49 protein-coding genes, 1 tRNA gene and 1 riboswitch (1 of these 51 only partly in view) are annotated in these 57,671 nt (G+C 57.9%); of the genes, 26 read left to right on the top strand and 24 right to left on the bottom strand.

From position 1 onward, the window contains the following. The 3 genes from IG617_RS16285 to IG617_RS16275 form a co-directional block, all read left to right on the top strand. A protein-coding gene (locus IG617_RS16285) for an Hsp33 family molecular chaperone (RefSeq protein WP_192110315.1) crosses the window boundary here: on the top strand, positions 1–29 show its 3' end. It extends 949 nt beyond the left edge of the window; the window shows 29 of its 978 coding nt (coding positions 950–978); the start codon falls outside the window, past its left edge; it ends in the stop codon at positions 27–29. Positions 30–208: 179 nt separating this feature from the next. Then, complete coding sequence (locus tag IG617_RS16280) at positions 209–1,603, top strand: efflux RND transporter periplasmic adaptor subunit (protein WP_192110314.1); 1,395 nt, start codon at positions 209–211, stop codon at positions 1,601–1,603. Between the two features lie 11 nt (positions 1,604–1,614). Then, positions 1,615–5,016: an efflux RND transporter permease subunit gene (locus IG617_RS16275; RefSeq protein ID WP_192110313.1), complete on the top strand. Its 3,402-nt coding sequence runs from the start codon at positions 1,615–1,617 to the stop codon at positions 5,014–5,016. Positions 5,017–5,044: 28 nt separating this feature from the next. On the opposite strand, the gene IG617_RS16270 is transcribed toward IG617_RS16275, so the two are convergent. After that, a complete protein-coding gene (locus tag IG617_RS16270; RefSeq protein WP_192110312.1) occupies positions 5,045–5,707 on the bottom strand; it encodes an alpha/beta family hydrolase in 663 nt (220 codons plus the stop codon). A 146-nt stretch (positions 5,708–5,853) separates the two neighbouring features. Here IG617_RS16270 and IG617_RS16265 point away from each other — a divergent pair, with 146 nt between their 5' ends. After that, on the top strand, positions 5,854–6,663 hold the full coding sequence (locus IG617_RS16265; RefSeq protein ID WP_209008557.1) for a sterol desaturase family protein: 810 nt from the start codon (positions 5,854–5,856) through the stop codon (positions 6,661–6,663). Here IG617_RS16265 and IG617_RS16260 read toward each other — a convergent pair. Beyond that, positions 6,657–7,511 carry a transporter substrate-binding domain-containing protein gene (locus tag IG617_RS16260; protein ID WP_209008556.1) on the bottom strand — a complete coding sequence of 285 codons (855 nt, stop codon included), beginning with the start codon at positions 7,509–7,511 and terminating at the stop codon, positions 6,657–6,659. The two genes, IG617_RS16265 and IG617_RS16260, sit on opposite strands and share 7 nt — an antisense overlap. A gap of 85 nt (positions 7,512–7,596) precedes the next feature. On the opposite strand from IG617_RS16260, the gene IG617_RS16255 reads away from it, so the two are divergent. After that, the gene (locus IG617_RS16255; RefSeq protein WP_209008555.1) at positions 7,597–9,447 is read left to right on the top strand and encodes a glycosyltransferase family 2 protein; all 1,851 of its coding nucleotides are present in this window, start codon (positions 7,597–7,599) and stop codon (positions 9,445–9,447) included. Here the strand turns inward: IG617_RS16255 and IG617_RS16250 are convergent. Then, a tRNA-Gly gene (locus IG617_RS16250) sits at positions 9,436–9,509 on the bottom strand. The two genes, IG617_RS16255 and IG617_RS16250, sit on opposite strands and share 12 nt — an antisense overlap. Before the next feature lie 206 nt (positions 9,510–9,715). Here IG617_RS16250 and IG617_RS16245 point away from each other — a divergent pair. Both IG617_RS16245 and IG617_RS16240 read left to right on the top strand, forming a co-directional pair. Continuing rightward, positions 9,716–10,513: an ion transporter gene (locus IG617_RS16245; protein ID WP_192110310.1), complete on the top strand. Its 798-nt coding sequence runs from the start codon at positions 9,716–9,718 to the stop codon at positions 10,511–10,513. Between the two features lie 84 nt (positions 10,514–10,597). Continuing rightward, positions 10,598–11,506, top strand: coding sequence for an ion transporter (locus IG617_RS16240; RefSeq protein ID WP_338110004.1), 909 nt, complete (start codon positions 10,598–10,600; stop codon positions 11,504–11,506). 71 nt (positions 11,507–11,577) lie between these two features. Here the strand turns inward: IG617_RS16240 and IG617_RS16235 are convergent, their stop codons facing one another. Beyond that, the gene (locus IG617_RS16235) at positions 11,578–13,236 is read right to left on the bottom strand and encodes a lysine--tRNA ligase (RefSeq protein WP_192110308.1); all 1,659 of its coding nucleotides are present in this window, start codon (positions 13,234–13,236) and stop codon (positions 11,578–11,580) included. A gap of 218 nt (positions 13,237–13,454) precedes the next feature. Between IG617_RS16235 and IG617_RS16230 the strand changes: the two genes are divergently transcribed. Further along, a complete protein-coding gene (locus tag IG617_RS16230; RefSeq protein ID WP_153771022.1) occupies positions 13,455–13,868 on the top strand; it encodes a tellurite resistance TerB family protein in 414 nt (137 codons plus the stop codon). A gap of 129 nt (positions 13,869–13,997) precedes the next feature. Further along, positions 13,998–14,402: a hypothetical protein gene (locus tag IG617_RS16225; protein ID WP_192110307.1), complete on the top strand. Its 405-nt coding sequence runs from the start codon at positions 13,998–14,000 to the stop codon at positions 14,400–14,402. On the opposite strand, the gene apaG is transcribed toward IG617_RS16225, so the two are convergent. Further along, positions 14,399–14,791, bottom strand: a complete 393-nt coding sequence (apaG, locus tag IG617_RS16220) for a Co2+/Mg2+ efflux protein ApaG (protein WP_192110306.1) — start codon at positions 14,789–14,791, stop codon at positions 14,399–14,401. The two genes, IG617_RS16225 and apaG, sit on opposite strands and share 4 nt — an antisense overlap. Positions 14,792–14,956: 165 nt before the next feature. Here apaG and IG617_RS16215 point away from each other — a divergent pair, with 165 nt between their 5' ends. Then, complete coding sequence (locus tag IG617_RS16215; protein ID WP_192110305.1) at positions 14,957–15,574, top strand: CDP-alcohol phosphatidyltransferase family protein; 618 nt, start codon at positions 14,957–14,959, stop codon at positions 15,572–15,574. Here IG617_RS16215 and IG617_RS16210 read toward each other — a convergent pair. Beyond that, the gene (locus IG617_RS16210; protein WP_192110304.1) at positions 15,571–16,455 is read right to left on the bottom strand and encodes a LysR family transcriptional regulator; all 885 of its coding nucleotides are present in this window, start codon (positions 16,453–16,455) and stop codon (positions 15,571–15,573) included. The two genes, IG617_RS16215 and IG617_RS16210, sit on opposite strands and share 4 nt — an antisense overlap. Before the next feature lie 125 nt (positions 16,456–16,580). Here IG617_RS16210 and IG617_RS16205 point away from each other — a divergent pair, with 125 nt between their 5' ends. Then, positions 16,581–17,189, top strand: coding sequence for a LysE family translocator (locus IG617_RS16205; protein WP_192110303.1), 609 nt, complete (start codon positions 16,581–16,583; stop codon positions 17,187–17,189). Here the strand turns inward: IG617_RS16205 and IG617_RS16200 are convergent, their stop codons facing one another. Continuing rightward, positions 17,190–18,392, bottom strand: coding sequence for an O-succinylhomoserine sulfhydrylase (locus tag IG617_RS16200; RefSeq protein ID WP_192110302.1), 1,203 nt, complete (start codon positions 18,390–18,392; stop codon positions 17,190–17,192). It lies immediately after the preceding gene. Positions 18,393–18,433: 41 nt separating this feature from the next. Further along, positions 18,434–18,513, bottom strand: a riboswitch (SAM riboswitch). A 198-nt stretch (positions 18,514–18,711) separates the two neighbouring features. On the opposite strand from IG617_RS16200, the gene IG617_RS16195 reads away from it, so the two are divergent. Both IG617_RS16195 and IG617_RS16190 read left to right on the top strand, forming a co-directional pair. Beyond that, complete coding sequence (locus IG617_RS16195) at positions 18,712–19,812, top strand: 2'-deoxycytidine 5'-triphosphate deaminase (protein ID WP_192110301.1); 1,101 nt, start codon at positions 18,712–18,714, stop codon at positions 19,810–19,812. A 5-nt stretch (positions 19,813–19,817) separates the two neighbouring features. Then, positions 19,818–20,366: a YigZ family protein gene (locus IG617_RS16190; protein ID WP_192110300.1), complete on the top strand. Its 549-nt coding sequence runs from the start codon at positions 19,818–19,820 to the stop codon at positions 20,364–20,366. Here IG617_RS16190 and IG617_RS16185 read toward each other — a convergent pair. Together IG617_RS16185 and IG617_RS16180 are read right to left on the bottom strand one after the other, a co-directional pair. Continuing rightward, positions 20,320–21,252 carry a thermonuclease family protein gene (locus IG617_RS16185; protein WP_192110299.1) on the bottom strand — a complete coding sequence of 311 codons (933 nt, stop codon included), beginning with the start codon at positions 21,250–21,252 and terminating at the stop codon, positions 20,320–20,322. The two genes, IG617_RS16190 and IG617_RS16185, sit on opposite strands and share 47 nt — an antisense overlap. A gap of 24 nt (positions 21,253–21,276) precedes the next feature. Then, the gene (locus IG617_RS16180; RefSeq protein ID WP_192110298.1) at positions 21,277–21,921 is read right to left on the bottom strand and encodes a S24 family peptidase; all 645 of its coding nucleotides are present in this window, start codon (positions 21,919–21,921) and stop codon (positions 21,277–21,279) included. Positions 21,922–22,138: 217 nt separating this feature from the next. On the opposite strand from IG617_RS16180, the gene IG617_RS16175 reads away from it, so the two are divergent. Next, the gene (locus IG617_RS16175) at positions 22,139–22,483 is read left to right on the top strand and encodes a DUF952 domain-containing protein (RefSeq protein ID WP_192110297.1); all 345 of its coding nucleotides are present in this window, start codon (positions 22,139–22,141) and stop codon (positions 22,481–22,483) included. Beyond that, the gene (locus IG617_RS16170) at positions 22,480–23,577 is read left to right on the top strand and encodes a quinone-dependent dihydroorotate dehydrogenase (RefSeq protein WP_192110296.1); all 1,098 of its coding nucleotides are present in this window, start codon (positions 22,480–22,482) and stop codon (positions 23,575–23,577) included. The genes IG617_RS16175 and IG617_RS16170 overlap by 4 nt, the downstream gene beginning before the upstream one ends. Here IG617_RS16170 and IG617_RS16165 read toward each other — a convergent pair. Next, positions 23,574–24,923: an MATE family efflux transporter gene (locus tag IG617_RS16165; protein ID WP_192110295.1), complete on the bottom strand. Its 1,350-nt coding sequence runs from the start codon at positions 24,921–24,923 to the stop codon at positions 23,574–23,576. The genes IG617_RS16170 and IG617_RS16165 overlap by 4 nt on opposite strands. A 115-nt stretch (positions 24,924–25,038) precedes the next feature. On the opposite strand from IG617_RS16165, the gene IG617_RS16160 reads away from it, so the two are divergent. Continuing rightward, positions 25,039–25,965 (top strand): histone deacetylase family protein, encoded by a 927-nt coding sequence (locus tag IG617_RS16160; protein WP_192110294.1) that lies wholly within the window; start codon positions 25,039–25,041, stop codon positions 25,963–25,965. Here the strand turns inward: IG617_RS16160 and IG617_RS16155 are convergent, their stop codons facing one another. From IG617_RS16155 to IG617_RS16120, 8 genes are all read right to left on the bottom strand, one after another. Next, complete coding sequence (locus IG617_RS16155) at positions 25,966–26,241, bottom strand: DUF6460 domain-containing protein (protein ID WP_153771037.1); 276 nt, start codon at positions 26,239–26,241, stop codon at positions 25,966–25,968. A 609-nt stretch (positions 26,242–26,850) separates the two neighbouring features. Further along, complete coding sequence (locus IG617_RS16150; RefSeq protein WP_192110293.1) at positions 26,851–27,903, bottom strand: AraC family transcriptional regulator; 1,053 nt, start codon at positions 27,901–27,903, stop codon at positions 26,851–26,853. A 153-nt stretch (positions 27,904–28,056) separates the two neighbouring features. Beyond that, on the bottom strand, positions 28,057–29,139 hold the full coding sequence (locus IG617_RS16145; RefSeq protein ID WP_192110292.1) for an AraC family transcriptional regulator: 1,083 nt from the start codon (positions 29,137–29,139) through the stop codon (positions 28,057–28,059). Positions 29,140–29,246: 107 nt separating this feature from the next. Then, positions 29,247–30,263, bottom strand: a complete 1,017-nt coding sequence (locus IG617_RS16140; RefSeq protein ID WP_192110291.1) for an AraC family transcriptional regulator — start codon at positions 30,261–30,263, stop codon at positions 29,247–29,249. A 222-nt stretch (positions 30,264–30,485) separates the two neighbouring features. Continuing rightward, complete coding sequence (locus IG617_RS16135) at positions 30,486–32,699, bottom strand: FAD-dependent oxidoreductase (RefSeq protein ID WP_192110290.1); 2,214 nt, start codon at positions 32,697–32,699, stop codon at positions 30,486–30,488. A gap of 23 nt (positions 32,700–32,722) precedes the next feature. Continuing rightward, on the bottom strand, positions 32,723–33,931 hold the full coding sequence (locus IG617_RS16130) for an acetyl-CoA C-acetyltransferase (protein WP_192110289.1): 1,209 nt from the start codon (positions 33,929–33,931) through the stop codon (positions 32,723–32,725). Between the two features lie 144 nt (positions 33,932–34,075). Further along, the gene (locus IG617_RS16125) at positions 34,076–35,872 is read right to left on the bottom strand and encodes an acyl-CoA dehydrogenase C-terminal domain-containing protein (RefSeq protein WP_192110288.1); all 1,797 of its coding nucleotides are present in this window, start codon (positions 35,870–35,872) and stop codon (positions 34,076–34,078) included. A 397-nt stretch (positions 35,873–36,269) separates the two neighbouring features. Further along, entirely contained in the window at positions 36,270–36,734 is a 465-nt protein-coding gene (locus tag IG617_RS16120) for a MerR family transcriptional regulator (protein ID WP_153771043.1), read from the bottom strand. Between the two features lie 407 nt (positions 36,735–37,141). Between IG617_RS16120 and IG617_RS16115 the strand changes: the two genes are divergently transcribed. The 3 genes from IG617_RS16115 to IG617_RS16105 all read left to right on the top strand — a co-directional run bounded on the left by IG617_RS16115 (position 37,142) and on the right by IG617_RS16105 (position 43,035). Then, positions 37,142–41,161: a peptidoglycan-binding protein gene (locus IG617_RS16115; protein ID WP_192110287.1), complete on the top strand. Its 4,020-nt coding sequence runs from the start codon at positions 37,142–37,144 to the stop codon at positions 41,159–41,161. Between the two features lie 174 nt (positions 41,162–41,335). After that, on the top strand, positions 41,336–42,265 hold the full coding sequence (locus IG617_RS16110; protein ID WP_192110286.1) for a TSUP family transporter: 930 nt from the start codon (positions 41,336–41,338) through the stop codon (positions 42,263–42,265). After that, positions 42,262–43,035 carry a TIGR02186 family protein gene (locus IG617_RS16105; RefSeq protein ID WP_192110285.1) on the top strand — a complete coding sequence of 258 codons (774 nt, stop codon included), beginning with the start codon at positions 42,262–42,264 and terminating at the stop codon, positions 43,033–43,035. Before IG617_RS16110 ends, IG617_RS16105 begins: the two co-directional genes overlap by 4 nt. A gap of 45 nt (positions 43,036–43,080) precedes the next feature. Here the strand turns inward: IG617_RS16105 and pdeM are convergent, their stop codons facing one another. Further along, on the bottom strand, positions 43,081–43,815 hold the full coding sequence (gene pdeM, locus IG617_RS16100) for a ligase-associated DNA damage response endonuclease PdeM (protein WP_192110284.1): 735 nt from the start codon (positions 43,813–43,815) through the stop codon (positions 43,081–43,083). Continuing rightward, entirely contained in the window at positions 43,812–46,322 is a 2,511-nt protein-coding gene (locus IG617_RS16095; RefSeq protein WP_192110283.1) for a ligase-associated DNA damage response DEXH box helicase, read from the bottom strand. Before IG617_RS16095 ends, pdeM begins: the two co-directional genes overlap by 4 nt. Before the next feature lie 139 nt (positions 46,323–46,461). On the opposite strand from IG617_RS16095, the gene IG617_RS16090 reads away from it, so the two are divergent. From IG617_RS16090 to IG617_RS16080, 3 genes are all read left to right on the top strand, one after another. Then, positions 46,462–47,361, top strand: a complete 900-nt coding sequence (locus tag IG617_RS16090) for a DUF4189 domain-containing protein (RefSeq protein WP_192110282.1) — start codon at positions 46,462–46,464, stop codon at positions 47,359–47,361. 80 nt (positions 47,362–47,441) lie between these two features. Continuing rightward, positions 47,442–48,470: a ligase-associated DNA damage response exonuclease gene (locus IG617_RS16085; RefSeq protein WP_192110281.1), complete on the top strand. Its 1,029-nt coding sequence runs from the start codon at positions 47,442–47,444 to the stop codon at positions 48,468–48,470. Between the two features lie 12 nt (positions 48,471–48,482). Then, positions 48,483–48,911 carry a DUF4440 domain-containing protein gene (locus tag IG617_RS16080; protein WP_192110280.1) on the top strand — a complete coding sequence of 143 codons (429 nt, stop codon included), beginning with the start codon at positions 48,483–48,485 and terminating at the stop codon, positions 48,909–48,911. A gap of 27 nt (positions 48,912–48,938) precedes the next feature. On the opposite strand, the gene IG617_RS16075 is transcribed toward IG617_RS16080, so the two are convergent. Both IG617_RS16075 and IG617_RS16070 read right to left on the bottom strand, forming a co-directional pair. Then, on the bottom strand, positions 48,939–49,580 hold the full coding sequence (locus tag IG617_RS16075) for a hypothetical protein (RefSeq protein ID WP_192110279.1): 642 nt from the start codon (positions 49,578–49,580) through the stop codon (positions 48,939–48,941). 143 nt (positions 49,581–49,723) lie between these two features. After that, entirely contained in the window at positions 49,724–51,799 is a 2,076-nt protein-coding gene (locus IG617_RS16070) for a DEAD/DEAH box helicase (RefSeq protein WP_192110278.1), read from the bottom strand. 373 nt (positions 51,800–52,172) lie between these two features. On the opposite strand from IG617_RS16070, the gene IG617_RS16065 reads away from it, so the two are divergent. The 3 genes from IG617_RS16065 to IG617_RS16055 all read left to right on the top strand — a co-directional run bounded on the left by IG617_RS16065 (position 52,173) and on the right by IG617_RS16055 (position 55,261). Continuing rightward, complete coding sequence (locus IG617_RS16065) at positions 52,173–53,822, top strand: cisplatin damage response ATP-dependent DNA ligase (protein ID WP_192110277.1); 1,650 nt, start codon at positions 52,173–52,175, stop codon at positions 53,820–53,822. Positions 53,823–53,879: 57 nt separating this feature from the next. Further along, positions 53,880–54,500, top strand: coding sequence for a DsbA family protein (locus IG617_RS16060; RefSeq protein WP_192110276.1), 621 nt, complete (start codon positions 53,880–53,882; stop codon positions 54,498–54,500). A 197-nt stretch (positions 54,501–54,697) separates the two neighbouring features. Next, complete coding sequence (locus IG617_RS16055) at positions 54,698–55,261, top strand: hypothetical protein (protein ID WP_192110275.1); 564 nt, start codon at positions 54,698–54,700, stop codon at positions 55,259–55,261. Positions 55,262–55,293: 32 nt separating this feature from the next. Here IG617_RS16055 and IG617_RS16050 read toward each other — a convergent pair whose 3' ends face one another. Further along, positions 55,294–55,995, bottom strand: coding sequence for a thioesterase family protein (locus tag IG617_RS16050; RefSeq protein ID WP_209008554.1), 702 nt, complete (start codon positions 55,993–55,995; stop codon positions 55,294–55,296). Positions 55,996–56,463: 468 nt separating this feature from the next. Here IG617_RS16050 and IG617_RS16045 point away from each other — a divergent pair, with 468 nt between their 5' ends. Beyond that, positions 56,464–56,931, top strand: coding sequence for a secondary thiamine-phosphate synthase enzyme YjbQ (locus IG617_RS16045; protein WP_209008553.1), 468 nt, complete (start codon positions 56,464–56,466; stop codon positions 56,929–56,931). Positions 56,932–56,953: 22 nt separating this feature from the next. On the opposite strand, the gene IG617_RS16040 is transcribed toward IG617_RS16045, so the two are convergent. Beyond that, a complete protein-coding gene (locus IG617_RS16040; RefSeq protein ID WP_192110273.1) occupies positions 56,954–57,100 on the bottom strand; it encodes a hypothetical protein in 147 nt (48 codons plus the stop codon). Positions 57,101–57,671: the final 571 nt, after the last annotated feature.

Genomic DNA, 57,671 nt, shown 5'->3' with positions numbered 1-57,671 from the left:
GTGCAAGCTACGAATTCGACGAGATCTGATACCAGATTTATTTCTAAATATTTCTCGATAGCATTCCTGCGACGAGGCGACACAAATTGCGGTCTTGCCAAAGGCGCATAAGCCGTGAATATCGGGGGATCGAATTTTTTGCGGTGCGGGATGAGCCAAGAGGCCCTCCGCGCCGTAAACTTGGGTGAGCCCAGTCGGAAGGATCTTCATGTTGCAGTCTGTTGAACAAAGCGACAGCGAGAAGAAGGCACCCGTAGAATATGCGGAAATGCCGGCGCCCAAGCCGTCAGTGGGTCGCGCGAAGCTGATCGCCAAGGCAATCCTTCAAGCCGTGCTCGCCTTTCTGGTGCTCTTCGCCGCCTTCAAGGGCATGAACTATCTCGTGAACACGAAACCGGAGGTCGCCAAGCGTCCGGTCACGGAGAAGTCCTATGCCGTCGAAACCGCCACCATCGTGCAGGGTGACTATACCCCGTCCATAAGCGTCTACGGCGAGGTAACCGCCGGGCGTCAGGTGGACCTTCGAGCACTCGTTGCTGGCGAAATCGTCGCCGTCAATGACGAGCTGAAGGCAGGTGGCATTGTCGCCAAGGGCGACGTTCTTGTGTCAATTGACAGGTTTGAATACGAAGGCGCATTGACGGAAGCCAAGGCCAATCTTGCTGAGGCAAAGGCTGGACAGGTTGAAAACCGCGGGCGTGTCGAGCTCGAAAAGGCCAACGTGGTTCGCGCGCGAGAGCAGCTGGAGTTCGCCCAGAAGGATCTCGAACGTGCTCAGGATCTTCTCGAAAGAGGATCTGTGACCGAACGCACGGTCGACGAGAGAAATCTGCTTGTGTCCCAGCGCCAGCAAAGTCTCGAGCAGAGACTCAACACGCTTGCATTGGAAGAAGCCAAGGTTGAGCAGCAGGAGGCCGTAATCGAGCGGCTGGAATGGCGTCTGGAGGACGCCGTGCGCAAGCTGGCCAACACCGTGTTGAAGGCGCCCTTCGACGCCATCGTTCGCTCTGAAGCCGCTCAGGTTGGCCGGCTGACGAGCGCAAATGATGTCGTGGCCTCGATCTACAGCAGTGATGAGCTGGAAGTTCGTTTCACTCTTTCGGACAATCAGTATGGCCGCCTTGTTGCCGAAAGCGGCACAGTTGTCGGCCGACAGGCTGAGCTCGAGTGGTTCCTGGGAAATCAGCCCTTGCTCTATACGGCGGAGATTGACCGGGTGGGAGCCGATGTTGCCAGCACGCGCGGCGGCGTCGATGTTTTCGCGATGATCGATGTGACGCCGCAGCAGACACCCCTGCGACCGGGGGCCTTTGTTGAAGTGACGGTGCCCGATCAGACCTATTCCGGCAGCTTCCGGATCCCCGAGGCCGCCTTCTACGGCGAAGGAAAGGTCTATGTCGTCGACGCGGAAAACCGCCTGGTCGAACGGCGGGTCAAAGCCTTGGCTTTCGATTCAGGCTTCATTCTTGTCCAGGGTGATCTGAGCGACGGCGAAACGGTGCTGGCAACCAGAGTGCCGGAGGCCGGTGAGGGCCTCCTGGTCCGCCCTCTGGAAAGTCAGGGCACGGCTGATTCAAGCCAAACCGACACAGCGAACAACTAGGGGATCACGTCATGCCGCTTCATGCTGAACCCCGCGGTTTCCTTCAGACCATCGTTCGACATCCAAACGCTGCCAACCTGATCATGGTCATCATGGTTCTGTTTGGTGCCTTTGGTCTTTCCAAGCTGAACACCCAGTTCTTCCCGACTGTGAAGACGGACCGTGTGACAGTGACCATCAGCTGGTCCGGGGCCAGCGCGGAGGATGTCACCTCCAACATCCTCGAGGTGATTGAGCCCGAACTTCGCTTTATTGATGGCGTCGATGAAATCGTCTCCTACGGTCGCGAGGGCGCAGCGACGGTCATGCTGGAGTTCGTTGAAGGCTCTGACATGCAAACCGCGCTCTCGGATGTCGAGATGGCGGTGGCAGGCGTCACCACCTTGCCCGAGGATTCCGAGACCCCTGTGATCTCTGCGTCCACCTTCACCGACAGTGTCGCAACTCTTGCCATTCGCGGTCCCTTTTCAGAGCAGGCCCTCAAGGTATTTGCACGCCAGATACGCGACGATCTGCTTGCCCGTGGGATCGACAAGGTCGAGCTCGGCGGTTACCGGGCTCCCGAATATGTGGTCGAGATCCCGGAGCGCGAACTTCGCCGTCTCGATCTGACCGTTTCCAACGTCGCCGACCTGGTAGCGGACAACACAGTCGACATTCCTGCCGGCAGCCTTAACGGATCGGTTGAGCGTCAGATCCGGGCGATGGCGGAAACCAAATCGCCCGAGAGCATTGGCCGTATCGAGGTCAAGTCGCTCGCGTCCGGTGAAAAGACGACGATTGCCGACATCGGCCGCGTTTATCCGGATTTCGAGGATGGTGCCCTTCAGGGGTTTTCGAATGGCACACGTGCGATCGAGATCGATGTCCTGAGGGTCGAAGCGACGGACACGCTCAAGGCCGCAGCTATTCTTGATGAGTATCTGGAAGACATCCGCCCGCAGCTGCCTCCAACGCTGGAAATCCTCAAGTACGATGTCCGAGCGGACGCGGTTAAAGGCCGAATTTCTCTCCTGGTTGAGAACGGACTTAGCGGTCTGGTCCTGGTCGTCGGCATCCTGTTTTTGTTCTTGAACGCCCGCATTGCACTCTGGGTCGCAATGGGCATCCCTGTCGCCATGATGGCGACGCTCGGGATCATGTGGCTGGCGGGCGAGAGCATCAACATGATCTCTCTCTTTGCCTTGATCATGATGCTTGGTGTGATTGTTGATGATGCCATCGTGGTGGGCGAGCATACGGCGACGCGTCTGGCGCTTGGTGACACGCCGGATGAGGCGGCGATCAGGGGCGCCAACACGATGCTGGCGCCGGTCATCGCCGCCGGCGCGACAACGGTTGCGGCATTCCTGCCCATCTTGTTGATCAGCGACGTTCTCGGTCAGATCATGGGCACTTTGCCGGTTGTGGTCGTCTCCGTTGTCATAGCATCTCTAATCGAGTGTTTTTTCATCCTGCCCGGGCACCTTGCACATGCGCTTGGCAGCCGCTCCGGCTGGACTTGGTGGCGGGTGGTCATCTTGGCCGGAGCTCCGGCATTGTTTCTTTCCGGGCTTGCGAGCCGGCCGGACCTGTCCGTGCCGCCTTATCTTGATGCCATCGCTGTACCATTGCGCGGACTTCACGATCTGGCGGGTGGTTTCGGCTTCGAGCTTGTTTTGATCGTGATCTGTTTTGCCGTCGCGGTCGCCGTGGAGTCTCTCCTGCAGGTTCTGCGCAGGCGAAAAGCTGGCAAAAACGTCGAGGGGACACCGGGTTGGTTCCGGCGAAGCTTTGATGCCGGCTTCGATTGGTTCCGGGACAATCCTTTCCATGGTGTGGTCCGTCTTGCTGTAAACTGGCGGTATGTCACTCTGGCTCTGGCCATTGCCTGTCTGATCATGGCGGCGGGCTTGATGCGCGGCGGGCGTGTTGGTTTCACGTTCTTTCCCTCACCCGAAGCTGAAAACCTGACCGCCTCGATCTTCTTCCACGCAGGTATTCCTGAGGCCGAAGCGATCGACAGCGTCGCCCGCATCGAGGCTGCCCTGCGGCAGGCCGAAACCAATATCACCGCCGAGACTGGCGAAAAGCTGGTTGTTGCGAGCTATGTGACACTGGGGCAGAGCGGCAATAACCGCGGCGACAATGTCGCCAATATCAATGTCCAGCTGACGCTTTCTGAAGAGCGGACGATACGAACGCCGCAGATTGTTCAGGCTTGGCGAAGTGCCGTTCCCGAGATCCCTGGCGCGTCGCGAATTGCGATCGCCGAGCGGAGAGGAGGACCTCCCGGGAGGGACCTTGATATTCGCTTGACCGGCGCACCTCTTCAGGATCTGAAGTTTGCCGCCATCGAGCTGCAGGAAGAGCTTTCCGGCTTTCCAGGAACCAGTGGCGTCACCGATGATCTTCCCTACGGCAAACCGGAACTCCTGATCGAACTGACACCGCGCGGCCGTGCGCTCGGGTTTTCCGTGGAAAGTGCTGCCCGTCAGATCCGCAATGCCTTCGAGGGACGGATCGCGCGCCGGTTCGCGGAAGGGGACGAAGAAGTCACGCTGCGCGTGAAGCAGGATCTGGAAAGCGGCGGCAGCGAGACCCTGAGGCGCCTGTCACTGCGCACTAGCGCCGGAGAATTCGTTCCGCTGACCGAAGTCGTGCAGCTGACTGATGCTCAGGGCTTCTCCGTGATCCTGCGTCGGGACGGTAGGACCGTCGTGACGGTCGTGGCCGACGTCGACAGCAAGATCACGTCAAACACCGAGATCATTCAGGAGCTCAGCAAGTCATTTTTGCCGGCGCTTGCCGACGAATACGGGCTGACCTATTCGTTTGCGGGCAAGGCGGAGGAGCAGTCGACCGCCTTCAACGATCTGATGACCGGCGTGGCAATGGCCGTTGCAGGCATTTACATCATCCTGGCAGCGATCTTTGCGAGTTACGCACGCCCCATCGTGGTCATGTCGATCATTCCGTTTGGGATCGTTGGCGCCATAACGGGCCACTATCTGATGGGCTTTAGCGTGACCATCTTGAGCCTGATCGGTCTGCTCGGGCTGGCGGGTATCCTGGTGAACAACTCGATCATTCTGGTTGCCCGCTTTGAAGAACGCCGGGCGACCGGTGAGGACGTCACCGAAGCCGCCATTCGATCGAGCTGCGACCGTCTGCGGGCGGTCTTCCTGACCTCCCTCACAACGGTGGGTGGATTGCTGCCGCTGATGTTCGAGACGAGCCTTCAGGCACAGTTTCTGTTGCCGATGGCCATCACCATCGTCTTTGGTCTGGCGACGGCAACCGTGCTGGTTCTCATGCTGGTGCCGGCGCTCTTGAAGGTCGGCGATGATCTCTCCGGGATTGTTCTTTTGCGGCGCCAGGAAGGGAAGCCGCCAACTGCTTCCTCTTCGACGGACATCGCACCGGCAGAATGATGAGTGGGCGCACCTCGGGCTGAAAAGCTCAGAGGCCGGTCTGCCCCTGGATCAGTGCTTTGGCAAAGTCGGCCGTGGCCTTCGCAGCTTCTGTGATGTTGCCGTCGAGCGTCGCCGGAGACTTGCCGCGGGGGCCAAAGTCGTGGTTGCCATCCTCAAGGTAGTGGACAGAGACCTTCTCCGGCAATGTGACTGCGTCAACTTCAGCCTTGGAACCAAATGGATCCCGCTCGCCTTGCAGGATCTGAACAGGGCGTTTTGCTTCTTCGAGTGGAGAAAGGCGCCATTCTGCGTCCGCTTTACCGGTCGGGTGAAAAGGATAGCCGAAACAGGCGACCCCAAGCACACGCGCTGGCAACGAAGAGCCTCCTGCAAGCATGGCCGCGACACGGCCACCCATGGACTTGCCACCAATCAGGATTGGTCCTTTTGCTTCACCGAGGACCTTTTGAAGCGCCGTCTGGAATTCGCCGATCAACTTTTCCGCCTTGGGCGGTGGACGTTTTGAGCCGCCAGTGCGTCTTGCGGCCATGTAGGAAAACTCGAAACGGGCCACTGCCAGGCCTTCCTCTGCGAGGTGGTTGGCGAGCCGGGTCATGAACGTTGAATCCATGGCGGCGCCCGCGCCGTGGGCCAGCAGCAAGGTGGCAATCGGCGGCGTTTCTGGCTGAGTCCAGAGCATTTCGGACATGGTGTGGCGATCCGTCTCGTCTAAAGGTCCGTCGGAAGTGACAAAGTGTGACCTGAAAAGTTTGGTCGGGCGTATTATGTTTCACGCGCAACTTCAATGGCTGTCGGTCAGTGGTCAACGACAGCAACGGGACAGGTAAACTGGAAATGGCTGATCTGGATATCGGAACCGTCCGCCTTCTGGCCTTCTCGAGCATCTTCTTGGTGATGTCGGTCGCCGAACTTCTGCTGCCACGGAGAGATTTGTCTGTTGGTCGCCTGTCTCGTTGGCCGACAAATTGGTCGATCGTTGTTTTGGACGCAGTGCTCGTAAGGCTCATTTTCCCGATCAGCGGCGTCGGTCTCGCGATCTGGGCTCAGTCCAATGATCTCGGTCTGTTCAACGCATTTGGCTGGCAAGGATGGCTTGTCGGCGTCGCCGCATTTCTTGTTCTTGATTTCGCTGTCTGGTTTCAGCATTGGGCTGCGCACAAGGTGCCGCTTCTTTGGCGCATGCATCAGGTGCATCATGCGGACGGAGACGTGGACGTTACAACGGCACTTCGCTTCCACCCGCTGGAGATCCTGCTGTCATTTGTCTGGAAGGGATTGCTGATTGTCGCTCTCGGTGCGCCGCCAGAGGCTGTTCTCGTGTTTGAGATCGTTCTCAATGGAGCAGCGATGTTCAATCATGCCAATGTAACCCTGCCGAAGCCGATTGACGCTGTCCTGCGGCTGATCATCGTGACGCCCGACATGCACCGCGTACACCACTCTGCTGACTGGGTGGAGACAGATTCAAACTACGGATTCAACCTCTCGATCTGGGACAGATTGTTTCGCACCTATATCGATCAACCGGCCAAGGGGCATCTTGGTATGACCATCGGTCTCTCCGATGACATGACGGCTGGGGCTCGCAAGTTGCCCTGGAGCTTGATGCTGCCATTCCGTCCGCTGAGGTCCCGGCGTCAGTAGAAGCTCAGGGGAAAATAACGAAGATAGAGCTCGCGAAACGTACCCTTTTGAGCAAGCTGTCGCAGTGCGTAGTCAATGGCTTCCGCTCGCTCTATGTCCTGCTTGCGCATGGCAATCGACAGACCGGTGTCGAAATACCCCGGCTCCAACCATGGACCTCCGGCAAAGGTGCAGCAATTTTGGGATGCTTCGCTGTTGATCCAGATTGAGAGGGCCAGGCCATCGCCGAAATGCGCATCCGCTCTGCCGTCTTTAACGGCGAGACGTGCCTTTGAAAGATCCGGGTAGGTGAGAAGCAGTGCCTCCGGCCAGAACTTGAGCGCAAAGCGTTCATGACGTGACCCGGCCTCAACGGCGATCTTGACCCCGTCCATGGCTGTTTCATCGAAGGGCGCATTCTCAGCCTTGCGCGTCACGAAACGTGCAGGCAGTTTCAGGTAGTCCGCAGAGAAACTCAGCTGCTCGGATAAGCCGGGGGAGGGCGCCAGACCGGCAATGATGGCGTCTCCTTCTTCTTCAACCAGTGCCGGCACCAATGCTTCAAATTCCTTGATCCTTAAAGAGCACGAGCTTCCCAGCTCTATGCAAATCGCCCGCGAGAGGTCGACGTTGAAGCCTGTGAGGCGGCCACTGGCATCGCGGAAAACAAACGGCGGAAAGTCATCGCTCGCAAGGAACTGTATCTTTTCCGGGAAACTGTTCGGACGGTCATAGACGCCCTTGGGGTTCCAGAAGCTGGGCACCACCGGATCATCGGTCGCGGGCTCGGTCGCGTGGCTCGGATGAATGAGTGCAATTAAAGATAGAAATGCCGGAACGACATAAACTATTGCGCGCATAACGTTCATGTGGCCAAATGTCCCTCAGGGGTTGTTGCGTGTTTAGGGGAAGTACGACTCGCACCGGTCCTCTGGCTGCTCGGGGGGTATGGTAGTGCATGAGTCCTATTCAGGCGAGTTGGAGATCTTGCGACAGCGGGGCATCGCAGACAGCGCTCTCAGCGCCGCACGGCGAGAGGCAGAGAAAATCGGTATTTCCGCTGCCGAGTACTTGGTCAAACGGGCAATCGTTTCGGAAGCTGCGATCTACAGCGCGCTGGCTGAACATTGCGGCGTGCCGTTTGTTCCCGAAATGGGGTTTCGTCCGCAATCTGTAAACAGCATACCGCTCGGTCTTGGAAGTCTGGACAACGGACCTCTGCTGGTCGGCGTCAGTGCAACCAGCCCCCACTACGTCATTGCGCCCGCGTACTCGCAGTTTACGCAAGTTAGGGCGCACCTGCAGAAGTTTCCCGATTTGGCCGGCCAGATCCGGATCTCGACACCGAGTGCGATACGTCACGCGAGCACTGTGATGAATGCACCCTCCGGCGACCTGGAAAGCAGGTTTCCCGAGTTCAGCGCGAAGGTTCGCTTTTCAAGGACGCAATTCGTGACGTTTGCGGTTGCGTTTCTCGCGTTTCTGGTCGGCCTTTTGATGCCAAAAGCGGTCTTGTTCTATGGCCTCTCCTCACTCTTTTCCATGGCCTGCGTCTTGACCGGTCTCGCGCGCTGGCAAAGCGCACGAGCGACCGAAGATGACAGTCTCGATCTGGTGTTGCCAGTTGCGCTCACGAGCCCGTTGATCCGGTGGCCCGCTTATACGGTCCTCGTTCCGCTCTATCGCGAGGCCAGGATTGTTCCCGAGCTTGTGGAGGGGCTTCGCCGATTGGACTATCCGACCTCCCGGCTCGAGATAAAGTTCCTTCTGGAGAAAGAGGACAAGGAGACGCGCGAGGCCTTCGCGGGCCACCTCGATCCTCATATGCATGTTGTGGTCGTGCCCGACGGGTTTCCAAGAACAAAACCGCGGGCCCTGGCCTATGGGCTTGAACTCGCGCAAGGCGAGTTCATCACGATTTTCGATGCAGAGGATCAGCCGCAGCCCGATCAGCTGAAGAAGGCGGCTCTCTTCTTTTCGCTCGGCCCCAAGGAACTGGCCTGTCTGCAGGCCAGGCTTGCCATCGACAATTTCGATGAGAGCTTTTTCTCGCGGCAGTATGCGCTTGAATACGCTTGCCTTTTTGACCAGCTTATTCCCTGGTTTCACCAGCTGTCCTGGCCGTTCCCGCTCGGAGGAACTTCAAATCACTTCCGCAGATCCATCCTCGATAGTGTCGGCGGTTGGGACAAATACAACGTTACAGAAGATGCTGATCTGGGCATTCGCCTTGCCAGGTTCGGTTACATTTGCGGTGTCTTGCCAAGCACGACTTACGAGGAAGCGCCGCTGCAATGGCGCGCTTGGCTATCCCAGAGAGCCAGATGGTACAAGGGCTGGCTGCAAACCCTTTGCGTTCATCTGCGCGACCCGGGGCGCACCTGTCAGGAAATCGGCCTGACACGGCTTATGGCCATATCTTCCATGATCGGGGGAAGCTTTGTCATGATGGCGCTCCACCCCTTCGTGGTACTTGCGTGTCTTGGCTATGTCTCGGGTTTGCTGCCGTGGCCGTCGAGCCACGGCTTCGCCGGTGAACTCTACCTGGCGCTATGTACCTGCGGTGCGTTGTTTGGATACATCGGCGCAGCTTTTGCCACACTGCGTGCCGGCAGGCGCCGCGGGTATCGGCCGAACTTCTCCGATATAGCTTTGCTGCCGGTCTATTGGCTCTTCACCAGCCTGGCCTTTTACCGGGCTGTTTGGGAGTTCGCCGTCAAGCCCTTCGAGTGGAACAAGACCGAACATGGCTTGTCCCGGCAGCGGGTCAAAAGCGGGAAAGGCAAAACGAATTGGAGCGGGTGAAGGGAATCGAACCCTCGTCTTAAGCTTGGGAAGCTTCTGCTCTACCATTGAGCTACACCCGCATGCGAGGTTTTGTGCGCCTTTGATGGCCGCGCTGTCAAGGTGAAGCATTTCTCCGGTCTTTGTTCTCCTCATGTCGATTGAGTGCGCACCATGTCGGCGCGGGGAGCTGGGTGGAAAGCCATATCCACCCTTGCGCTCACGGACATCAACCGCCATTTTCACCTCGATTTTGCTCCCGCTATCGAACGACAGGGTGAACCACGGCATGCGCGACAAATTGAAGGCGCTCACGGGATCGCGTGAGTGGGAACTGGCCATCGTAGGGCTGATTGTCATCAATGCGATCACATTGGGCCTGGAAACCTCCACAGCCGCCACAGAAGCGCTCGGTGGCGTGTTGACGGGCTTCGACCGCTTCATCCTGATGGTCTTCGTCGTGGAGATCAGCCTGCGGATCGTGGCCAACGGGTTTCGCTTCTTCAAGGATCCCTGGAACCTCTTCGATTTCATCATCGTCAGCATTGCCCTCGTCCCGACGAGCGGGCCATTTGCGGTGCTGCGCGCTTTGCGTATCCTGCGTGTTCTGCGTCTGATTTCCGTCGTGCCGTCGCTGCGCAGGGTCATCGGCGGGCTGGTTTCCGCGCTGCCCGGCATGGGCTCTATCGTGGTTCTGATGGCACTGGTTTTCTATGTCTTTGCCGTCATGGCGACCAAGCTTTACGGCGAGGCCTTTCCGGAATGGTTCGGAAATCTTGGCCGGTCGATCTACACGCTGTTCCAGATCATGACGCTGGAAAGCTGGTCCATGGGCATCGTGCGCCCAGTGATGGAGGTCTTCCCGAATTCCTGGCTTTTCTTCGTGCCTTTCATCCTGTGCACGGCCTTCACGGTGTTGAACCTGTTTATCGGTATCATCGTCTCCGCCATGCAGGAGGAGCACGAGCACACCGCCGATGAAGACCGCAAGGCCATTCACACGGAAGCCGAGCATATCCTGACAGAGGTTCGCGAGTTGCGTGCCGAAATGGCGGAATTCAGACGCAGTCAGGAACAGGGACGGTAAGGCCGGATGTTGCTTACCCGATAGAAAACGTCTCGGCGGTCGTCATTTTCCGCCCGCTCATGCGTCCCCTTTCGAGAGGGAGAGATGCGGGAGACGGCGATGGGGTGGCGAAGGTTATCATGGGACGAGCGATATCGATTAGAACGCCTGGGGTTAGGCCTCACGCTGCTGGCGCTCGTGCTCTTGGTGTTGGCGTCTGTTTTTAGAGGCGAAAGGGCGGAGGGGCAGGACCTTGCGGAGCTATGGCAACTCCTGAAGGGCGCGATTCTTGTCGTCGTGGCACTGGAGCTTCTGCTCCGCTTTCTGCTGGAAGGTTTGCGTTTTTTCCGCTGGCACTGGAACCTCTATCATCTGAGCATCGCCGTCCTTGCGATCGGATTGAATGCACCGGCGATCCTTGTCTTTCGCTTGGTGGCCATCATTGGCTGGCCAGATGTCGTGGCTCGCTGGCGCCTTCCTGCCTTTGTGTTCCGTTGGTGCGGCCGTCTGCTGCGGGAGTTACTGCTCTCGCTCGGCCTTTTGGTTTCAGGGGTCTGTGCAGTGGCCGTCTTGGCAGTGGATCTGCTCGGCCATAAACATCCGGTCGAATTCGGCAGCTTCATCCGGGCGTGTGAAACCCTTTTTCGTCTGTGCCTGTCCGACCTTGCGCCCTGGTATGAGCTGTTTGCCTTGGCTGAGCGCGATCCGCTCGTCTGGCTCCCGGTCTGTCTGTTTTGGACGATCTTGCTCGTTGCTCTGATCAATCCGCTGTTGGGTTTGTCTTTTGCCGAGCTTGTGCAAACTGAAATCGAGCAGGAAGAGATTGATGAGGATCTTTCCGAGATGCGCCTGATGCGGCTGGAAAGTGAGTTGGTGAGCGAGGAAATCGCCGTTGAGGCGGAGGCCGAACGACTTCTGATCCGCCGGGAGACAGAGCGGGTTCTGCAGCAGATCGAAAAGCTCAAGCAGGAAATGGCGCACTACCGCGAGAGCCAGAGGCGTTTCCCGCGATAGCCTCACGCCTGAAAATGAAAAAGAGCGGCGCCGGGCACCGCTCTTTCGATTGTCCCAGATGAAAAGTCAGATCAGACGCTGAGTTCGCCGGCAAGGGCTTTGGCGATCAGAGCACGGGTTTCGTCGATGCCGTAAAGAGCGACGAAGGAGCCGAAGCGTGGGCCGCGTTCCTGACCAAGCAGCACCTGATAGAGTGCCTGGAACCAGACCACGGACACGCCGGGGCCACCATCCGGGCTCTTCTTTTTCGGATCCTGATAGCGTTCGATCTTGCGGGCAACATCGAGGATTGCATCCTGAATGACCGCGCCGTCCGCATCCGCGGGCAGGGCAGCAAGAGATGCGTCGACCTTCTCCAAAGCCTCGCGCTCCACATCATCGGGTGTCTTGAACGACTTGTTCGGTTTCACGAAGTCGTCGAAGTAGCGGATCGCATAGCCGACCAGCTCGTCCAGATGCGGATGGGTCTCAGCCGTCACACCCGGAGCGTAACGGGTGATGAAGGCCCAAAGCACATCCTTGTTTTCCGCATTGGAGGCTGACACGAGGTTCAAGAGCATCGCGAAGGGAACCGGCAGATCGATCTCCGGTACCTTGCCGGAATGAATGTGCCAGGTCGGGTTCTGCAGCTTCTGCTCCACCGGCATCGCGTCATATTTCTGCGCAAAGGTGAAGTACTCGTCCACGGCCTTCGGGATCACGTCGAAATAGAGCTTCTTGGCGGTCTTAGGCTTCTGGAACATGTAGAGCGACAGGCTCTCGGTCGGGGCGTAGGTCAGCCACTCGTCGATGGTCAGGCCGTTGCCCTTGGACTTGGAGATCTTCGCGCCATCATCGGCCAGGAACAGCTCATAGACGAAATGATCCGGAGCATCGCCGCCAAGAACCTCACAGATCTTGTCGTAGAGAGCCATATTCGGACCGTGGTCCTTGCCGAACATTTCAAAATCGACGCCAAGGGCGGCCCAGCGGGCGCCGAAGTCGGGCTTCCACTGCAGTTTCACATTCCCGCCGGTGACGGAAACGGTTACATCCGTGCCGTCCTCATCCTCAAAGGTGATCGTGCCGTCCTTGCCGTTGACATCCTTCATCGGCACGTAGAGCACGCGGCCGGAGGTCGGTGAAATCGGCAGGAACGGGCTGTAGGTCGCCTGACGTTCTTCGCCAAGCGTCGGCAGCATGACGTCCATCAGCTTACGGTAGCGGGCAACGGCCGTCAGCAGGATCTCGTCGAACTTGCCGGACTTGTAGTATTCGGTCGCGCTTGCGAATTCATAGTCGAAGCCGAAAGTGTCAAGGAACCGGCGCAGCATGGCGTTGTTGTGATCGCCAAAGCTCTTGTGTTCGCTGCCGAAGGGGTTCGGCACGACACTGAGCGGCATCTGCAGGTACGGCTCCAGGGCGGACTTGTCCGGCACATTGTCCGGCACCTTGCGCATGCCGTCCATGTCATCGGAGAAGCACAGGAGGCGCGTCGGGATCTTGTCTTCGGTCAGAAGACGGAACGCCGTGCGCACCATGGTGGTGCGGGCGACTTCGCCGAAGGTCCCGATATGGGGCAGGCCCGAGGGGCCATAGCCGGTCTCGAACAGAACCGGACGCGATGGATCCCGTTTCTCGATCCGTTTGACCAGTTTTCGCGCCTCTTCGAACGGCCAGGCTTTAGAAGTGTGGGCCGCTGCGACGAGTTCTGGCGATAGGTCAAGCGGTGGCAGGGATCGGTCGGTCATGATTTGGGGTTCGTTCTGCTTGTTTGGAAATTCGAAAGCTTCTGACGCGCAAGGTCATTTCTGACCTGCAGGAAGCGCCGCGACACTAGAAAAGCCGCGGGCTTCCGTCAATGTCGATATCTCCCTTTGCGCCTTGAAGGTAAAGGCACAAAGGGCTACCTCTCGCTGCGTGGTAGAAATTACCCGGAAAATAGCCGCAGGAAAGGCGAATTCACACGATGAACGATACGATCAGCATTCAGGAAGCCCTCGTCTACGTCATGGTAATCATGTCCGCGGCCGACAGTTCCATGACCGACAGCGAACTCTCAACGATGGGGGAAGTCGCAAAGACGCTTCCTGTATTTGCCGACTATGATCCGGCGAATGTTCTGCCGGCAGCTCAGCGCTGCGGTGAGCGTTTGCAGGCTGAAAATGGCCTCGCCGAAGTTCTCGATCTGATCGCGGACACGCTTCCGGTTCATCTCTTTGACACGGGCTATGCGCTTGCGGTTGAAGTGGCAGCTGCCGACCTTGGCGTTTCCAAAGAAGAATTGCGCATTCTGCAGCTGCTGCGCGATCGCTTCAATCTCGACAAGCTGACGACGGCCGCCATTGAGCGCGGCGCAATTGCCCGCTTCAAGAAGGCCTGATACGCGGGTTCATTCCGGCACGCGCCGGGTTTTTCGTAAAACCGCTACCCAAGATGCGTATTTTTACCGTCGATTAGGCGTCGCAGCCTAAAGATGTGTAGTTGATAAATGCATTTTTGGGTGGTGGTGATGGCAAAAAAGCAATTTGGACGGCGTGGGCAAGCTCAGCAAAATGCTGGGCAGAACAATCATTCTAGTACCCCAAACAGTGCTGGAGACGCAGCGGTTCACGACGGTCTGGCTAACAACAGTCAGCTCTCGGGAATTGGCTTCGCGGCCTTGGGCTGGCTTTCGAGCGTTGTCGCGAAACTTCTCGTCGCATTTTCAGGTGCAAACTATGCCCGTTCGAAATTGGACGGCATAGAAATGTACTCCACCGTCCTGGGCGCCGGGTTGGTCGGCCTGTTCGCCTATTTGGTTTTCGCCGCAATGGTCGTTTATGTGCTGTTTAATTTCAGACAAGCGCGAAAAACCAGGTGGTATCTGGGCGGCGTGATTATGGGTTTTGCGACGCCGGTCGCGGTTTTCGCCTAGTTCAAGCTTCTGATCTCATCAGGCAGGTCCAGGGAAAAGGCGGGGATCGCGGCATCGAACATGCTGCCGTCCTCGCGCACCATGCCGTAGCTTCCCTGCATGATGCCGGACTTGGTCTTCAGCGGGCAACCTGAGGAATATTCGAAGGTTTCGCCTGGTTCGATCCAGGGTTCTTCGCCGATGACCCCAGCGCCTCGCACCTCCTCGACACGGCCAATCGCGTCCATGATTTTCCAGTAGCGTGTGCGCAATTGGACTGGCGCATTTGTGTCGTTGCGGATCTCGACCATATAAGCCCAGACGAAGTGGCTTTTTTCCGGGTCAGACTCATCGTCCAGATAAAACGGCTCTACCGCAACCTCGATACCGTTGGTGGTGGCTCTATACATGTCTGACAACTCTGATCACCTGTTTTGTGCCGGACTCGCCGGCGCATAATTTTTGCAGGTTATAGAGTGGTTGACGCATCCGTGAAAGGGATCAGCTTGCAGCGGCGTCTCGGATTCAGCATTTAGGGGTGAAGCACAATCTGTTTCAGCAGGATCAACAACGTAATGTTCGACGCTCGACTTCGCACTCTGATTGATCCGCCCTTGGAAATGCTGGGGTCGCGTCTTGCGCGCTCTGGCGCGACTGCGAACCAGATCACCATGGTTGGCTTCGGGTTTGCGATAGCCGCAGCAGGTGCGATCGCATGGGTCGGCCCCCTGTTTGGCTTGCTCTTCGTGCTGTTAAACAGATTGTGTGACGGACTGGATGGCGCGGTTGCTCGGGTCAACGGCAAGACAGATCTTGGTGGCTATCTGGATATCGTCTTTGACTTCTTCTTCTACGGTAGCGTTCCAATCGCCTTTGCATTTGCTGACCCGGGCCGAAATGCCTTGCCGGCGGCAGCCCTTCTGTTCAGCTTCTATGCCAATGGATCGGCCTTTCTTGCTTATGCAATCATGGCAGAAAAGCGGGGTCTTGAAACGGACAAGCAGGGATCCAAATCGCTCTATTATCTCGGTGGACTTGCGGAAGGCGGAGAGACGATCGCTCTTTTCTGTTTGATGTGCCTATGGCCAGCGGGCTTTCCGGTGCTGGCCTACAGCTTTGCCGCGGTCTGTGTGCTCTCGGCCGGTGCTCGCGTAATCATCGCCGTGCGCACCCTGCGCGAGACCCCCGGCTAGTCCCCTGGCGGATTAGCGCTTTCAGCCGACAACTCACAGAAGCGCCAGAATATCTCTGAGGCGCGCGAGCGGAACCCGTTCGGCTCGCGCGCGTAGACGATATCGCGCCGAACGGTTGGTGAAAGAGGGACGACCTTGAGACCGCCAAAGTTCTCCGGCACGGCGAGCTGAGCGATGATCGAATTGCCAAGACCGGCCCGAACGCAAGACGCTATCGACGTCACCTGAAGGATCGAATGGACGATGTTGGGGCGGATCCCGGCGTCTGCGAACCATTTGTCCACCAAGGGACCACTGCCGCCTTTGGTGAAAATAAACGGCTCCTTGCCAAGTGCCTTTGCGGTGACCGATCCTGCCTCTGCGAGATCCGAGTGTTCTGGCAAAAGCGCGACCAGTTCGTCTGAGGCGATCGAAAGAACCTCAAGATCACGCTCGCGCGGGTTCGACATCACACCACAGTCAACGAGCCCGTCCCTCAAGGCCGAAAGCAGCGCCTGATCTGTGTATTCCAGGATCTCGACACCGATGTCCGGATAAGCCTGCCGAAATCGCCGCAGAGCCTTTGGCAGGATATGGGTCGTTGCAGACGCGCCCGAGGAGCCGACGCGTACGACGCCGACCCTGTTGCGGCGGCGTTCCTCCAGGCTGTGCAGAGTGGAACCTAGAAGCTGATCTACCTTCAAGGCGTAAAGTGCGATCGCCGAGCCTTCCTCGGTGAGTTCCAGCGGGCGTGTGCCGCGGCGAAGCAACGTCAAATTAAGGCGTTTCTCAAGCTGGGCAATGCCCTTGCTCAAGGCGGGCTGGCTAATTGCCAACTCGCGTGCGGCTGCAGATACGCTGCCACGTTCCTGTATCAGGACAAGTCCGCGCGCAACCGACATGGGTATTTCACGCTCTGGAGATTCGAGAATGAGATCCTTATTTTCCATAACCTAGAGTTATTAGTCTATGGCTGCCGAAAATCCTAGACCGGAGGCCTCTCAAACGATGTTTCCGGATAAATAAAATGAGTTTCGAAATCTGGCTGGCCTTTGTCGCGGCTTCCTTGATCCTGACGATGACACCCGGGCCAAGCATTTTGCTCGGTGTGGTTCATGCGCTCAAATATGGGGCCTGCAGGACCATCTTCACCGCCCTTGGCGACATCTCAGCGAACATGCTGCAAATGACGATTGTTGCACTTGGCCTTGGTGTCGTAATCGCAACTTCACCGGTGGCTTTTCAGGTGATCAAGTGGTTTGGAGTTGCGGCGCTTGTCTACATGAGTGTGAAAATGCTGCGCGCCCGCCCGGCAGCCGCTGTGTCGATAGATATCGTGGAAGAGGGCAGCCGCTTGCGCCTGTTTTCGAGTGGATTTGTTGTCGCGCTGGGAAATCCAAAGGCGCTTGTGTTTTTCAGCGCGTTTTTTCCGCAGTTTCTGGATCCGACGTTACCCGTATGGCCGCAACTTGTTGCCATGTGCCCAACCATGGCTGTTCTCGATTTCAGCTGGGTGATGCTCTACGCGCTGACAGCCCGTAAATTTCTGCAGTTTCTGGGCCAGCACCCCACAGCCCTGAACCGGACCGGCGGCTCTGCCTTGCTTGGAGCCGCCGGGTATCTGTCACTTTCTTGATCAGGAAATGGCCTGAAGCGCTGCCTCAATGTCTTCGATGAGGTCCAGAGGGTCTTCGAGGCCGATGGACAACCGCAGCAGCCCGTCCGAGATGTCGAGCTCTGCCCTGGCTTCCTCGCCGAGTGACTGGTGTGTTGTCGTCGCCGGGTGAGTGATCAGACTTTTCGCATCACCCAGATTGTTGGAAAGCTTGATGACTTCCAATGCATTGGTGAAGCGGAAGGCCGCGTCCTTGCCGCCTTCGATCTCGAAGGCAAGCATCGTGGAGCCACCTGTCATTTGTTTCTTGACGACGTCCGCCTGAGGATGGTCATCGCGCCCCGGATAAATCAGCCGACTCACGGAGGATTGCTGCGCCAGAAAATCCGCAATCTTGCTGGCGCTTGATGTTTGGCGTCCGACGCGCAGTGGCAGGGTTTCAAGTCCCTTCAAAAGCACCCACGCGTTGAAGGGGCTCATATGCGGACCGGTGTGTTTGACGAAAGGCATCACCTCGTCAACGATCCATTCTTCATCGGACAGAACCACACCGCCAAGACAGCGGCCTTGGCCGTCTATGTGCTTGGTTGCCGAATAGACCACGACATCCGCGCCAAGTTTCAGAGGCGACTGGAACATCGGAGTTGCGAAGACATTGTCGACGATAAGCCGTGCATCAACCGAATGCGCGATCTCGGCAACGGCGGCTATATCAATGACTTCAAGCGTCGGGTTGGTCGGGCTCTCCAGAAAGAGAGCCGCTGTATTCGGCTTTACGGCCGCCTTCCACTGGTCCAGATCCGTACCATCGACCAAGGTCGATTCAACGCCGAAACGCGGCAGCAGGGTTTCGACGATGTAACGGCAGGAGCCAAATAGCGCCTTGGCGGCGACAACATGATCGCCGGCCTTCACGGAAGCCATCAAGGCCAGGTTCACAGCCGCCATGCCGGAGGCCGTGGCGCGTGCGGCCTCTGCCCCTTCCAGCATCTTCATGCGGTCTTCGAACATCGCGACAGTTGGATTAGCGTAGCGGGAGTAAACGAAACCGGGGTCTTCACCATTGAAACGCGCTTCAGCTGCTTCTGCTGAGCCATAGACAAAGCCCTGCGTCAGGAACAGGGCTTCTGACGTCTCGCCGTGTTGTGAGCGCGTTGTGCCGCCGTGAACGAGCTGCGTCGCGGGCCGCAAGGAGCGGCTGGTTTTGGTTTCGTGGTCTGTCATCGAAAGTTACTCCAAAAAGCAAAAAACCCGGCCTCGGGCCGGGGTTCTGCAACCCGACCGTTTTAGCTACTTGTTTAATGTGGCTGCAAGCCGGCCGGCCCAAATCACCACAGATCCACATCGTGGATACGTCAAAAGCCCAGTTTCGTCAATTGCCGGGAACCAAACTACCTTTGACGCACGGATCGGTTCATTCTGTGGCCCTGCGACATTCACCGCTCCGGCAAGGCAAAGAATAAGGCTGAGGGCTGTTGGCGTTGTAGGCTCAATCCGCTAAGCACGTTAGCAAGAGACAGACGGCTTTTTTGCGGGACGACACATGACGCAGACACCGACAGGCATTTTGCCGGCGCATACGATCGAGAAAATGTTCCAGGAAGGAACGATCTTCGCCGAGGCTGATCCGGTCGACGGACAAATCCAACCCGCCAGCCTTGATTTGCGTCTTGGGCACTCTGCCTATCGTGTTCGCGCAAGTTTCCTGACTGGGCCGGAAAGCACTGTCATGGAGAAGCTGGAAAACCTGAAACTGCATCGCTTCGATTTGAACGATGGTGCGGTTCTCGAGACCGGTTGCGTCTATATCGTGCCCCTTCAGGAAAACCTTGCGCTGCCCAAGGGGATCTCCGCCACGGCGAACCCCAAGAGCTCGACTGGGCGCCTTGATGTCTTCACCCGGGTGATCACTGATCGGGGCCTTGCGTTTGACACAGTTCCTGCGGGCTACAACGGTCCGCTTTACGCGGAAATTTCGCCTCTGACCTTTCCGATCCTGGTCCGTGCCGGGTCACGCCTCAGTCAGATCCGCTTTCGCGTCGGCGCATCTCTGGTCAGTGATGCAGATCTGGAAGAAGTGCACCGGACGAACGTTCTCATGAGCGGCGGGAACGAGCGCATCGGCGGCGGCGTTCAATTGTCCATCGATCTGGAGGGCAAAGGCGAGGGGAGCCTTGTCGGCTATCGCGCAAAGCATCACTCTGGTTTGATCGATGTCGACAAGCCCGGCGCGCAGGAGCCGCTCGATTTCTGGGAGCCGATCTACCGGCGTGGATCGGCAGAACTGATCCTCGATCCGAATGAATTCTACATTCTCGTGAGCCAGGAAGCTGTGCATGTTCCACCTGACTTTGCAGCGGAAATGGTGCCCTTTGATGCGTTGGTCGGCGAATTCCGTGTCCACTACGCAGGCTTTTTTGACCCTGGCTTTGGTCACGCGGGAGTAGGGGGCGTTGGCGCGCGTGCCGTGCTCGAAGTTCGCTCTCACGACGTCCCGTTCATTCTGGAACACGGCCAGACCGTGGGCCGCCTGGTCTATGAGAAGATGGCCGAGCGGCCGGCGCAGCTCTATGGCGAGGGCATAGGCTCCAACTACCAGGGCCAGGCGTTGAAGCTTTCGAAGCACTTCAAGACGCCAACCTGACCGCCATGGGTTACCTGACGATTGACCAGGAAGCTGGTGGTGCGCTCGAAGATCGCAAGTCCAGGTTCCTGGCACATCTGGTCCCCTACGCGCAATTTGGTGACCGGTTGGATGCTCTGCGCAAGGAGCATCGCAAAGCCAATCACTTTGTAACGGCCCACCGGCATCTTCTCGACGATGGGCGTGTCGAGGAGAGCGGCAAGGATGATGGTGAGCCGTCAGGCACGTCTGGCATGCCGACCCTGAAAGTGTTGCAAGGTGCCAAACTGATCGAAGTTGCGGTGATCGTTGTTCGCTATTTCGGTGGCATCAAATTGGGCGGTGGCGGTCTCGCCCGCGGCTACTCCGGCGCGGCAAGTGACGCGATTGCCCATGCCTCGTTGGTCCCCTTTGTGAAGATTGCTCGAAAAAACGTGGAGGCGACCTTCGCCGAAGGCTCTGAGCTCGAACGACGTGTCTCCGGCCTGTCGTTGACCGTCGTAAGCCGCGAGTACACAGCGACCGGTGTCATCTTGCTGGTTGAAGGCCCGGAAGAGACACTGAAGGCTCTATAGAATTAGGGTTGGGTGCGAGACCCGGCAGCGTCTCAAGATCGCTTTCAGGCAGATCGAAAGGGTTGAACGGCGCGTCGCCAGAAAGGGGCGGATCTGTTTCAGCCAGGCTTGGCAAAAGCGCTTCAAGCCCCGCATTGTCTGAAAAGTCTGTTTCTGCAGTTGAGCCGAGGGTCTCAGAAAGCCATTCGGACTGCCATTTCCCGATTTTCTTCTCACGGGCCTGTTTGGCAAGCTCCTGATAGGCTTGTGGTGCGCCGTCGTCGGCATCCGCCCAACCGTATTCGGTCAACCACGCGCCCAGGTCGGTCTTTCGCCGATAGCAGACTGCGGAAATCTCCCGTGGGCCAATTTCATCGACCTTCTCGCAAGTGATCGTGAAAAGCCGGACCAAGCCGCGAAGGGAGGTCCTCGCGCGCGCACCGCACGGCCACTGCCCTCCAAGGCGCGAAACGCAGGTCTCGTCGGCCTTCAAGGCGGTCACATGGGCAAGATGAACCACCATGTCGTCTGTGATCAAGATTCCAGCAGCTGGAACACGAGGCCTGTGCAGTTGCAACGGACCACGAGGGATTGGTTCAACAGGTGGGTCTTTGAGCTTTTGATAGGTCTCCGAAGGTTCTACCCGCGTCAGGACGCCGGTGATCCTGGGCGGTGTGACGCCTTCAGGTGAGACATTGCGGATTTCGTTTGGAAGCGGTGCCGCCGTTGTCGGGGCCTCCGAAATCGTGGCTGATGTAGTCGGCTCTTCCTCAGTTTCCCGGGCAGGCAGCTGAGCCTTGGCTGTTCGCTCAGGTACGGCCGGTGGCTCTGCCAACATGAGCCAGGCAACCGCGGCACCGAAAAGGCAAACCAGCAGCAGTGGAATCATAAGTTGGCGCAGTGCCATGCGATCTCCGACAGCTTTAGAAGCCTACTGGCTGGCCCAGATGATGCGCCCGACCCAGTCGATGTCGCCGTGCTCCATTCGAATGGACGGCAGGGATTGGTCAAGAGGACGAAACTCCATCGCAGTTTCCGTGCGTTGCTGCAACATCAGCACCGAAAGCGATTGACGACGCTGCTTCACGACAACCCTGTCGCCCTTGCGAAGCGCCATCTCTGGCGCGACGATGATGATATCGCCATCCCTGTAAAGCGGCAGCATGGCGTCACCGCTCACTTCGAGGGCGAAAAGTCCCTTGGCCTTGGGATCGGGAAACGCCATTTGCGCCCAGGATTTGCCTTGGGGGGCACCCTGATCATCAAAGGATCCTTCGCCGCTTGCCTCGGCAAGTCCGGTCAGCGGCAATTGCCGTCCTGGCTCGCCTTCGCTTTCTAGTGTTTTCGGAGCCTGGATCTCGGCGACGAAGAGCTTCAGGGGTTCGCCCGTTGCTTCAAGGATTTTCGCCAGCGACTCTGTCGAGGGCCAGCGCGCGCGGCCATCGCCTGCGAAGCGCTTGGAGGGATTGAACGTGGTGGGATCCAAACCGGCGCGCTTGGCCAGTCCGGACGGAGACAGTCCATTGCGTCGTGCCAGTCCGTCTATGGCAGCCCAGACTTGCGCATGCGACAGCATGAATTTCGCCTCCGGTTCATCATTGGTTAACAGGAATAAATCCCTTTTCCGGATTATGTTCGTCGGCAAAAGCCCTGTCAAAGCGTTAATATCCAGGACCTCGGGTTGATCCGGTTTCTTCGACGCTTGTCCCTATTTGGCGGGGGCGTTAGGGTCCGCCTCGAAATTTAGGTTCGGGGCAATACATGTCGGACGATGCAGGCGGAAACGGAAACCCATGGCGCTGATTTACAAGATCCTTCCACGTTCTCTTTGGCAATCGGCCGAGGCAGTCGGCGAGTTCAAGGGCGCACCGGTGGATCTGGCGGATGGCTACATCCATTTTTCGACCGCGGAGCAAGCCCGCGAAACAGCGGCGAAACATTTCGCAGGCCAGGATGACCTGCTTCTTGCCGCCTTCGAGGCTGACGATTTCGGTGCGGACATGAAGTGGGAGCCATCGCGAGGAGGTGCGCTGTTCCCGCATCTTTATGCCACTCTCACGACGAAAACGGCCATATGGGTTCGCGAGCTTCCGCTGGGCGAAGATGGCGTTCACGTGTTTCCGGATCTTGATCAATGACTTTCCTATCCCTTGAAAAGATTGCATTGGCTGGACTTCACCAGCTGGACGCTGAAACGGCACATGGTGTGACGATCAAGGCTTTGAAGTCGGGCCTTCTACCGCCTGCGCGCTTCGAACGTGATCCGCGATTGAATGTGAAGCTTTGGGATTTGGAGTTTGCCAATCCGCTCGGAATGGCGGCAGGGTTCGACAAGAATGGCGAAGTGCCCGACGCGCTCTTGAAACTGGGCTTTGGCTTCACCGAAGTCGGTTCCGTGACCCCAAGGGCGCAGCCCGGAAATCCGCGCCCGCGGGTGTTTCGCCTGCCGGCAGATCTGGGCGTGATCAACCGGTATGGTTTCAACAACGAAGGACATGCAGCTTTGCGCGCCCGGCTTGAAGCGCGTGTCACCCAGACCGGGATTGTCGGGATCAATGTCGGAGCCAACAAGGATGCGACTGACCGGGTTGCCGACTATGTCGATGGCATTGAAGCCTTTGCCGACATGGCGTCCTATTTCACAATCAATGTTTCATCGCCGAACACGCCAGGCCTTCGCAATTTGCAGGCGCGCGATGCCCTTTCGGAACTCCTGACAGGCGTCATAAGTGCCCGGGACGCAAGAACAGAAGTCGTGGGCCGCAAGGTGCCGGTGCTGCTCAAGATTGCCCCGGATGTTGGGGATGACGAACTCGCAGAGATCATCGAGGAAGTTCTTGCCAAGGGTGTCGATGGCCTGATTATCTCCAACACCAGCATCGAACGTGGGGGACTGCGCTCGGCGACGCATCGCGATGAAGCTGGCGGGCTTTCCGGGAAACCCCTGTTCCGGCGCTCGACCATTGTACTTGCCAAGGCGCGCAAGCTGGCGGGGCCAGATCTTCCGATCATCGGTGTCGGAGGGATCGATAGCGCAGCGGCGGCCTGGACCAAGATCACCGCGGGCGGGAACCTACTTCAGCTCTACTCAGCCCTCGTCTTTCAGGGTGTCGGGCTCGTTGGCCGCATTGTCGAAGGCCTTTCCAGAGAGCTCGACAAACACGGCTTTTCGAACCTTGAAGAGGCGCGTGGCGTCAATGTAGACGCCTGGGCTGAAGCAGACCCTGACTAGGGTTTGGCCGCAGCAAAGATCTCATCCGCGCGTCGTCGGCAAATGAATGCCAGACTGATGCCTCTCAGGCCCAGAAAGATCTCCAGAGACAGCCAGAGCCCATGGTTCTCCAACAGCGGAAACAGAGCATAGAAAGCTGCGATGTAGATCGCCAGGGACAGAAGCATCATGTTGCGCATGTCTTTTGACCACGTCGCACCAATGAAGACGCCATCCATCTGAAAGGCGAGAACAGCAAGCAGTGGTGTCAGGGCCGCCCAGGGCAGATATATGCGCCCAATTTCGCGCACGTCCGGCGAAATTGTCATCAGGTCAAAAAGGGCTGGACCGGCTATGAAGTAGAAGATGGCGAGCAGCGCCGCCAGGACGAAACTCCAGACTGTGGTCAAGCGTATTGTTCGATCGAAAGCTGGCCTGTGCCGCGCGCCAATGGCCCGGCCTACCAATTGCTCTGCGGCTGTTGCGAGGCCGTCGAGAAAGTAGCCTCCGACGATAAAGAACTTCTCCAGGATCGCATTGCTGGCGAGCATGACGTCGCCTTGGTCGGCGGAGCGGGCGGTGAAGAAGGCAAAGGCAAACAGCAGCGAAAACGACCGGATCATGATGTCACGGTTGACGGCAAGCATGCGCAAAAACAGCCGACGATCAAAGACCTCTGCAAGGGCTGGCCATGACGTGCCGCGGACTGCGCGCAAAATGAGGATGAGGCCGAACAGCGTGGCCGCGATTTCGCTGAGCACTGTCGCGAGCGCAACGCCTTCGATGCTCCAGCCAAGGCCCATCACAAAGAAAATCGAAAGGCCAATGTTCAGACCATTGAGCACCAATTGCAGCATGAGGCCCGTTCCGGCGCGGCCGAGACCCAGGAACCAGCCGAGGATCGCATAGTTGGCGAGCAGGAATGGAGCGCTGTAAATCCGGATCTCAAAGTAGCGTCGTGTCGCCGATTGAACTTCGGAACTTCCACCCAGAAAGCTAAGGCCAAGATCCAGGAAGGGCGCTTGCAGCAGGATCACGGCAAGACCTGCGGCCAAGGCAATGACCAGGGCGCGCAAGAAGGTCGCCTTGATTTCTGAGTTGTTGCCAGCGCCCATGGCCTGGGCAGTCAGGCCAGTGGTGCCCGAACGCAGAAAATTGAAGGTCGTGAACACAAGGTCGAAGATCACGCCGCCTATGGCAATGCCGCCGACGAGGGCTGCATCACCCAGCCGGCCTATGACTGCAGTATCGACCACGCCCAGAATAGGCGTCGACAGATAGGCGAATGTCATCGGAATGGCGATCGCGAGCACGCTGCGATGGGTGACGGAAAAGGTCTGCTCGGCGGAATGGCTGGCTTGGGTCATGGAATTCCTTGGCATTGGCAGCCATGCTTTGACCCTGCCGAGCGATGTCGTCAAGCCAATACAGGCCCCGGTTCAGGCCTTCCCAAAAACTCTAATGCCGCTATATGGTCCGCAAATGAGCGTGCCGATCGTCCACCATCCCGCCTATTGCGCCGAGCTTCCCGAAGACCATCGTTTTCCGATGGACAAGTTCAGGGCCGTGGCGAGCCGGATAGTCGAGGATGGCCTCTTGGCAGGGGGCAAGTTTCATCGGCCGAGGCCGGCGCCATTCGAATGGGTTGCGCTCGCTCACGACGAGACTTACGTCGACCAGGTTTTTTCCGGAAATGTGCCAGCGGAAATCGCCCGCGAAATCGGCTTTCCGATGAAGCCGGACATCGCCTTGCGCGCGCGATGTGCGACGGGGGGCACTGTTCTGACGGGATATCTCGCGATGGAGCATGGCTTGGCATGCAACACCGCCGGAGGCAGTCATCACGCGCGCCGGGCACATGGGGCAGGCTTTTGCGTGTTCAACGATGTCGCTGTTGCCATCAAGGTCATGCAGACCGATGGTGTGGTTCGCCGAGCCTTGGTCATCGATCTCGACGTGCATCAGGGGGATGGCACTGCCGACATCTTTGCAGGCGACGACAGTGTCTTCACCTTTTCGATGCATTCGGCGAAAAACTATCCGGTGCGCAAGGTGCCCTCCAGCCTCGATGTCGCGCTGCCTGATGGGCATGCCGATCAGCCTTATCTAGAGCAGCTGACTACAATCTTGCCCGAGCTCTTGAAGGACGGTTCATACGACATCGTCTTTTACAACGCCGGTGTGGATCCCTATTCAGGCGACCGTCTGGGCCGACTGGCATTGACGCGTGAAGGCCTCGCGCGCCGCGACCGATATGTCATCGAGACCGTGCGCGCAGCCGGGCTGCCATTGGCAGGTGTGTTGGGCGGCGGCTACTCAAAGGACATGGACGAACTCTCCGACCGCCACGTGTCCCTGCACAGAGCGGCGACTGCAGTCGCCGACCTCAGCAAATCCGCGATCGTTTAGCTAGCCTTTGCTTCCCAGGTTCAGCACTCTGGAAATGAGCCAAAGAGGCACCACGATTACAGCGCCAAGAGCGAAGTAGCGCAGCAGGCTGCCAATCGCGTCAAAGCCCATTTCCCAAAGTCGCTTGAAGAAGCCGACAACGATATCGACGATCTCCAGTGGATCCAGGTCGAGGGCGGAGAGAATTACGCCGACGACAAAAGAAAGAAAGACGAGGCGAAGGATGACTTGCCCGGGAGACCCGCCCATGAAACGGGAAAGATTGCGCTCGGACATCATTGCTCCTGTCATCCTGCGAAAACGTGTGACTGCTCCGTAGTTAAGCAGCGTTGTAGGCCCAGACAACCGGCTTTGTCAGTTTTGATCCGAATGCCTGAGGGAAAACGGATGTTTTTCGCCAATCACGCCATTCTGCAATCCCAATTGGCATGAATGGATAAAAGTAAGACGAGTTCTGCCAATTACAGGCCCGTCAAATTCAAATAGCTATCTAATTTATGAGGGTTGCAGATGTGAGAATCACCTTCTCCCGGTGTATGCGCAGCTCGGTCCTCTGTCCAATCTGCCGCCAGACCTTGGCAGGGTTTTTGGTTTTCAGAAGCACGTGCCCCATCGGCCGCATCTGAGATCCTCCCAGCCGCAAGTGGGTCTGGAAGAGCGCTTACAAGATTGGGCGGTGTCTGGTGCTCGGGAACGAGGCAGTTCAATCAGGTTGGCGGACCTGGAGGAACCCCCGTGAAGAGCATTTTCGGTTCGATGCGATCTCCTCCCATCTCGCGTCGGCCCGACAGGCAAATTGTGGCACGGGATCGCTATAGAGGCCAACGGGCGGTCTCGTGCCATTACCGCAGATGCTTGGTTTTTTGTACTGAAGTCCTGCTCTGATCAGGGGGCTCTGCTTAGCTGAGGCTTGGGCATTCCTGACGAGGGCTGTCGGCGGAGCGCGCGGGGCGCAAGTCCGAACCAGTTCCGCACCGCGCGAGAAAACGCACTGACCTCCGAGAACCCGAGAAGAAAGGCAATCTCCTTGATCGGAATATCGGTGTCGACGAGATAGCGCTGGGCGATGGAGCGGCGAACGTCATCATGGACCTTGCGATAGCTGGTCCCCTCGTTTTCCAAGGCCCGCTGCAAGCTGCGGTTCGACATGCCAAGAGAGGAGGCGACGTATTCGATGGAACAGTCTCCGGCTCTTAACCCTTGACTGATCTTCTCTGCAATCGCCGATGTCTTGGTTGCTGGCGCGCCGACAGCCTCAAGTTCCTGCAGGGCTGCCATCTCGACAATTCTGAAAAGGATCGGATCGGCACTCTCTGGAACCCGTTGCAGGCTTTGGAGAGGCAGCAGTATACGGTTTTCCTCGGCGTCAAATGCGATCTGACCACTGTGCCTTTCGAGAAAGGCACTGCTATGGCGCGGTTGCTTGGCGGACATCTCCATTCGAACCAGCGCTTGCCCCTCGCTTCCGACCCTTTCAATCCGGCCACAAAGATAGCCCATGAAGCCATAGGCAAACTGCGCGTAGGGTCCGAAATGATCCGGAAATGAGAAGCTTAGGACAGCAAAGTGCTGATTTTCCTGGTACGCGATCGTCATGCAGTTGCTGCGGGCCGGGCAGAAACGCGCCCAGTTTCGCAGGCCCTCTCTGAGGCTGGAAGCGCAGAGAAAGACATAGTCGAACACGCTTTCGTAGCCGACCGGGGCCTGATCGAAGACGTCAAAGACGCGCGCATCATTGTCGAGTTTTTCGGCGAAGAACTCGAAGGCCAGGAGTGCGGACCTGACACCTATATGGTTTTCGGGGTCATTCAGATCGTCAGGGTCGAGGCCACAATCCAGCAGCGCGGCGTCCCAGTTAATATCATTTTGACGGGCGGCTTCGCCGAGATACTTGAGGGGTCTCGCAATGACCCATTCACTCTCCATTGGCGCGAGCATCGCTCTTTTCCAGCTCTAGTTTTTAGCCTGCCGCTCTTGAGGGCGACCAAGGGCCATATCCAGAAATAAAAGGTTGCGCTCTTGACCGTTCTGCAGTTTAGGCGCGTGTTTCTCCTCTCAGCAAGAAAGGCATAAAAGTGGCAATTTTACGCTTCAGCTCTTGTTGACCTGCTCCCGATACAGCCTCGGGGGCTTACCGAACCACGATTTTGCGGCGCGCGAGAAAGCGCTTGTTTCTGAAAAACCCAGCAAATAGCAGATTTCCTTCATCGATAGCTGCGTGTCGTGAAGATAGTGCTGCGCAAGAGATTTACGTGTTTCTTCAATGAGTTGTCGGAAAGTTGTTCCTTCGGCAGAGATCACGCGCTGGAGTTTGCGCTCCGAGATGTCGAGGGCAGAGGAAACGGTGGAGATCGAAATGTGGCCATTTTTCAGCTGTGTGTTGATTGTCTCCACAATCTCGCCAAGCGGGCTTTCGACGCCGATCTGAGCCGTGACGTCTTCAAGAGCGGCTTTTTCAACAACGCGGTAAAGGTTTGATTCGGAGCGAGGTGGTTGTTCATCGAGGACCTTGGCGGGAATCAAAATGCGGGTCCTGGGACAATCAAACTGAATTTTTGAAAGATGTTTTGTCAGAAATGCCGCCTGGCCCGAGGGAGCAGGGGCGTCAATCTCGATACGGATCGCGTCAGGAATGCCTTCAGAGAGTGTCATGAAGCGCGACGATGCAGCTGTCGCCATGGCGTAAGACAGCTGGTTGTGCTTCCCCAACTGTGCCATTGGCCCGTATTCCATGCAGCCCCAGTTGTCTTCGACCCTGAAAGAGACAGAAACCGCGGTGTTGCAGGTGATCTGGAACCTGGCCCAGTTGCGCAGTCCCACCTCGATGCTTGGTGCGCAAAGGGTCACATAGTCCAGAATTGACAGCGTTCCGATCTGGAGTGTGCTTGCCTCGTCGAATATTTCCGCGTCGCGTCGGGACGCGTCGGCGACGTGCTCAAGAAGATCAACGAGCTTCCTGGCTGAGATAAATCCATCGTGCCGTCGATACAGGTAAGGGTCGAAGCCGATGTCCGACGCGATGGATTCCCAGCACAGGCCATTCCGGATTGCGCGAGCTTCGACGGCAGCCAAAGGGCCGGCTCTCAGGCGTCCAAGATCTTTTTCCGACAAAGCTAGCAGCCCACCTTTTTCAAACCCGGACAAAGCGTAGGGCACAGCTCGGGCACGGGTCAACGGGGTGTCGTGACGTCAGTCTGCAAGATGTCGATTATCGACAGGTTTCAGGTGAAAATCGATAGGGGTCTGCAAGCGAGCCTTCTCCAGCATCAGGTATGCGCAATCTAGCTGCCGGAGATCGTGCGCCGGATTTCCTTGGGAGGCTGGCCGTACCAGGACTTTACAGCGCGTGAGAACGTGCTGATTTCTGAAAAGCCGAGCAGAAACGCTATTTCTTTCATGGGCAGGTTTGTTTCGCGCAGATAGCGGCCCGCTGCTGAGCGCCGGATTTCCTCGGTCATCTGGCGGAACGAAGTCCCTTCTTCTGCGAGAAGCCTTTGAATTGACCGTTGCGAAATGCCCAGGTTGGATGCCACCGTCTGCAAGCTGCACGTGCCGGTTTTCATGGTTTCCGAAATTTCGTCGGCAATCCTGCAGAGTGGTGAGCCTCGTTGGGCAAAAGAAGCTTGCTCTTCGCAGGCCGCTTTTTGAATGATTGAGTAGAGGTTCTCATCATTCCGCTTTGGTGCCTGCGACAGGACCTCCTTGCTGAAGACGAGGCAGTTTCGCGACTGACCGAACTTGATCCTGTCGCCGTAGCGCTCCTGAAGCCTTGAAGTCTTGGAAGGCGCATTTGCAATCAGTTCAATTCTTACCGGCGCAGGGCTTTGATCAAGAGCCGTTTCGACACGCTTTACCGACCAGCCGATGCGGGCAAACATGTTCTGAGTGTAATTGCCCAGCCGAGGTGGAATGACCCACTCCAGAGTGCCAGTGCTGTCATCTTCGGTGAACGTAAGCGAGACGCAGTTGGTTCTCATCGCGAGGAAGCGTTTCCATGCAAGGCAACCGTCTCTCAGCGTCGGCGCGCAGACGAAGAGGTAGTCGTAAAGCGTGAACTTGCCGAGGTCCATCTCGTGGAAAATGTCAAAAAGGGCGGCGTCATCCTGAAGCACTTCGGCAACATGTTCAAAGACGGCGGTGGTTGCGCGGAAAGGCACCACTCCGTCTGGCTCGGCCAGTGCCTGGAGATCGAAACCAAATCTTTTCGCCAGTGTCGGCCAGCAGAAACTCTCTGAAGGAAGCGCCATTTTCAGCGCGTTCAGAATTTCTGATCGTGCCCATTCATCGGTGGCATTCATTTTTGTTGCTTCGCCCTCCGCACCCAAGTCCCACCATATCAATATAGCGCGACGTTCGTGGGCTTAAATCGTAAAAAATGCCGAACATCAAAGGGGTAGAGCGGGGAAGACTAGTCGTCAATATTCCACGTTAAGCTATAGCCATGGCAAGACGGGCGGCAAGTTTCCTCGCCGCCCGTGATCGTCTCTAAGTCTAAGCGCTGCTGCAGAAGGGTGTTTGGGTCAGGCCGCCTCGTCTTTTACAGCGACCACAGGCGGGAACTTGCCGTAGAAGGTGTCCCCGGTCTTCGCCATGTCACGCAGCAGTTTGTTCGGCTTGAAGCGCGGGCCCCATTTGCGGGTGAACTTCTTGCACAGATCGACGAATTCGGTTGTTCCCATGGTGTCGATGTAGCTCAGGGTGCCGCCGGAGTAAGGGGCAAAGCCGAAGCCGAGGATCGATCCCACATCCGCTTCACGAACGTCCGTGAGGCACTTTTCCTCAAAGATGCGCGCCGTTTCCAGAGCCTGCATGACCAGCAGGCGCTGTTGAAGTTCGTCGATGTTGAAACTCTCAGCGGGCTTTGGCTGTCCGACAACGTCAGGGATACCGGGCCACAGTTTTTTGTCCCGGCCGGCGTAGTCATAAAAGCCCTTGCCGTTCTTCCGGCCAAACCTTTCGCGCTTCACGACCATCTCTTCAAGAATGTTGTCGAGCGGACCTTCGACGTATTTGACACCCAGGTCCTTGCGGGTCGCCGAGACGATTTTCCAGGCAAGATCGAGCGCGACCTCATCTCCCAATGACAGGGGGCCGACCGGCATGCCGGCCATCCGCCCCGCATTTTCGATCATGGCGGCAGGCACACCATCGGCGAGCATCATCAGGCCTTCGCGAATGTAGGTCATCACGACGCGTGAGGTGTAAAAACCACGACTGTCGTTGACCACGATAGGGGTCTTCTTGATTGCCTTGATATAGTCGAGCGCCATGGCCAGCGCCCGGTCAGACGTCTTCTTGCCCATGATCACCTCTACCAGCATCATCTTGTCGACTGGAGAGAAGAAGTGAATGCCGATGAAGTTTTTGGGACGGCTGGAGGCTTCCGCCAGAGAGGTGATCGGCAAAGTCGAGGTGTTCGACGCAAAGATCGCGCGGGACTTCATGGCCGCCTCGGCCTGTTCTGTAACGGTCTTCTTGATTTCACGGTCTTCAAAGACAGCCTCGATGACAAGGTCGCAATCGCCAAGCGCGTCATAGTCGGTCGTGGCGTTGATGCGCGAGAGCAGCTTTTCTTTCTGCTCTTCCGTCGAACGCCCGCGATGGATCGCCTTGGCCAGAAGGCCTTCCGAATAGGACTTGCCCTTGTCGGCCGCTTCTTGGCTGCGATCGATAAGCACAACGTCGATACCGGCCTGTGCGCTGACATAGGCAATGCCGGCACCCATGAAGCCGGCGCCAAGAATGCCGACCTTCTTGATCTTGTTCGGGCGTTGATCGACCGGACGGCGTGCTCCCTTGTTCAGCTCCTGCATAGAGACAAACAGGGACCGGATCATGTTGCTCGCTTCAGGGCTTTGCAGGACCTTGGCGAAGTAACGGCTTTCGACCTGAAGCGCGAGGTCCATGGGCAGCTGAAGGCCTTCGACCACCGCATGGAGCAAGTAACGCGGTCCAGGATAGTTGTCGAAGGTCTCGCGGCGATAGATCGCATTGGCTGCCGGCCAAAACTGGAAGCCTGCCGGTGAGTAGACTTTGCCGTTCGGTAGCTTGAAGCCCTTTTTGTCCCATGGCTTGACGGGGTCGACACCGGCTGCGAGCAATTTCTTCGCCGTTTCGACCAGCTTCTTGGGCGGAACGATTTCGTCGACCAACTTCATCGACTTTGCCTGCTTGGAACGCAGGGTACGGCCCTGAAGCAGGAACTGCATGCCCTGCTGACCATCGGCCATGCGCATGACGCGCTGAGTGCCGCCTGCGCCGGGGAAGAGGCCGACCTTCACTTCAGGCAGCCCCATCTTGAAGCCGTCGTCATCGGCCGCGACGCGGGCATGACAGGCGAGCGCCAGTTCCGTGCCACCGCCCATGCAAGCGCCTGTCAGCGTCGCGACGAACGGCTTGCCGCAGGTTTCCAGCTTCCGGTAGATCAGCGACAGTTTGCGCGATCCGTCGAACAGGGCCCTGGCAGCAGCTTCCGGTTCCTTGGACTTCTGCTTGTGGAAGTTCTGGAGCAGGCCTTCCAGCATCGTCAGATCGGCACCACCGGAAAAAGCAGCTTTGCCGGAAGTGATCACAGCGCCCTTGATCGCGTCGTCATTGGCGACATCGTCAACAAGCCGGTCCAGGTCTTCCATGACCGAAAGGTCGATGACATTCATCGACTTGTCCGCCATATCCCAGGTGATGGTCGCAATGCCGTTCGCGTCGGTTTCGATGGTGAAGTTCTTGTAGGTCATTGTTTTGTCTCCTCCGTCTCGCCTCAAACGCGCTCAATGATGGTCGCGGTGCCCATGCCCGCGCCAATGCACAGTGTGACCAGGGCCGTGTTCAGATCCCGGCGTTCCAGTTCATCGAGCACGGTTCCGAGGATCATTGCTCCGGTGGCTCCGAGCGGATGTCCCATCGCAATGGCGCCGCCATTGACGTTGACGGTTTCCGGATCGAGGTCGAAAGCCTGCTGATAGCGCAGGACAACTGCGGCGAAGGCTTCGTTGATCTCGAACAGGTCGATGTCCTTGAGGTCCATCTTTGCGTTGCGGAGCAGCTTTTCGGTTACATCCACCGGTCCGGTCAGCATCAAGGCTGGTTCCGACCCGATGTTGGCAAATGCCTTGATGCGCGCGCGTGCTTTCAGGCCAGCGGAACGACCGGCTGTGCGCGAGCCGATCAGGACGGCAGCAGCACCATCGACGATACCGGAAGAGTTGCCTGCGTGATGGACATGCTTGATTGCTTCCAGCTCCGGGTGGGCCTGAACGGCGACCGCATCGAAGCCTCCCATATTGCCCATCAGCTCGAACGACGCATTGAGCGAAGCCAGAGACTGCATGTCGGTCTCGGGCCGCATGTGTTCATCGCGATCAAGGATGGTGATGCCGTTGATGTCTTTGACTGGCACGACCGAGTTCTTGAAGCGGCCATCTTGCCAGGATTTAGCCGTCCGCTTCTGACTCTCGACGGCATAGGCGTCACAGTCGTCGCGCGAGAAACCATATTTTGTGGCGATCAGGTCAGCGGAGACGCCCTGGGGCATGAAGTAGGACGGGATGGCGACCTGCGGTTCGATCGGCCATGCGCCGCCCGAGGCGCCAAGGCCAACGCGGCTCATGCTTTCAACGCCGCCTGCAACAACGAGCTTGTGCTGGCCGGCCATGACCTGGGCGGAGGCCATGTTCACCGCATCAAGGCCCGAAGCGCAGAACCGGTTGATCTGCATGCCCGGAACAGACGTATCATAGCCCGCGGCAAAAACTGATGCGCGTCCGATGTCGCCGCCTGCCTCACCAACCGGATCAACACAGCCCAGGACCACGTCGTCGACCTTTGACGTATCCAGACCGTTTCGGTCACGGAGCGCTTCAAGGGTCGTGGCCGCCAGACGGACTGCGGGTACTTCATGCAGAGCGCCGTCTTTTTTGCCGCGGCCTCGCGGCGTGCGCACGTGATCGTAGATATAGGCTTCAGGCATCATATCCTCCTCAGAGTTTCTTCTCCGCCTCGGCTCCCTGTCGAACGGGAGTGGCCAGATGACGAAGTATTTCTTTCGGCTTCGGCGGCAGACAGCGCCGCATACTCTATGACCGGCCCGGTCATTAGCCGGGCCGGGAGTGCCTTAAAATGCGTTGACGTCGAGCGACATGAGCGTGTCGGCGCCACTGGAAATTCGTGCCAGGTGGGCAGACGTTTCCGGCATGGTACGCTCCATGAAGAAGCTTGCAAACGTCAGCTTTGCCTTAAGCCAGTCTTCCTTGCCGTCCGATCCACTTTCGAGCTTGGCGTTGACGGTCTTCGCGATCTTGGCCCACATGTAGCCAAGGCCGACGAGGCCGAAGAGATGCATGTAGTCGACCGAGCCTGCGCCGGCGTTGTCCGGCTTGGCCATGGCGTTGTTCATGAACCACATGGTCGCTTTCTGAAGGTCATCGAGGCCCGCCTTGAGGGGTGCGATGTATGGCTTCATCGCTTCATCTTCGGCGTTATCCTTGATGAAGGCGCCGACTTCCTCGAAGAAGCCCATCACTGCGCGGCCACCGTTGGCCGGCAGCTTGCGACCAACCAGGTCCAGCGCCTGAATGCCGTTCGCACCCTCATAGATCATGGCTATCCGTGCATCGCGGACGAACTGCTCCATCCCCCACTCTGCGATATAGCCGTGTCCGCCGAACATTTGCTGTGCGTTCACGGTGTTGGCAAAACCGGTATCCGTTAGGACGCCTTTGAGAACAGGGGTCATCAGCCCCATCATGTCGTCGGCCTTGGTCCGGGCTTTTTCATCGGGAGAGCGATGCGAGACGTCGCCCTGCAAAGCGGTCCAGAGAACGAGAGCCCGCGCCGCTTCGTTGAATGAGCGGATGTGCATCAGCGTACGGCGAACGTCCGGATGCACGATGATCGGGTCGGCTGCCTTCTCGGGAGCTTTCGGGCCTGTCAGGGAACGTCCCTGCAGTCGGTCCTTGGCGTAGACGACTGCATTCTGATAGGCGACTTCCGACTGTGCCAGGCCCTGAACGGCGACGCCGAGACGCGCTTCGTTCATCATCGTGAACATGGCGCGCAGACCCTTGTTCTCTTCACCGACGAGCCAGCCAATGGATTCATCATAGTTCATCACGCAAGTCGCGTTGGCGTGAATGCCCATCTTGTGCTCGAGAGAGCCACAGGAAACGCCGTTGAGGTCGCCAATGGTCCCATCGTCTGCAACCATCTTCTTGGGAACGACGAAAAGAGAGATGCCCTTGGTTCCCTCAGGCGCGCCTTCAATGCGGGCAAGCACCAGGTGAATGATGTTGTCCGACATCTCGTGGTCGCCAGCAGAGATGAAGATCTTTGTGCCGGAAATCTTGTAGCTGCCGTCTCCCTGGGGAGACGCCTTGGTGCGGATCAAACCAAGGTCCGTGCCGCAATGAGGCTCGGTCAGGTTCATGGTGCCGGTCCATGTGCCGGCGATCATGTTCGGCAGATACTTTTGCTTGATCTCGTCTGTGGCATGCAGCGACAAAGCGGCAACGGCACCTGCCGTCAGGCCCGGGTACATGGCGAAAGCCATGTTGGCGGAAGACAGGAACTCGTTGAAAACCGTCGCAAGAGTATGGGGCAGGCCTTGCCCGCCATAGTCCGGATCAGCCGAAAGCGTGCCCCAACCGCCTTCACAGAATGCGGCATAGGCTTCCTTGAAGCCTTTGGGCGGTGTTACGACGCCATCGTCCGAGCGCGAGCAGCCCTCGTGGTCACCGCTCTGGTTGATCGGCTGGGCAATTTCCTCGGAAAACTTCGCGCCCTCGCGCAAGATCGCTTCCAGCAGGTCAGGGCTGGCGTCGGCGAAGCCGGGCAGGTCGGAATATTGCTCGTAGCCCAGAACATCGTTCAGGAGAAACAGGGTGTCGTCGACTGGTGCGCTGTAGCTCGGCATGGAAATCCTCCCAGATTTGCCATTTATCTTATACCTGACGTTTCCGTAAACGTCACCTTGATCGCTATATACGTTCCTCTGCGCGTCCGAGCAAGTGGTGTCCTTGGGGAAGGGGCACTGAAAAAATGCGTTTTTGAAGGCTTTTGGGCAAAAATTGGCGTCCACCGTTACGAAAACCACAAGCCGAAGTCCAATTTTGGGACCATTTTTGACATTTAGGGATCAGAACGCTGAGAGTCGTACGGCTTCATAGCCTAAGCCAAGGCGTCGGTTTGTGGGGCAGCGACAGTATGTGCTGCGTCTGGAAGCGCAGCGGACAAACAAAAACGCCTGCCGCGACACGGGTCGCTGCAGGCGTTGAAAAGTTCTCAATTGGCGGGGGAGGGTAGGAAGAGCCCTATTCCTCTCCTTCCGCTTCTTTCTGCTTCAGCATGCCGGAGATGATCTCGACGGTCCGCGACAGTTCCTCGATCGCCTGCTCGATATCCCGGCGCTGTTCCTCGAGCACCGAAATCTGCCCGTTGAAGCGTGAAAGTGCGACCCTGAGCTGGGTGACCTGGCCATCGCGCAGATCGTAAAGATCCAGCATGTCCCGGATCTCGGACAGCGAAAAGCCGACACGTTTGCCCATGAGCACCAGCTTCAGCCGCGCGCGGTCGCGGCGCGTGTAAACCCGGTTCAGCCCATCGCGCTTGGGATTCAGAAGTCCCTTGTCCTCATAGAAGCGAAGGGTCCGAAGTGTACATTTGAATTCCTTGGCGAGGTCACCAATGGTGAATTGGGTCTTTTTTGTACTTTCGTCCCCGGCAGCGACAACATCGACCAGTTCGTTGTCGTTCAAAATCGAAAGAGCTTCGCTCATAGCGTCTTACCTTGTCATCTCCGGTTCCGGAGCTTTGTTTTTATTTGCGCCGCTGTGTGGCTGAGAGGATCTCACCGTCCACCGAAACGCCAAATGTGGATAACCCGACACACATCAATCTCGGTTACTTTGCAGGAACGTGTACCTTACGCGAAGGTAAAGGTCCAGTCACGGCAGCGGGCTTGTCAGGAAATCGTTAACCGATGGCCTGCTGAGGCGGACAGATGATGTTTTCTCAACGGTTAACCCGCTCTGGTTTCTTGCATTTGGCAACCGCAATTAACGCGCTGTTTACCCTGTCTGGACAAAGATTCGGCAAATGCTGCGGCGCTATGTGTATTTTTTGTTGGCTTGGCGCAGCCCGTCAAAAATGAGCGGTCAGAAGATCGTAACCCCAGGGTCAAGACATGCCGGCTTGGAAGAACCGTGAAGCAGGACGCCGCGGACGCATCAGAAATGAGCCACACGATGAGGGCTATTTCGATGCGGGCCTTGACGAGCGCGATGCCCGCCGTCCGCGGCCGTCACGGCACGAGCAACCAGGCGATCGGATTGAACGTCTGACGAGAACCGCGACTTCTCTTGGTGATCAGGGCAGACGGCGACGTGCGCGCCCGATGGGCGGCGAAGGCGAGCTCGAGGCGGTTGCCAACGAACTCGATCGTTTGCTGAGCGACCGTGAAGCTGATGCTGCGCCCCGGCGCCCGTCGCGTGGGCAGGCCCCCGCCCGTCGGTCAAAGAGAGATCGGTCTCCCCCGCGCGATGGTGGGCGTCTTGATCAGGTGATTGGTGCACTTGAAAAGCTGGACCGGAAAGTCGAAGGACTTGCCGACAAGTCGCAGTATGAAGACGAGTATCGCGAGGATTTTGGCGCGCATCATGATTTCGATGCGGATGACCGTCGCTCAGCGTACGATGCGCCTTATCCGGATGACGATTACGAACCAGATGCGTACGGCGCCGATCTGGGTCACGACGATGACTATGGTGCCGATGAGTATGATGACTACGAAGAACAGGCCTATGCCTACGCAGAGCCGCGTGGACGCAGGCGGATGCCTTCGGGGTCGCACCGCGCGCCCAACGATCCGGGAATTGGCGCTTATAAGGATCTTGGCCGCCGCATAGACTCTTTGCGCAAGCCGCAGATGGAAGCCTTCAACATGGTGCGTCAGGAACTCGGTTCCTTGCGCGACGCCATTGGCGGGTATTCCTCCGTCACCCAGGAACGGACCGGCAAGCAAAACGCCGAACTGCGCCGTCTGGCGAACATGGTCGAGCGGCTGCGTGTCGAGCGACAGGACGATCGCTTTGCAAAAGAAGTCCGCAAGGAAGTTTCCGAACTCAAGTCGCTTGTTGGCCGCACCAATGTCGACGGGACGCTCAAGACCCTCGAGCACGGCTATGCCCATATCCTGCAGCGTTTGGATGAGCTCAGCCGGGCAACCATCGACCCCAGGGTTCTGCGCGGCGTTACGGCGCGCTTGAACGAGATCGAGGATTCCTTCGCGGCTCTGCCGCGCGGCGAACATATGATCGTGCTTGAAGACCGCGTGTCCGGCATTGCTGAACGCGTCGAGGAATTGCTCCATCGAAACAGCCATGAGGAAATCGAACCTCTCCGGCTCGAGCTGCGCGAAGTGCGCAACTTTGTTGAGCAGATCGACATTGGCGGTCTGGTTGAAAGCATCGATGACAGGATGCGTTTCGTTGCAGGTCGCCTGGATGAACTTGAAATTCTGGCGCGCGAGCAACGTGGTCTTGATACACGCCTCTCTGCCATGGAAGACCGGCTTCCCGATGCCGATACGCTGAACCGGCTCCAGGGCAGGCTGGAAGACATCGTCGGCATGATGTCCGACGAGCGCGCGATGGGGGAGGCACCAAAGGCGTTTGCGGCGCTTGAAGAGCGCCTCGCAACGATCTCGGGCAAGATCGATACAATTGAAAAGACCGCCAGCCGTCCGGCGGCGGCCATGGATGCTGCCGCACTGGCTGCTGCTGATCCAGCAGGGATCGAGGCGCTCGGCGAGCTCCAGATGCGGATCTCTGATCTGGCCGAACAGCTTGATAAGCCTCGCGATAACGTCACCACGAGTGATCTGGACGCATTGCGCCAGGAAATCGGGGACATGCGCAAGGCTGTCGCCGCACCGGCTTCGACGGATGCGCTGGAGCAACGCATCAGTGATCTGGCGGATGCCGTGGCTCGCGGCAGCGAAGGACTTGATGAGCAACGCCTGGAGCAGCTCGGCTCCAAGGTCGCAGCGCTCGCCGAACAGCTCGAGACCTCCGGCGATCGCGACGAGGGCATGAAACGCGTCACGACTGCGTTGGCCCGCATCGAAGACGGATTGAAGACCACTCGCGAAGAAGTGGTTGCAATTGCCAGGGACGCGGCGAAAGAAGCCGTTTCGGCAAATCCCTCGGCACGTGCACCTGAATACGACAAGGCCATTGAGGGTCTGCAAGGCGATCTGCGCAGGCTTCTGGATGCCGCTGACGGTTCGGAAGAGCGCACAATAAATACATTCAACGGCGTTCAGTCGGTTCTTGGTTCGCTTACGGACCGACTGGAACGGCTGGAGCGGATGGATCATCCGGCACCCGCGTCACCGGCATCGGCGTCCGCAGGTGGCGAAGCAGGGTTTCTCGGCCGCGGGCTGAATAAGCTGCGCCAGCCCGAGGCTCAGGAAGAGCGCTCTTCTGAGCGCGTGCGGGATCGCAAGGCTGACTTCATCGCTGCGGCGCGCAGGGCTGCACAAGCGGCATCTCAAGAAGCGGCAATGATCGAGGCGGCTGCTGTGCCGAGCGGTTCCAAAGACGACAGCACCGAAGATCGCAATGCTGCGCGTACCGGCTGGCTGCGCAATGTCTTGAAACGCAATTCGAAGAAATCTGACGACGCGGTCGCGGATGAACTGGTGCTGGACACGCCGGCGTTTGATCCTGACCCTGCAGAAGAAAACAAGGTTCTTCCCGGCGATCGGCCAGCGCCTGAAGACACGCTTGCCGCCGGCGGCGGGCGACGCAGGGCATTGCTCTTTGCAGCAGCAGCAGTTGTTCTGATGATCGGCACCTTGCAGGTCTTCAAGATGGTCACGACGGCTGGCGATGGATCACCTGAAGCCGACAAGGTTGCCGTAACCACCCAGGAGCCAGCTGCTCCGCAGGTGGCAAAAGTAGAGGAACCTGCCGTCGCCACACCCAGCCCGGAGGAGGTGGCACCGGTCAGAGCCGCGGGAGCGGTCAAGAGCCCGCCGGAAAGTGGACCCGGTACGGCCGAGAGCGCAGCGGCGCCAAAGGTTGCGCCACCTGCAGAACCTGCACAGCCCGCGCCTCAGCTTGCATCTGCCCCGGCAATCCAGCCCGTGAAACCGGCGCCTCAGCAAGCGTCAACGCCAGTCGCGCCCGGTCCCGAGACACCTGACACGCTGGCATTTGCACCGCCGAGTGGCGTTGGCGGAAGCTTCGGCGCAGCAGTGCCTCCGCTCGAAAACGAGATTTCGCCGGCAGGGCAGGATGTGGTTCCAGCCAGCCTCGTTGCGAAGTTGCCACCGGAAGCGGTTGGCCCGATGGCCTTGCGCAGCGCTGCAGCCAGCGGCAATGCCGCAGCTGCTTTCCTCGTCGGTGTGAAATACACCGAGGGCAAAAGCGTTCCGGCTGATCTGGCGGAAGCGGCCAAATGGTACCAGAAAGCTGCCGATCTTGGCCTTGCGCCAGCGGAATATCGCCTTGCGAGCCTTTATGAGAAGGGCCGCGGGGTTGATAAGGACCTCGATAAGGCCCGCGAGCTCTATACAAAGGCTGCTGAAGCGGGCAACGCCAAGGCAATGCACAATCTTGCAGTGCTATACGCCGAAGGCGCGGACGGCGCGCCCGACTTTGCCAAGGCCGGCAAGTGGTTCGAGAGCGCAGCCAACTATGGCGTGAAGGACAGCCTGTTCAACCTGGGTATCCTCTATGCGCGCGGTCTTGGTGTCGAAAAGGACCTCGTGGCGAGTTACAAGTGGTTTGCGATTGCAGCCGACCAGGGTGACCGTGACGCTGCCAAGAAACGCGACGACGTTGCGAACATGATGGACCAGGAGACACTGGCTGCCGCGCGCCTCGCGGTCGAGACGTTCAAGCTCAAGACGCCGAATCCGGTCGCCAACAAGGTGGCCACCGATCCCGAATGGGCGGCAGCGGGAGACCTGTCGACCAACGCCTCCATTTCCCTCGGCAATGTCGTTGACTATGAGGGAATGGTGCGAGAGGCGCAGACGAGGCTGAATCAACTCGGCTTTGAAACTGGCACGCCCGATGGCCAGATGGGTCCGCGCACCCGCAGTGCAATTCGCGCCTTCCAGCGCAGTCTTGGCAAGGTCGAGACCGGTGAAGTCGATGCGGATTTGATCAAGGAACTGGAAAGCCAGTCGATCTGACCCAAGCCGGTTTACCTGCTCGCAAGACACGTTGGCGTATAAAAAGATCAACGCGGGCAGGCTTTGTGACCGTGATGGCCTGACTCTGGTTGACAGATCTTTCCAAGAGGGTCTTAAACCGGAGCATTGTATCCACGGGTCCCTGACCGGGTACCCCAAAACCGGCAATTTATCGTGCAAGTCTATCTGCCCATCGCCGAAATACCGGTCAATATGTTTGTCATCTTCGGCATGGGCGGCGCCGTGGGATTTCTCTCGGGCCTTTTCGGCATTGGCGGTGGGTTTCTCCTGACGCCGCTTCTGATCTTCTCTGGCATTCCGCCTGCGGTCTCTGTCGCGACCGTCACGACGCAGGTCGTGGCGTCCTCCGCGTCCGCCGTGGTGACTTACTGGCGCCGCAAGGCGATCGACCTCAAGCTTGCGACCATGTTGCTGATCGGCGGTGTCGTCGGCTCCTTGCTGGGCGTGATCCTGTTTGATGTCTTGCAATCGGTCGGCCAACTGGACCTGGTGATTTCCCTTGCCTATGTCACCTTCCTTGGCGCGATCGGCAGCCTGATGCTGATTGAGTCGGTGCGTGCAATCCGAAGGCGCAAGAGTGGGGCAAGGGTGACAGCCCGGCGGCCCGGACAGCACAACTGGATCCACGGGCTGCCGTTCAAGATGCGGTTCCGCCAGTCGAAGCTCTACGTCAGCGTTTTGCCCATTCTGGCGCTGGGGGGCATCATCGGCTTTCTGGGCACGGTGCTCGGCATCGGCGGCGGCTTCATGATGGTGCCGGCGCTGATTTACCTGCTGCGCGTGCCCACGAACATCGTTATCGGAACATCGCTTCTGCAGATCATGTTCACCATGGCTGCCGCCACTATCTTTCATTCGATCGGCACCCAGACGGTTGATATCGTCCTGGCCTTGACCTTGATGATCGGCGGCGTGATCGGTGCCCAGTTCGGCGCGCGTATGGGTCAGAACCTGCGCGGCGATCAGTTGCGCCTCCTGCTCGCCCTTCTTGTGCTGCTGGTCGGCATGCGCTTTGCCATCGATTTGTTGCTGACGCCGGAAGACTTCTATTCGATTGCGATCATGAAGGGAGCAGGCGCATGATAAGCCGAGTTGCCCTGCTTCTGGCTATGGTCGTCTGCCTGTTTGGAACGCAAACTCGGGCCGAAGACCTGGTGACGGCGCTGTCCTCGGACGAAGTTTCGATTCAGTCCAATTTCACCGGGACGGAAATCGTGATTTTCGGCCAGATCAGCCGTGACCTGAACACCATTGCCCGTCCGGGGGTCTACGATCTGGCGATCACGGTCGAAGGTCCCTCGCAGGATATCACGACCCGCCGCAAAGGGCGTTTTCTCGGCGTCTGGGTCAATCGTGAATACGAGACCTTCCAGGGTGTTCCGTCATTTTATGCGCTGGCCAGCACGCGGAGTGTCGGAGAGCTGGGGGACCGGGATCTGCTCGATGAATATGCCATTGGCCTTCACCACCTGAACCTCGCCGTCTCAGGCCATTCGGGGGTGCCCCTTTCCGAGCGGGATGATTTCCGCAATGCCTTCCTTCGTCTGCGGCAGCAACAGGGGCTCTATTCTGAGCGGCCTCAGTCGATCGAGTTTTTGACCGAAACAATGTTTAGGACGAAAGTGCCGCTGCCGGCCAACATTCCGGTCGGTCAGTACAAGGTGAAGAGCTATCTCTTGCAGGACGGTGGGCTCCTCTCGGCAAAAGAGTCCGAATTGACCGTTGCCAAGAGCGGCTTTGAGCAGGTGACCTATAATCTGGCGAACAATTATTCGCTGATCTACGGTTTGCTTGCCGTGACGCTTGCCATTTTCACCGGCTGGCTCGCCGGCGTTATCTTCCGCAAGGACTGACGCAATATTTCCGAAGGTTGGCTAGTGCCGTCGCTCGCGTGACACCTAGTCCGCGATCAGCCGTGCAGCCGTGAACGGATAAAGCCGGTTCTCGCCCAGAAGAAACGCCGAAAAACGACGTGGCTCGAACAGTGTGGAGAACGCGTCGTCCATCACGTTGAGACCACCGGTCAATGCGCCGAAGGCCGGCAAAACCAGTCTCGAGCCATCTGTGACAAAGCAGGAGCGCCGGATGGATCGTCCGTAGCGGCGTACCCGCGCAGCTGGATGAAGATGTCCGCAAACCTCGCCGCGGCCGGCGTCGTGAACGTCTTCGCGCGGCTCATGCCGGAAGGTCAAAGCGCCGATGGTCACTTCATCCATGGCCTCACCGCAAAGGCGCACAGGTGCGATCGGGTCATGGTTGCCGGTAATCCAGATCCATTCCCGGTCAAGCTGCAAGGTCGTCAGCATCGCGCGGTAGGCCGGTGGCAAACGATCAGAGCCATGAGTGTCGTGGAAGCTGTCGCCGAGCGCGATGACCCGCGCCGGGTCAAAGGCGTACACAACGGCGGCGAGTTTTTCGAGGGTGGCGGCGGTATCATAGGGCGGCAGCATCACGCCTCTACGGGCATAGGCGGAGCCTTTTTCGAGATGCATATCGGCGACCACAAGCGTCGATTGTTCCGGCCACCACAAGATCCCGCTGTCATGCAAGCCGATGGTCTGACCATTGATCTGGATATCGTGGCAGACTGGTACCACGTTGAAGTCGCTCATATGGGAGGGCAGAAGGTTCATTGTCCGAGAGCCTCTGTGACCAGATCGTCAGCTGCGTCTTCCAAAATGCTTTCCATGGCCTCACCGTAGATCGGTTCTCGGCCGATCTCGAGGAGGATCGGCACAGCGAGTGGAGATACTCGGCTGAGGCGAGTATGCGTGATTCGACCCTTGATACGCGCAAGAAGTTCGCCCAGACGAGAGATATCCAGAAGTCCTTCGGCTGCATCGTTCCAAGTGGCGCGCAGAAGGATGTGATCGGGTTCATGCGCGCGCAATACGTCGTAAATGAGATCCGATGAGATGGTGACCTGCCGGCCAGACTTTTCTTGTCCAGGGTGACGGCGCTCTATCAGTCCAGCGATCACCGCGCAGTTTCGAAACGTGCGTTTCATCAAGCTGGACTCCGCAAGCCAGGCATCCAGATCGTCGCCGAGAATGTCTTCCTCGAACAAGCTATCGAGAGAAATCTGCCCGCTCTCGAAAAGGGCTGAGAGATCACGCAGACCCCAGATGCTGAGAGCATAGTCATTGGCAACAAAACCCATGGGCTGTGCGCCGAGACGTTCCAGCCGTTTGGTCAGCAGCATGCCGAGGGTTTGATGTGCCAGTCGCCCTTCGAATGGATAGCAGACCATGTAGTGCTTGTCGGCGCGCGGGAAGGTTTCGACCAGAAGTCCGTCTTCTTCAGGCAGTTTGGAGTTTTGTTGTTGAAGAGAAAGCCATTCTCCGACCTGCTTTGGCAACTGCTTCCAGCTGGCCGGGGTTGCGAGCATATGCCTGACGCTTTTGGCCAGATAGGTGGAGAGAGGAAACTTGCCGCCCATGTAGGATGGGATCATTGGGGACTGAGATCGCGTTCGCGAGACGAAGGCCTCGTTTTCGCGCAGGGCCTCGAAACGCAGGACCTCTCCGCCGAAAATGAATGTATCGCCGGGCTCCAGCTGCTCGACGAACCATTCCTCGATTTCACCAAGCACGCGTCCGCCACGGCCGATCGGCGATCGGCGTCCTTGAGCTTTTGATTTGACCAGACGCACCTTCAGCATAGGCGCCTCCACGATGGTGCCGACATTCAGCCGGTACTGTTGCGCGATCTTTGGATGAGCAATTCTCCAGTTACCCTCCTTGTCTTGCTTCAGCCTTGCGTAGCGTTCGTAGCTCTTTAGCGCATAGCCGCCGGTGGCCACGAAATCGAGAACACGGTCGAACGTTTCTCTGTCCAGATGCCGGTAGGTTTCACAGGAACGGATCTCGTAAAATGTTTCGTCCGCATTCAGCGGGGCTGCGCAGGCCAGACCAAGCAGGTGTTGGGCCAGCACATCAAGTGCTCCTTTGCGCAAGGCGGGCGTGTCCTGGTCGCCGCACCTGGAGGCTGCAAGGGCCGCCTGACATTCCAGAACCTCGAAGCGGTTGGCTGGCACGAGGACGGCCTTGGAGGGTTCGTCCATTCGGTGGTTCGCACGGCCGATCCTCTGGGCGAGGCGGCTGGCGCCCTTCGGCGCGCCAATGTTCACCACCAGGTCGATGTCACCCCAGTCGATGCCAAGGTCCAGAGACGATGTCGCAACCACGGCCCGCAATTGGCCGTCTGCCATGGCCGCTTCCACCTTCCGCCTTTGGCCAACGTCAAGAGAACCATGATGCAGGGCAATAGGCAGCGTCTCTTCGTTGATGCGCCAAAGTTCCTGAAAGATCGCTTCTGCCTGGGACCTCGTATTGACGAAAAGAAGCGTGACCCGGTGATCCTTGATGAGCTGATACATGTCATCGAGCGCGTAGCGCGCCGAGTGCCCGGACCAGGGGATCCGCTCTTGTGACTCGAGGATGCCGATATCAGGTGCCGCCCCGCCTGCGACTTCCACCACATGCGATTGCGCTCTGGTTGCGGGATCCGGTTGATCGACCAGATAGGCCCGCAGATCTTCCGGTTTTGCAACGGTCGCAGACAGCCCGATGGTTTTGAGCCTTGGGGCCAGCTTTCTCAACCGGGCAAGGCCAAGCGCCAGAAGATCCCCGCGCTTGGATGTCACCAGGGCGTGGAGTTCATCAAGGATGATGGTTTCCAGGGATGCGAAGAGCTTTTCCGACGCAGGATCAGACAGCAGCAATGCAATCTGCTCCGGTGTCGTGAGCAGCATGTCCGGTGGATTGGTCTTCTGCCGCTGCCTTTTATGGGAAGGCGTGTCTCCTGTGCGCGTCTCGATCCGAATATCCAGGCCCATCTCTGAAACAGGGGCGTCCAGATTTCGGGCGATATCGACGGCCAGAGCTTTCAACGGGGAGATATAGAGCGTGTGAATGCCCTTTGTTCCTCTGCTCCCGGGTTTTCGCGGACCCCTTTCCGACAACTCCACTAGGCTCGGAAGGAAACCGGCCAGCGTCTTTCCTGCGCCAGTCGGCGCAATCAGGAGCGTGGAATGGCCGCTGGAAAGCTGGTCCAGGAGGGCGAGCTGGTGCGGGCGGGGGCTCCAGCCGCGACGGTCAAACCAGTTCTTGAAACGCTCGGGAAGCAAACCTCTATCCATGGCATTGTTTTTAAGGCGCTTCCGGTCCCTTGGCGAGGCTTACAAATGTGTTCCATGTCACAGGCGTTCATTCGCGGTTCAGTTAGGGTACGGCTAAATCGCGACACTTTATGAAAGTGATTTGGAAGGGGCTTTGAATATGAAATCAATTTGGGTCGTCGCAGCAACCCTGTGTCTGTCTGGATCTGCCATTGGTCAGGCGTCCGCAAGCGCAAACAGCGAGTACCGCTGTTCTATGGGCGATGGAAGTGCTCTCGTTAAAGTGGTTCCTGAAGAGGGAAGGGCATATTATGAAGATGCTAATTCTCGTTTTTCAATGACGCCTCATCAAGAGAACGTCTATGCAAATGACGCTGAAGAGATCTCGCTCGAGATGAAAGGGCGGCGCGCGACGCTCTGGTTCGGCGATGTGTCCTTTCCTTGCGAGAGTGTCTTCGCGCAACCGAGGGCCCAAGCGCAGGCCGAAGCGATCAATGCTGTCGGACAGTCTCTTGGCGGGAAGTTGAGAGATGGACCGGGGACCAATTTTAGCCAGATCGGCAGCGTCGCAGAAGGCATGTGGCTGACCATCCTGAACAACACAAACGTTCGCTTTGATGGCTATGACTGGTTTGAGGTTGTCTTTGACAACGGCAAGCGCGGCTACCAATGGGGTGGCATTATGTGCTCGAACGGTCCGAGGATCGAGGGGATCTACAGTTCCTGCCAAAACATATCACAGGCGCCCGCAAACCAGTCGACCATCACACGTAAAGGCAGCGGCTTCATGGCCTTTGCAGTTGGCAGCGATGGGCGCTTTGGTCATGGTGCGGGCCGAACTGTCGCTGATGCCGAGAAATTTGCGATGCAGTACTGTGGTGAGCAGGGATGTCAGATCTTCGACGTCACCGACGCAAAGTGTCATGCTCTTGCCCAGGTGCCCGGCGGATCCTGGTTCGGTGCCGGGCAGAATGAACAAGCCGCGAGGAGCTTCGCTCTCGGCTTTTGCACCAACGCCGGGGCCTCCGGGTGCAAGATTGAATACACCTACTGCCAATAGGCGGGGCAAACACTTAAGTCGAAAATGGTGACTGAATAGGTGGGCTGGTTATTTGAACCAACCCACCTATTCTCTTTGTCATGTCCGATCTCCTGACCCTCACGCCCGAAGGCCTCTATTGCCCGGCGATCAAGGCCCATATCGACCCGATCCGCCCGGTGGAACGGGCGATCATCACTCATGGTCATGCAGATCATGCGAGGTCCGGTCATGGGTCCGTGTTGGCGACGCCCCAGACGCTCGATATCATGGGCCTGCGTTATGGCACCGACTTTTGCGGCCAGCCGCAGTCCTTGAACTATGGCGAGCAAATCGACCTTTCCGGAATTGAGATTTCCCTCCATCCGGCGGGTCATGTTCTAGGGTCCGCGCAGGTTCTTCTCTCAGGCGAGGGCGGGAGGACTGTGGTTTCGGGCGACTACAAGCGGCAATCCGATCCGACATGCTCGGCCTTCGAACTTATCACCTGTGACACCTTCGTGACCGAGGCGACATTCGGTCTTCCCGTTTTCAGACATCCGCCGGCTCTTAAGGAGCTGCAGAAGCTGCTGACCTCCCTGAGGCTCTTTCCCGACAAGACGCACCTTGTCGGGGCCTATGCTCTGGGCAAAGCGCAGCGGGTCATCGGTGAGCTGCGGGCAGCTGGCTACGACCGAACGATTTATCTGCACGGTGCGCTGGTCGCCTTGACCACTTACTATGAAGAGCAGGGGATCATGCTCGGCCCGGTGGAACCTGCCGCAAAGCGCGGCAAAGAGCTGGCCGGCGAGATCGTCCTGTGCCCACCCGGTCAACTGGCAGACCGATGGGCGCGGCGCTTTGGTGACGCGGTGACGGTCATGGCGTCAGGATGGATGCGGGTCCGTGCAAGGGCGCGGCAGAGCGGCGCAGAACTGCCGTTAATCATGTCCGATCACGCCGATTGGGACGACCTCTGCAAGACCATCATCGAAACGCAAGCTTCGCAGATCTGGGTGACACATGGCGCCGAGGAAGCTCTTGTGCATTGGTGTGAAACCAATGGACGAAAGGCCCGTCCTCTCAATATGATAGGCTATGACGACGGGGAAGAGGCCGAGGCCTCGGAAACGGCTGTAGAGACCGGCTAGCAGGAGAAAGCCATGTCTGATCAAATCGATATGGATCCCGACGCGGAGCCGCATGACAACGGCAAGAGCGAGGCCGAAGAAGCGATTTCCCAGCTGTTCGAGGACTATCTGACCGGCTTCAACGATTTCGATGCGGAAAGGATCTGTGATTGCTTCGCATTGCCGACGACCATCTGGCAGCATGAAAAGGGTCACGTCTTCAATGATGAAGAAGAGCTGCTTGAGAATGTAGAGGCCTTGCTCTCAGCTCTCGACAAGGAGGGCGTCACCGTGTCCGAATTCCACGTGGCCTCAAGTCACATCAGCGGGGCATCCGCACTGGTAACACTCGACTGGAGCCAGGAAAGTTCCAGCGGCGAAACAGCGCTCGAGTTCACCTGCCACTATCAGCTGCTTCAGGACGGTGACGATTGGCTCATTGCCATGATCATCAACGAGTGATCAGCCGCTCATTGTATTCGCTGGTCCTCAGTTTCTGAGACGTGGTGCGTAATAATAGTGATCATAAGGATGTCCGGGATAGTCGGTTCTAAGGGCGCCGACGTCTTCTTCCGCGACAGGTTGCACGTAGCAGGCGCCGTTACCGCGATCAAAGTCTATGCTCTTGCACCAGTCCCTTTGCACACAGATCGATTTGCAGATGTCGATGGTCAATCCGGGGTAGCTTTCCTGATTGTGCCCGGGAATGCCTGCGTTTGCCACCATGCCGAAACCGTCGCCGTCAACGCCTCCAGTCCCGGATGAGGCTGCTGGCGCGTCCATATGATCAAGTTCTTCTTCCAGGAAGGCAATGCGCTCCTCGTACATCGAGGCATTGCAGTGATAGTGGTCTTCGCAGTCGTCACGGGTCGCGAGCCATTCGGCAAATTCGCGCTCCATTTCAGATCGCGCAGGCCGATCTAGGAAGGCGTACAGCTTGTCGGAAAGCTCGCCCATGCGGGCGTCCCGACGCAGAAGATCGTCATCTGCGCAGATAAAGGTCTCGTTGTTGCTGCGCGCTTGGTGACAATCCATGTGAAAGTCGACGATGTCCTGCGCGGCGGCCTCCACCGGCAGCTGCAAGAGCGCCAAGGCACCAACGAGGATCGTGAGAAGTCTTGCGAAAGGCATGTTTCCCCCAAAACACCAAAGTCGCTGCTTAATTTGCAGCAGACAGTGTTCGAGAGACTATCAGTCGTATGTGAAAAAGAAACAGCTGCCCCGAGCAACTGACGATACAGGCGCGGGGCAGTTGTTCTGTGGGATCGAAATCCCTAGGCCTTGGAAGCCTTGCGTTCAGCACGAGACGGCTTGCCCTTGGCAGGCTTCTTCTTTCCAGCCGGCTTGGACGTTGCAGGTTTTTTGCCCTTGGAAGGCTTGCGTGGTCCACGCTCTTCGTCAGACTTTGCCGGGCGAACGACGGTTTCGCGCTTTGGCTTTTCTTCGCGATTGTCGCCGCCGAGCTGCTTGGCATCCAGAGGTTCATACGCCGGGTGGGAAGGGGGCGGATCGTCGTCATTGAAGCGGCGGCGCTTCTTGCCCTTGGCAGCGAAGTCCCTGGGCGCCCCGTCACGGGGCGGGCGCGCACGACGGCCTTCACCATCGTTGCGGTCTTCCTTGCCACCCTCATAGGCGTCACGTCCGCCGCGTTTGAACGGGCGGTCGCCGCTGCGATCCCGCGGCGGTCCGCGGCGTCCACGGTCCTCTGACGGCGGCGCTTTGGCCCCTTTGGAATCAAGGACCTGGATGGTAACATTTTCTTCGCCAGAGCCGTCGCGCTTGATGACGTCGGCGTAGCGCTGGGCGTGCTCACCATCGATCTCGAAGCGGGTCTCGTTCTGGAAAATCTTGATTGCACCGACTTCGCGTTTGGTGACGTGACCTGCCCGGCAGATCATCGGAAGCAGCCATCGGGGATCGGCACGATGCTTGTGGCCCAGTGAAAGACGGAACCAGGTGCCGCCTTCGAACTTGCCCTGAATCTCCGCGACGCGCCCGCCGCGTTCACCTGGACCGCGCCCGCGTAGACTGTCTTCTGTTGCTTCAGAAACATCTTCGGCGGCAGGAAGGCGAGCCTGATGCAATTTGACGAAGGCAGCCGCAATCTTCTCGGCGCCGTGTGCTTCGAGAAGTTCGCGGGCAATTGCCAGATCGTCGCCGTCAAGATCGGCAGAGAGCGACGGATCTGCAAGCAGACGTTCCTTGTCCTTTGCGCGAATGTCAGCTGCCGTTGGCGCCGGCTTCCAGGTGACTTTGACACCGGCGAACTGGAGCGTCCGTTCAGCAGCGCGTCGGCGCGGATAGGGCACCATCAGCACGCATGTACCCTTGCGGCCTGCACGACCGGTACGGCCTGAACGGTGCAAGAGTGCAGCCTTGCCGGTCGGCAGGTCAGCGTGGATGACAAGGTCAAGGTTTGGCAAGTCGATACCGCGCGCGGCGACATCCGTGGCAACGCAGACGCGCGCGCGGCCGTCTTTCATGGCTTGAAGCGCATTCGAACGTTCGGCCTGGCTCAGTTCCCCCGAAAGCGAAACGATCGAGAAGCCACGGTTGGCCAGCCGGCTGGTCAGACGCTTGACGGCCTCACGGGTCGAACAGAAAAGAATGGCTTTTTCCGCTTCATGCAGTCGCAGCACGTTGATGATCGCGTTTTCGCGCTCATTCGGGGCGACCGGATGGGCAATGTAGTCAATGTCGCCATGCTGTTCGCGTGCGCTGACGGTATTCAGGCGGACCGCATCTTTTTGAAAGCGCTTCGCCAGATCCGCGATCTGGCGCGGGACCGTCGCCGAGAACATGAGCGTGCGTCGGCTGGCCGGCGCTGCATCCAGAATGAACTCAAGATCTTCACGAAAGCCCATGTCGAGCATTTCATCGGCTTCATCAAGGACGACTGCGCGGATCTGCGAAAGATCCAGTGCACCGCGCTCAATGTGATCCTTGAGCCGGCCTGGCGTTCCCACAACGATGTGGACCCCGCGTTCGAGGGCACGGCGCTCGGTCCTGGGGTCCATGCCACCAACGCATGATGTGGTCTGCGCACCGGCTTCCTTGTAAAGCCATGTCAGCTCTTCCTTGACCTGAAGGGCGAGCTCGCGGGTTGGCGCAATTGCCAGTGCAATCGGAGCGTCTGCTTTGCCAAGGGCAGGTTCGTCGCCAAGAAGGGTTGGCGCCAGCGCGAGGCCGAAAGCCACGGTCTTGCCTGACCCGGTCTGGGCTGAAACGAGAAGGTCAGCGGCCGGCGGAGCGTCCTTGAGGATACTTTCCTGCACGGGCGTGAGGGTCTCGTAGCCGCGGTTCGCCAAAGCGGTTGCCAACGCCGGGGTGACGTTATTGAAGTCGGTCATTAAGCTCTTTCAAAGGAAACAGGCGCCGCGCAGGAGGCTTGAACAGCCATTCTTTGCGATTGGGCGCAAAACTATTTGACCTGTGTATAGGGGGGAAAGCACGAAAGGTCCATAGAAACCGTACAGCGGTTGTGGTCCCCATAACTGTTTTCCGGCAAATCGATGCAACTGAGCAGACGTGGATAGCTGCCGCTCATTCGAGTGGCGACCGGAAGCCGGGGTCGTCGTGTCATCGCGGCCCGTTCGAACAACGACAGCAACGGAGGGCAGTACTCACGCGCACGACGCGATGTTGCCCTTTGGTAGGTGAGACCCATCTTAGTTTTGCACGGCCCTGAAAACCCGGCGGGGCACAACTCCCGGATCTTGATTGATGCTTGCATTTTCCAGCCTTCTTGATCGCCTCTCCTTCGAGCCACGTCGCTCCGCCAAGGAGGCTATGCTGTGCGACTACTTGCGACGCAGCGCTGATCCGGACCGGGGTTATGCGCTTGCCGCTCTGACCGGGGATCTGACTTTCAAGAACGCCAAACCCGCGCTCTTGAGAGCTTTGATTGCAGATCGAACTGACCCCAGGCTTTTTGAACTCTCTTATGATTTTGTGGGCGATCTGTCCGAAACCATCGCGCTGCTTTGGCCTGCTGCGAAGGGTTCTGGCGACAGTGTGTCAGCGCCAGGCCTTGCCGAGGTGGTCACAAAATTGGAGCTGACGGGTAAGTCCGAACTCCCGGGCGTGATCGCAGGCTGGCTTGACGCGCTCGACGAGACCGAACGTTGGGCCCTGCTAAAACTCGTCACCGGAGGTCTGCGTGTCGGCGTCTCGGCGCGTCTTGCCAAAACAGCCGTAGCACGCCTCGGCGATCTGGAGCCAAATCAGATCGAGGAGGTCTGGCATGGCTTGAAACCTCCCTTTGAGAGTCTTTTTGCATGGGTGGAGGGCAGGGCAGGACCACCAGACACAAGCGATCCGGCACCCTTCCGACCGGTCATGCTGGCGCATCCACTCGATGAAGAAAAAGATCCCGAGATCTTGAACGCAGACGAGTTTTTTGCCGAGTGGAAATGGGACGGTATTCGCATCCAGGCGGCGAGTGGTGTCGACAAGGCCGGGAACAGGGTGTCACGACTCTACTCGCGCACAGGCGAAGACATTTCCAGAGCGTTTCCAGACGTTGTCGACCTTCTCGACTTTGATGCAACGCTGGATGGCGAATTGCTCATCGTCTCGGATGGCAAGGTTCGCCCGTTTTCGGATCTGCAGCGTCGCTTGAACCGGAAGACTGCGGGTCCAAAACTGATCGCGGAATATCCGGCGGCCGTCCGGGTCTATGATCTCTTGTCACTTGAAGGCGAAGACTTGCGGCCGTTGCCGTTTTTGGAACGGCGAGGCAAATTGGAGAGTTTTCTTCGATCATTGGACAATCCAAAACTGGATCTCTCGCCCGAAATTCACGTCTCGAACTGGGCGGATTATGCTCAGGCGAGAAAGGCTCCGGCCGAGTTCTTGCCTGGATCAGATGCGTCTGCGGTCGAAGGACTGATGTTGAAGAGACGCGATGCTCCCTATGTTCCAGGCCGGCCAAAGGGCCAATGGTTCAAGTGGAAACGTGAGCCGTTCCTCGTGGACGCCGTCTTGATGTATGCGCAGAGAGGGCACGGCAAGCGGTCCTCCTTTTATTCAGACTACACCTTTGGCGTCTGGCGCGCGGATGCCGGAGAAGATGTCCTGGTGCCGGTTGGAAAGGCTTACTTCGGCTTTACCGACGAAGAGCTTCGGGAGATCGATTGCTTCGTTCGAAACAACACGATCAATCGGTTCGGTCCTGTTTGCGAGGTCACCCACGATCCGGAGGCAGGTCTGGTTCTGGAGGTCGCATTTGAGGGATTGAACCGTTCGACGCGCCACAAGTCCGGTCTTGCGATGCGCTTTCCCCGGATTTCCCGTTTGCGCTGGGACAAGAAGCCTGCGGATGCAGACAGGATTGCGACACTTGAGACGCTTTTAACGGCGACCCAGGCTTGATTTGCAGGCCCGCACCGGTAAGCGTTGCGGTCAACAGCATCATCGGGAGGTCGCGTCGTGGGCGAGACGATAGATTATTTTTACTCGCATGTTTCACCGTGGGCCTACCTCGGACATGACGCGGTAAGGGCGGTTGCGGAAAGACACGGCGCCGTTCTTTGTGCGCGGCCTGTTGATCTGTCGGGGGTTTTCGACGCCTCCGGTGGATTGCCGCTCGGCAAGCGCCATCCGGCGCGCCAAGCCTGTCGATTCATCGAATTGCAGCGCTGGAAGGACAAGCGCGGTGTGCCACTCTCCTTCAAGCCGAAGTTCTTTCCGACGAAGCCGGGATTGGCTGATCGCAGTGCGATTGCCTTGGCGCAGGCCAACGGGCCCGTGTTGGAATTTTCAGCTGTAATGTTCAGGGCGATCTGGGCGGATGATCTGGATATCGCCGAAGAGAACGTTGTACGACAGGGGCTAGAGGCTGTGGGCGTTGATCCGGATGAGCTGATATCCAAGGCTGAAGGTGCAGAGGTCATCGGTCAGTATCAGCAAAATCAGCAGGATGCCGTTGACGCTGGTGTGATCGGCTCACCTTGCTACGTTCTAAAGGGCGAGCCTTTTTGGGGGCAGGACCGCATTGACCTTCTCGAAGATGCGTTCATCAGTGGCCGCCCCGGCTATACCTCGTTGTAGTCAGCCGCGGTGGGAGATGAGCTTGCACACTTTTCGAAGACAATCGGTTTGAAAGTCACCCTTTTGCCATCTCAAACTGACAAGCATCAATTAACCTGCCACAAGATCGAAACAGTGTGGCAAATGCATCGGCGGGAAGACGTGAAATGGCGCTAGGGACGAGACGAAGCGGTTGTTTGGTGTGGAGCTTGATCGCATTGGCAAGCATTGCTGTTGCCGTGCCGGGGCCGCAAATTGCAAACGCCCAAGGTCAGACTACGGTCGAGACTGAGCGCGATGCGGATCCAAAAGCAGACCTCGAACAGGAAAAGCGCTATGCGCTCGTTCCTTCCGGCGACGACATTCTTCGGATCGATCGTGAAGCAGGTAGCGTCAGTTTTTGCCGCAAGACCAACGACATCTGGCGTTGTGTGCCGGCGCCGTTGGCAGAGGAAGCCTATCTGGCCGAGATTGCATCGCTTGCCGATGAAGTCGATGAGCTGAAAGCAAGGCTTCGCGAACTGGAAGCTGGCGCTGGCGACTCGCCTATGGGCTCTTTAAATCCCGGCGCGGAGAAGGGTGCAACTTCGCCCGCCATCACAGGTGAGGCTCCAGCTGCCGGCAACACCGACGAGGAGACTGCCAAAGACACACCGCTGTCCGATGAGGATGAAGCTCAGCTGGAGCAGATGCTGAACTTCTCCGAAAAGGCCATGCGGCGTTTTTTCGGTCTGATGAAAGACCTCAGAGATGAGCTCGACAGTCCCGCTGACGGCAACTGACGTCGACGCATCGCTCTTGCCGGCCGGCGCTCTTACCTCTGATTGAGACGCGGGATGTCCTTTTGCGCACCTTCTGGTAGCGGAACGGCCTTCCGCGTTGACAGGTCCATCACGAGCGCGACCACGTCGCAAACTGCGGCCAGTCGTTTCGTGCGGCTTTCAAACAGATGATGGCGAATGCTGAAGGTTTTTTCCTGTGCTCCCGTTGGTGCACTTGCGACCAAGAACATGTCCCCGGTCTTGAGGGGGGAAAGCCAGGAAAGCTTCATTTCGACGGCGACGCGCCCGTAGTTGTGTTCGCTCAAATATTGATGCGTCATCGGCGTTCTTTGCCAGACGTGAGCGACGGCATCGGTGAAGGCAGATAGGGCGAACCCGTCGTCTGCGCGACCATCGGATCCGATATGGCGAGGCAGAACCGTTCCGCGGAAACAGATTTCAGCGCCAGCCGACAGCGTGGCATCAAGTGTCGCGCGCGAACCGGCAGGAGAAGCCACTATGCCTCGCGGCGCTGCCTCTATAGGCATGTTGCCAAGCACGGACTTGAAACGATTTCTCAGGTCCTTCGCAGAGGCCGTCCCAGGCTCGTATCCGTCGATTGCCGTGGCGGCCAAGTCTCCGGTCCCACCGTTGCGCAGCTCGTGCACGACAGTCAGCATGTGTGGGCCATCAAAGGCAACGAAGGATTTGACCGTGATCAGGTCGCCGGTCCTCAATTCCTTGTGGTAGCGCACGTGACGCACCCGCCTTGCCCCAACAACGGCATCACTGAGACCGCTTAGGAGTTGAAACTGCCGGTCGGCCTCTTCAAATCGGCTAAAATAATACTGAACGTTCAGGTGGTCGTTTTCATCACATTCCCAGCGGTTAATGAATGAGAATAGTGTATCTTGAGCGTTCATTGCCGTTTTTTGCCTATTTTTCTGGAGCTATTCTGTATTAGATCTGGCTGGATTTTTCGGAACTTCCTCCTGGGTGAGGAGGGTCGTAATACTTGAACACCGAACTTGTAATTGTCGATAAACCGGTGATTGTATTTGTTTTTCCGATTGTTTCTGAAAAATCCTGCTTCCAATCTCCGGTCGGATCTGAACGGCTGTGATCTTGGGTTTGTCCCATCTTCACACTGGTCAATAAGTGCTCCCAGACGGTAGAGTGCCGGCTCAAAATTCTTACCGCGAACGCATAGGGAGCCCTGGACAATGACGCTGAATCCCATAGGTGTGTGGACCCTTGATGGCGACGGGACGCAACTGCGCCAGGCGATGGGGCGTCTCGTGGTTTCCACAGCTCCGCGCGGCTTTCATTCACTTACGGACCCAGTCAATCGGTGGCTGGCGGAAAATGCGGCCGGAGATGGGCTGCTGACCGTATTCTTGAGGCATACATCCGCCTCGCTGGTCATTCAGGAAAACACCGATCCGGATGTCCAGGCCGATCTGGTTGATGCTCTGGACCGTTTGGCGCCAGAAGATATTGACTACAGGCACAGCCTTGAGGGCCTTGATGACATGCCCGCTCACGTGAAGACCATGCTGACAGGCGTCAGCTTGCAGGTGCCAGTTGTGGGCGGTCGTCTGGATCTTGGAACCTGGCAGGCGCTCTACCTGACCGAGCACAGGGTGCAAGGGCATCAGCGGTCAGTCACCATGCACTACTTCGGCACTTGATAGAGTTGCCTGCTGACCTGTTTCAGAGCGCTGCTGATGTGTGAAATGTGATAACCGCTGTTCCTGCCAAGCTGCGGTCGCCTTCAAAGGCGAAGCCTGGATTTGAGTATTTTCCCGCAGTGGCACCGGCGAGAATCAGGGCTATCAAAGCGTAGATCCAGATGTTCATCTCAACGATCCGTCTCAAGATGTGGTGATGGGGTCCGAAATCTGCTGTGTACGTATTTTTATGATTGAACTTTAGTCTATATTAGACTTTAGAATAGCAGATGGCAACATGAGGTGACGTCAGTCTGTTGTGCAGTGCGGTGACATCGGAGAAATCACCCGGTTACTGGTGTTTATCTTGGGTGACGCTTGGGAAGTCGCGAGTTGGCGCTTTTCGTTGATCTCTCGCAGGGCCAGGGTCGAAACCGTCAGTGTCCGGGTCGGCGCGGCGCAACAGAAAAAAGTTCGCCAGCGCACCATAAGCCCAATGACGGATTTGACTTGAGAATTCATTGCAGTGCAAACATGCTGGTTAGAATAGCTGAAGCAGAACCTGCGTAGAACGCTAGGCTAAAAAGAAATGGGGTGCATAAAGCACTTGGGGCGCATCTTTCATCCGCTTGCCGGGCAACGCGTAGAGACATCTCTTGGCGTTCGCAGGCAGGCTTTTGCGGGCAAAGACCGGGCAGACTTGTCTGCTCATTTTGGTCGTAGCCATGATGGATGTATCGACGGGTTGGTTTTGGAGATAA

The organism is Roseibium polysiphoniae, from assembly GCF_014842925.1.
Lineage (GTDB): Bacteria > Pseudomonadota > Alphaproteobacteria > Rhizobiales > Stappiaceae > Roseibium > Roseibium polysiphoniae.
Note: the sequence above shows the minus strand (reverse complement) of the source record. Positions and strands in the feature narration are given on the sequence as shown.

Coding starts and splice junctions, on each gene's coding strand:
- IG617_RS16280 (WP_192110314.1), top strand. CDS start 209: ATGTTGCAGTCTGTTGAACAAAGCGACAGCGAGAAGAAGGCACCCGTA.
- IG617_RS16275 (WP_192110313.1), top strand. CDS start 1,615: ATGCCGCTTCATGCTGAACCCCGCGGTTTCCTTCAGACCATCGTTCGA.
- IG617_RS16270 (WP_192110312.1), bottom strand. CDS start 5,707: ATGTCCGAAATGCTCTGGACTCAGCCAGAAACGCCGCCGATTGCCACC.
- IG617_RS16265 (WP_209008557.1), top strand. CDS start 5,854: ATGGCTGATCTGGATATCGGAACCGTCCGCCTTCTGGCCTTCTCGAGC.
- IG617_RS16260 (WP_209008556.1), bottom strand. CDS start 7,511: ATGAACGTTATGCGCGCAATAGTTTATGTCGTTCCGGCATTTCTATCT.
- IG617_RS16245 (WP_192110310.1), top strand. CDS start 9,716: ATGCGCGACAAATTGAAGGCGCTCACGGGATCGCGTGAGTGGGAACTG.
- IG617_RS16240 (WP_338110004.1), top strand. CDS start 10,598: ATGCGGGAGACGGCGATGGGGTGGCGAAGGTTATCATGGGACGAGCGA.
- IG617_RS16235 (WP_192110308.1), bottom strand. CDS start 13,236: ATGACCGACCGATCCCTGCCACCGCTTGACCTATCGCCAGAACTCGTC.
- IG617_RS16230 (WP_153771022.1), top strand. CDS start 13,455: ATGAACGATACGATCAGCATTCAGGAAGCCCTCGTCTACGTCATGGTA.
- IG617_RS16225 (WP_192110307.1), top strand. CDS start 13,998: ATGGCAAAAAAGCAATTTGGACGGCGTGGGCAAGCTCAGCAAAATGCT.
- apaG (WP_192110306.1), bottom strand. CDS start 14,791: ATGTATAGAGCCACCACCAACGGTATCGAGGTTGCGGTAGAGCCGTTT.
- IG617_RS16215 (WP_192110305.1), top strand. CDS start 14,957: ATGTTCGACGCTCGACTTCGCACTCTGATTGATCCGCCCTTGGAAATG.
- IG617_RS16210 (WP_192110304.1), bottom strand. CDS start 16,455: ATGTCGGTTGCGCGCGGACTTGTCCTGATACAGGAACGTGGCAGCGTA.
- IG617_RS16205 (WP_192110303.1), top strand. CDS start 16,581: ATGAGTTTCGAAATCTGGCTGGCCTTTGTCGCGGCTTCCTTGATCCTG.
- IG617_RS16200 (WP_192110302.1), bottom strand. CDS start 18,392: ATGACAGACCACGAAACCAAAACCAGCCGCTCCTTGCGGCCCGCGACG.
- IG617_RS16195 (WP_192110301.1), top strand. CDS start 18,712: ATGACGCAGACACCGACAGGCATTTTGCCGGCGCATACGATCGAGAAA.
- IG617_RS16190 (WP_192110300.1), top strand. CDS start 19,818: ATGGGTTACCTGACGATTGACCAGGAAGCTGGTGGTGCGCTCGAAGAT.
- IG617_RS16185 (WP_192110299.1), bottom strand. CDS start 21,252: ATGGCACTGCGCCAACTTATGATTCCACTGCTGCTGGTTTGCCTTTTC.
- IG617_RS16180 (WP_192110298.1), bottom strand. CDS start 21,921: ATGCTGTCGCATGCGCAAGTCTGGGCTGCCATAGACGGACTGGCACGA.
- IG617_RS16175 (WP_192110297.1), top strand. CDS start 22,139: ATGGCGCTGATTTACAAGATCCTTCCACGTTCTCTTTGGCAATCGGCC.
- IG617_RS16170 (WP_192110296.1), top strand. CDS start 22,480: ATGACTTTCCTATCCCTTGAAAAGATTGCATTGGCTGGACTTCACCAG.
- IG617_RS16165 (WP_192110295.1), bottom strand. CDS start 24,923: ATGACCCAAGCCAGCCATTCCGCCGAGCAGACCTTTTCCGTCACCCAT.
- IG617_RS16160 (WP_192110294.1), top strand. CDS start 25,039: ATGAGCGTGCCGATCGTCCACCATCCCGCCTATTGCGCCGAGCTTCCC.
- IG617_RS16155 (WP_153771037.1), bottom strand. CDS start 26,241: ATGTCCGAGCGCAATCTTTCCCGTTTCATGGGCGGGTCTCCCGGGCAA.
- IG617_RS16150 (WP_192110293.1), bottom strand. CDS start 27,903: ATGCTCGCGCCAATGGAGAGTGAATGGGTCATTGCGAGACCCCTCAAG.
- IG617_RS16140 (WP_192110291.1), bottom strand. CDS start 30,263: ATGAATGCCACCGATGAATGGGCACGATCAGAAATTCTGAACGCGCTG.
- IG617_RS16135 (WP_192110290.1), bottom strand. CDS start 32,699: ATGACCTACAAGAACTTCACCATCGAAACCGACGCGAACGGCATTGCG.
- IG617_RS16130 (WP_192110289.1), bottom strand. CDS start 33,931: ATGCCTGAAGCCTATATCTACGATCACGTGCGCACGCCGCGAGGCCGC.
- IG617_RS16125 (WP_192110288.1), bottom strand. CDS start 35,872: ATGCCGAGCTACAGCGCACCAGTCGACGACACCCTGTTTCTCCTGAAC.
- IG617_RS16120 (WP_153771043.1), bottom strand. CDS start 36,734: ATGAGCGAAGCTCTTTCGATTTTGAACGACAACGAACTGGTCGATGTT.
- IG617_RS16115 (WP_192110287.1), top strand. CDS start 37,142: ATGCCGGCTTGGAAGAACCGTGAAGCAGGACGCCGCGGACGCATCAGA.
- IG617_RS16105 (WP_192110285.1), top strand. CDS start 42,262: ATGATAAGCCGAGTTGCCCTGCTTCTGGCTATGGTCGTCTGCCTGTTT.
- pdeM (WP_192110284.1), bottom strand. CDS start 43,815: ATGAACCTTCTGCCCTCCCATATGAGCGACTTCAACGTGGTACCAGTC.
- IG617_RS16095 (WP_192110283.1), bottom strand. CDS start 46,322: ATGGATAGAGGTTTGCTTCCCGAGCGTTTCAAGAACTGGTTTGACCGT.
- IG617_RS16090 (WP_192110282.1), top strand. CDS start 46,462: ATGAAATCAATTTGGGTCGTCGCAGCAACCCTGTGTCTGTCTGGATCT.
- IG617_RS16085 (WP_192110281.1), top strand. CDS start 47,442: ATGTCCGATCTCCTGACCCTCACGCCCGAAGGCCTCTATTGCCCGGCG.
- IG617_RS16080 (WP_192110280.1), top strand. CDS start 48,483: ATGTCTGATCAAATCGATATGGATCCCGACGCGGAGCCGCATGACAAC.
- IG617_RS16075 (WP_192110279.1), bottom strand. CDS start 49,580: ATGCCTTTCGCAAGACTTCTCACGATCCTCGTTGGTGCCTTGGCGCTC.
- IG617_RS16070 (WP_192110278.1), bottom strand. CDS start 51,799: ATGACCGACTTCAATAACGTCACCCCGGCGTTGGCAACCGCTTTGGCG.
- IG617_RS16065 (WP_192110277.1), top strand. CDS start 52,173: ATGCTTGCATTTTCCAGCCTTCTTGATCGCCTCTCCTTCGAGCCACGT.
- IG617_RS16045 (WP_209008553.1), top strand. CDS start 56,464: ATGACGCTGAATCCCATAGGTGTGTGGACCCTTGATGGCGACGGGACG.
- IG617_RS16040 (WP_192110273.1), bottom strand. CDS start 57,100: ATGAACATCTGGATCTACGCTTTGATAGCCCTGATTCTCGCCGGTGCC.